Source organism: Thiomicrorhabdus sp. 6S3-12, assembly GCF_017571475.1.
Taxonomy (GTDB): Bacteria; Pseudomonadota; Gammaproteobacteria; order Thiomicrospirales; family Thiomicrospiraceae; genus Thiomicrorhabdus.
Genome location: NZ_JAGETW010000009.1, coordinates 57,322 through 114,992 on the forward strand (window position 1 = coordinate 57,322; position 57,671 = coordinate 114,992).

Sequence of the window (57,671 nt, forward strand, 5' to 3'; positions counted from 1 at the left end):
AAACGCGTGACGCGCTGGAGATGGCGTTACAGGATTATAGCGGTGCTTTGTTGCTGGTATCGCACGATAAACACCTGCTGGCCTCGATCGCTGACCAGTATTGGTGGGTTCATCAAGGTCAGGTGGAACTGTTCCACGGAGATCTCGACGAATACCTCAACGAGCAGCTGAAGCGGATTCGTCAGCAGTCGGAAGAAGAGAAAAAAGCGCTAATATCGGCTGATTCCTCCACCGCAAAAACCACAAATAAAAAGCAGCAGCGGATACAGAACGCGCATCAACGCAAACAGCTGGACGCTCTGCTTAAGGCTGATCTGCAGTTAAGCCGTAAACTGGAAAAATCGCTTGAGAATACGCAGCAGGAATTGGATCGGTTGCATGCTTTGCTTGAAGACAGCAGTCTGTATGAAGCTGAAAACAAGGAAAAATTAACCGAGTGCTTGCAGGCGGAAGCCAAATGCAAACAGGATTTGGAAGATTTGGAAATGCAGTGGTTGGAAATTGAAGAGGTGATCCAGCAGAAGAAAACGGATTTTGAAGCGCAGTTGGCCGGATAATTCATGGATCGGAATTTCTAAGATGGATTGGCAAGATGCTTAAAAAATCCTGCCCAATAAAAAAGCGACCAATCTATAACAGAATGGTCGCTTTTTTTATGGCTGAGCCGGGCGTTTAGCGCATACCGGTAAAGTACAGGCTCAAGCGACTCGCAGTTTGGGTACTGATGTCGCCCATCAGTTGTTCGAAGAAGTTTTTCTCGACTTCGTAGTATCGGATATTCGGCTCTTCCATGATTTCGCGAGAAACCGAGCCCATATCGCCGATACCGTCGATCATGCCGTTTTTAACCGCTTCTTCTCCCAGCCAGACCAGACCGGTGTAGGTATTTTCGTTTTCCTTGATGCGATCACCGCGCCCGTCGCGTACGGCCTGAATAAACTGCTGGTGGGTTTTTTCCAGTACCTGACTTTGGAAGAACTTGCGACCTTCCTCGTCTTTCGGTGCAAATGGGTTGATGAAGGTCTTATGTTCGCCGGCATGCATGGAACGGTTTTCGATACCGAGTTTATCCATCAGGCCGGTAAAGCCAAACGAGTCCATTCTGACGCCGATCGAGCCGACCAGCGAGCCTTTGTTGGCGATGATTTTATCTGCCGCTACCGTTATGTAATAGCAGCCGGAGGCGCACATGTCTTCGACCACGGCGATAACCGGTTTCTGGTATATTTTCTTCAAGCGGGTGATTTCGTCATTGATCAATGCCGACTGCACCGGGCTGCCACCTGGCGAATTGGCCTTAATGACGACTGCTTTGGAAGCGGGATTGCTGAAGGCTTGCTGCAAAAGAGGAATCATCGTTTCGGCACTGACTTCACTTTGCGGCATAATAGCGCCTTCCAGACGGATCACGGCAATATGTTCTTGAGAGGCGCCAGCCTGTTTTAACTGTTCGGCGCTGCCCATATTGTCGATGGCAACATAGATAAAAAATACGACGTAAGCGGCAATGGCAAGTTTCAGAAGGTTGGCAAAGCGTCGGCTCCATCGCTCCTGTTTGACAAGCGATTCGACGGCGCCGGCCAGGCGGTCAAAATTCTTCATTTCGACTACCGGTGTCTGAGCGCCAGTCTGCTGTTGATTTTCTTGCGTGGCTTTGTTCGATTCTTGTTCCATTCCTGATCCTTTATAATAAGCAAGTTTGAGCATTTTACCCCGATATTGACTATGACCCAACAAAAGCCAGCCGAGCATCCTGACAAAACCCTTGAAAACCCGTCGCAGGAGCCTGCTATGGAACGAGATCGCGACGAGGTGTTTGATATTGACGATTTCCTAAAACACCTGACCGAGCGTCCGGGCGTTTACCGAATGCTCGATAAAGAGGGGCAGATTATCTATGTCGGCAAGGCAAAAAACCTTAAGCGCCGAGTCAGCAGTTACTTTAAAAAACGTCATGACGAAATTAAAACCGCCAAAATGGTCGAGCAGGTCGCACGCATTGAAGTCACGATCACCGAGACCGAAAGCGAGGCGTTTATCCTTGAAAATACACTGATTAAACGCCACAAACCGAAGTACAACATTCTTTTCAGGGATGACAAGTCTTATCCCTATATCTATGTTTCAACAGAAAAAAAATACCCGTCTCTAAGTTTTCATCGTGGTGCCAAGCGCCGAAAAGGAGAGTACTTCGGGCCTTTTCCCAACGCTTCCGCCGTGCACCATACATTGCATGCGTTACAGAAGATCTTCCCGGTTCGCCAGTGCGCGGAAAGAGTTTTTCAGCATCGTTCGCGGCCCTGTTTGCAATATCAGATTAAACGTTGCTCCGGCCCTTGTATCGAAGGATTGGTTACGGATGACGACTATCAGCGAGATGTCCGTCATACCATGATGTTTTTACAGGGAAAAAGTTTTGCCGTGGTTGAAGAACTCGGCGAGCAGATGCAGCAGGCTTCGATACAGATGGAATACGAGCAGGCGGCAATTTACCGTGATCGGATTTCCGCACTGCGTTCGATTCAGTCGCAGCATCTGATTAATCAGCCGGGGAACCGTGATATCGATGTTATCGCCGTTGCTTCTCAGGGCGATCTGGTCTGCCTGTGCCTGATGATGTATCGCGGCGGCAATTTGTGGGGCAGCGAAACTTTTTTCCCGAAAGTGGCCGCAGGCAGCGAGACGGAAGAGATCGTCGATGCCTTTATCGTACAGCATTATCAGTTACATCCGGCACCGCATACCATCCTGCTTGACCGCAAGCTGACGGAAGAAAAGGCGTTGCAGTCTTTGCTGCTGGAAAAATATCAGCGCAGAACCGGTTTCAAAGTCGCCAAAACGCAGACCGATAAAAGTTTATGGCAGTTGGCGCAGACCAATGCCGAAGCGGGCTTGAAACAGCAGATGACGCAAAAGAGCAATCAGTTACAGCGGCTTAAAGCGTTGCAGGAAGCGTTGGAATTGGCTCAGCCGCCGAAGCATATGGAGTGTTTCGATATCAGTCATACTCAAGGTAATTTAACGGTCGCCAGCTGTGTCGTTTTTAAAGACGGGGTACCGAGCAATAGCGATTACCGTAAATTCAACATTGAAGGCATTCAGCCCGGCGATGATTATGCGGCTATGTACCAGGTTTTACAGAGACGTTATTCGCGTCTTAAAAAAGAGGCGGACAGACTCCCGGATCTGGTGGTGATTGACGGAGGAAAAGGGCAGTTGAATCAGGCGATCGAAGTTTTGAAAGGATTGGAGCTGGATTTTCTGCCTTTGGTATCCGTAGCTAAGGGCGAAGGACGGAAAGCGGGGCTTGAGGTTTTGTATACGCCCTATAACAGCGATGGAATAGATCTGGCGGACGATGATGTCGCGTTGCATCTGATTAACCACATCCGTGACGAGGCGCATCGTTTCGCCATTACTTCGCACCGTAAGAAACGCGCCAAGGCGATGACACACTCACGCCTTGAGGATATTCAAGGGATCGGCCCTAAAACGCGGAAAAATCTGTTGTTGCATTTCGGTGGGCTGGGCGAAGTTAAGAATGCGGCGGTTTCGGAACTGCAAAAGGTAAAAGGGATCAGTAAAGATAAAGCGCAGACAATCTATGACTTTTTCCACGGGGAAGTCTGAAAAAGGCGGCAAGGTTTTGCGCTTTAATCCCCGATTTTTATCCAGATATGGTAGTATTGCCTCAGAATTTTATCTCGCTTGTAATTTACGCAAGCTTAAAGACATCCGCCTTTTCAACTCATTCAAAAAAAGACATAACAGATGAATCTGCAATCATTGCCAATGATGATGACATGGAGTCGTGTCGTACTTATTCCGGTTTTTCTAATTTGCTACTATGCCCCGATCGAAGATGCTCGTTTCTGGGCGGGACTGGCCTTTATGGTCGCGGCGATTACCGACTGGTTCGACGGCTATCTGGCCCGCAAACTGGGGTCTTCTAGTAAACTCGGCGCCTTTCTGGATCCGGTTGCCGACAAGCTGATTGTCGCAGCGGCTTTGATTGTGGTTGCCGCCGAATATCACGATAATCTGCTGGTTATCCTGTCGGCGGTTGTGATTATGATGCGTGAAGTGGCTATTTCCGCGCTGCGTGAATGGATGGCGGAAAATAACGCCCGCGATGTAGTTGCCGTATCCTATCTTGGGAAAATTAAAACTGCGTCGCAGTTGGCCGCTTTGACCTGGCTGTTATACGGCGGCGAACTATGGGGCGTTAACTGGGGCGAGCTTGGTTTCCCGATGTTGCATTTTGCAGCGGTTCTGACATTGATTACCTGGATTCAATATACCAAAGCGGCTTTACCGCAGATCATCGCCTCAACGAAATCATAGGTTTAGCTGATCTTGTTTCGGGGCAGGGGACTTAGACAAATCCGGAAAGCGAAACGGCTATGAAAAAAGTCGTAAAAACCGCTTGACCTTTTACGTCCAGACCCTATAATACGCCCCATCTAAGCGGGAATAGCTCAGCTGGTAGAGCGCAACCTTGCCAAGGTTGAGGTCGCGAGTTCGAACCTCGTTTCCCGCTCCAAAATATGGCGCGATGGCAGAGTGGCTATGCAGCGGATTGCAAATCCGTGGACCTCGGTTCGACTCCGGGTCGCGCCTCCATATTCTTAGTTTGCAGACTTCCAGTCTGCAAATTCTTCTCAGTAAATCGTGCCCCTTATACATGTTTTGCTGAACACCTGCCCAGGTGGCGAAATTGGTAGACGCAGGGGACTTAAAATCCCCCGGTAGAAATACCGTGCCGGTTCGATTCCGGCCCTGGGCACCATTTATACTTCTTTATTCTTCTCAAGTTTCCAAGCAGATACTCTGCGATTTTTTTCGTCTGTAACTCCCTAAGCATGTAACTCTGTCGATTACTTAATTCGGATGAAGAGTTCCTGTACTTGAATGCTAAACACGTTACGACTTTATTATTGGTTTGTATGGCTCTCAGCTCGTTTTGCTGATGAGATGGTAAGCAAAGTCGATCCAGCACAGTATCAACACCAGTCCTCCGAACAAGAAAGCCTTTCTGCGTTTTGCCAGATTATTTGCGCCAAGGTGCACTGTCGTATGCCAGAGCCGGGATACAACAAACAGCCAGCCGAGAACAAGTTGCAGCGGATCGAGACTCTGCGTGACATACACTGAAAGTACCAGAAGATAGAACAGGATCGGCAATTCGAATAGGTTTTGATAGTGTTGTTCGGTTTGCGTCAGCGTATCCGGTAATTTCCCTCCGCGATTATGAAGAAAATAGCGCGGGTTTAAACCCTCATGTGCAACTGCTTTGAAGCGTAAAAAGAGCATTCTTAAGCCGGTGTAAAAAGTTAATCCAAGCATGACCAGCATAGGATAAAAGATAAGATGCTGTTGCAAAATAGACTCCTTTAAGACCTTGTTAGTGGTTGTGATTTATCATAATTCTGCTAACAATATGTTCAAGAACATATTTTGGGGGAATGGCAATGGCATGGCCGCAGATGCAAAAGGCGAACACCAGAAAGCAGATTCTTGAATGTGCCGCCCAGCTTTTCAGTGAAAAAGGTTTTGACCGGGTCTCCATTGACGATGTGATGCGTAATGCGGGTCTTACCAGAGGCGGGTTTTATGCTCATTTTCATTCTAAAGAAGCTCTGTACGCAGAAGCGATTAAGATGGCTGCACAGCGAAGTGTGGCGGCAAAATTACCCGAAGCGTCGCTGACGGATACAGAAAAATTGCACTTTCTGCTGAGTAAATACCTCAATGTTATGCATCTGTCTGCCGATGAACCGTCTTGCCCGTTGGCCTTTATGGCGACGGATGTTGCGCATCAGAATGATGAAGTGCGCGATGTTTACACCAGGATTTACAAGCGGCTGGTTGTTTTTATCGCAAAACTGATGGGAGAGTCTGCAGACAGTGATCGGGTCTTAGCCTTGACGGCTATGATGATCGGCGGTGTGGCGGTGGCAAATTCACTGCAGGACGAGAAAATGGTAACGAAGCTGTTAGCGGCGTGCCGCAAGTTCGGGGATGAGTTGATTCAGGATGAAAAAGGTTAGCATCGTCGATGCATAGTCGGCCTTAGGAGGCCAAGTCAGATTCGACAGCAGTTAATGGCTTGGTTTACGGTTGTATTGCCGTATATAACCGACGATTTCCGAGTAGGGCTGCGGCTTTGAGAACAGATAGCCCTGGTAGAGATGACAGCCCATCTTTTCCAGAATGTGTTTGTGTTCTTCGCTTTCTACGCCTTCGGCAACAATGTCCAGACCCAGTTCGTTGGCGAGTGCGATGGTATTTTTCGTCAGTACCGCAGCGCTTTTGTCTTCGAGAATTTCAAACACAAAGGATTTATCGATTTTAACCTGGGAGAAAGGCAGGTTTTTCAAACTCAGCAGCGACGAGAAGCCGGTACCGAAATCATCCAGTGCAAACTGAATTCCTTTGTTAATAAACATTTTCATCAGTTTTTCTGCGGTCATGGCATTTGAGATAACCATGCTTTCGGTTAATTCGAATTTAAGCAATCCTTGCGGAATATGATAATTCTGCAGCAGGCCGGAGACTCGATTGTAGAATTCGTCCTGATAGAGCTGTTTGGCGCTGACGTTGACCGAAATCGGAATGCCGCTCAACACTGTCGACGCCTGCCATTTTTCAATGGTATGGCAGGCTTCCTCTATGACCCAGAGTCCGAGTTCTTCGATGAAACCGCTGTCTTCGGCAAGCGGAATAAAGTCATCCGGGAACAGCAGTCCGTATTGCGGATGGTTCCAGCGAATCAGCGCTTCAACGCCTTTAACTTGCTTGCTGCGATCGTGTTGAGGTTGGTAATACAGGGTGAATTCGCGATTTAACAGGGCGGTTTTGAAACGGGTCTGCAAATCTCTGCGACGACTGAATTTTTCCAGCAGGGTTTTAGTCAGAAATTGAACCTGATTGTGGCCATGCTGTTTCGCTTCATGGGTGGTGCTTTCCGCACTTAGAAGAATGTTATCGACCGTGGTTAAGCCGTTGTTGCCGAAGGTCAGGGCTCCAATGGATAGGCCGATATGATATTCTTCCTGATTGATTTTGATCGCCTTACTGGTCAATTGCAGTAATTTCGCGCTAAGATCACGAAGTTTCTGTTCAATTTCCTCGTCGCTGCCGATATCCAGTAGCAATATACCAAAACGGTCGCTGCCGAAACGGGCAAGAACTTCGTTGGCCTGTAATAGCGACTTCAGTTTTGCGGAAAAGATTTTCAGCAGCTGGTTGCCGAGCTCGAATCCTTCAATGTCGTTGATGAACTTAAAGCGGTTGATATTGATATACAGAAGACCGCCGCTCTTTTCCGAGCACAGAGCGCTTTTCAGATTCGCTTCCAGATAGTTCTCAAACAGGCTGCGGTTGACCAGTCCGGTAAGCGAGTCATAGGAAGATAGAAGTTTGATTTTTTCCTGGTCTTTTTTATGTCCGGTGACATCGTAGAAAGAACCGACAAAAAAGCGGATCTTGTGGAAGTTGTCTTCGACAACGCTGATGGTCAGATTCTCACAGTATTCCTCGCCGTTTTTCTTGCGGTTCCAGATCTCTCCCTGCCATTTACGCTTACTTAGAAGTTCGTCCCACATTGCGCTGTAGAATGCTTTGTCCTGCCTGCCGGAGCTTAAAAGCGACGGCGATTTTCCGATGACTTCTTCCTCTTTATAGCCGGTTAAACGGGTGAATTCGGAATTCACTTTACAGATTTTGCCTTTAGCGTTGGTGATCAGCATCGCGGTTTTGGCGTCAAAAACGTTGGCAGCGATTAATCGTGATTGAATGTTGCGTATTAAAATCAGACCGATAATACTCAGGAAGAGAAAAATCAGCGTAGTGAGTGCAATATTGAGCAGTAAATCGTTCTTTAAGCGGTCCAGCAGAGGCGCTGATGAACGAGCTACCACATAACCGAAGAAATGATTGGAGAGATCGTTGATCGGTGTAAACGTAATCGTATAGGAATGGCCTTGCAGATTTTGAGTTTCAATAAATTTCTGTTTAGTGTCGAGTTTTTCGAGAAGATTGCCGTTGGCCGAAATGCTCTCCAGTGAGGATAGAAAAACCGCGGACAGCGGCGCCTTATCGAAAAAATATTCGCGGTTCGGGTCTTCCAGGTACCAGCCCGGAGCGAAATCTAAACTCTTGTAACTGTCCTTAAAGTCCTCAAGCAGCATGTTTTTTAAGCCCGGAGTCAGCAGAAATGCGAGCTCTTGCGAGGCATCCAGTGCGTTAAAGTTTTTCTTGATCTGTTCGAGTTTGGTGCTGAGTTCGAAAGCGCCAATATGGTGTCCATGGATGAACAGCGGTTGCACATAGCGATAGCCGGATACCACTTTGCCGAGTTCGAAACCGGAAACCACTTTTTTATAGGTGTTGACCAGACGATATGAGTTACGGACTTCATTGAGGTTGTCTCCGAAGTGCTCCGGGGCGTGCATCCGTAAAAAACTGGTGCCGTCAGGCAAAACGAAGTGTAGCTGATGGATACCGGTTTCACGCAATTTTTCATAATAAGGCTGCATCAGATCGTACAGTTGTCTGCGCAAAACTGCGCGCTGAGGATGATCTGCTTGTGAGGCACGATTAATAATGGAGAGGATTTGCGGATTTTCGGAGATAAACGTTGCGCTGGGCTTGTCGTGATCGATCAGAATGGCAGCTTTCCACAATTCGTCGAATTTAAACCATTTATCCTCAATAAGGTGTTCTTGATGAGCGGTATTGCGCTCGAGAATATAGAGTATTGAGGTCAGATAACCGACACCTAAAACGAGTGCAAGCAGCGACTTGAGCATTTTAGTATTGGTTAAGAGCACTCTTTCTCCAAAGTTTGATTTTACGGTGGTTTGAATTGTGGAAAAGGGCTTTATCGGAGCGAATCAATCGCGAGCAGCGATATAAGCCTAATATTTATGTGGATTCTACAGATAAATTGCTTTTATCTGTACAGTAAAAAAAATAACGCTTGTTAGTCGTTTATTCAATAAAGCAACGCGATTCGCAGTTGGTTGAAAATGGACAACGTTAATTGAAGGTAAAGACGCGGTCTACACCGCGTTTTGACAAATGGGGGTAGAGAGATAGGTAAACCAGTTTCTGATTAGTGCTGTCGATCCAGACGTTCAATCGGGAAAAGCGCATCGAATGCGGCGCCAAGCCCGTAAACGAAAACAAAAATCAGTACAAACACAATCAGAATCGAGCGAGCAGTTTTGTTGTCGATAAATTTTGCTTTCCAGTTTTCGCTTTTGACCAGCGGCCAGATAAAGTAGAGAAATATAAGCAGTGCAAAAATCTGCAGAGCAATCAGAAAATACTGTACGCCAGCCGGTAGGTCATTTTCCTGCACGAGAATTCCTTTTTATTTAACCAACAGATTGATCATGATCTGATAATAGATGTCGGTCAGTTTATTCAGATCTGACACGCTGACGCATTCATTCACTTTGTGAATAGTGTCGTTTAAGGGCCCCAGTTCGATCGTTTGAGCGCCGGTCGGCGCGATAAAACGTCCATCGGAGGTTCCGCCGCCGGTCGACAGCTCCGGTTCGTAGCCGACAATCGAATGACACGCCTGTTTAACGGCTTGAATGAGTTCACCGTCTCCCTCGGTGATAAACGGGTTGCCGGAAAGATTCCATTCAAGGTCGTAGTCCAGATTGTGATGGTCGAGCACAGCCTGCACGCTTTGCTGTAGCGCTTCTGCGGTATGTTCGGTCGAGAAGCGGAAATTAAACAGGACTTCAATTTCTCCCGGAATAACGTTGGTGACGCCAGTTCCTGCATGGATGTTGGAAACCTGAAAAGAGGTCGGCGGGAAATATTCGTTGCCGTGATCCCAGTTAATGTTAACCAGTTGCTCCAGCGCCGGCGCCAGATTATGAATCGGGTTGTCAGCAAGATCCGGATAGGCGATATGTCCCTGAATGCCTTTTACGATCAGCTTGCCGTTCAAGGATCCGCGGCGTCCGTTTTTGATTGAATCGGCCAGTTTTTTAGAGCTGGAAGGTTCGCCAACCAGGCAGTATTCGAATTTTTCGTTACGCGCTTCGAGCGTTTCGATCACTTTTACCGTACCGTCAACCGCCGGGCCTTCTTCGTCACTGGTGATCAGAAAGGCGATTGATCCTCTGTGCTCAGGGTAGGATTCGACAAAGCGTTTGCTTGCCGCCATAAAACAGGCGATGGAGCTCTTCATGTCGGCTGCGCCGCGACCGTACAGCATATCACCTTCGATATGGGCTGAAAACGGCGGGAATGTCCAGGCGTCCAGCGGCCCGGTCGGTACGACATCGGTATGACCGGCAAAGACCAGGCAAGGGCTTTCGTTACCGCGGCGAGACCAGAGATTCGTGACTTCCCCAAAAGGCATGGATTCGTTTTTGAATCCCAGAGGCTCAAGGTAGTCTGCAATCATCTGCTGACAGCCTTTATCATCTGGGGTTACGGAATCAACTTGAATTAATGCTTGGGCCAGGTCAATGGTTTCGCTCATGACTCTCTCATTTGGTAGTGTTTTTTTGAAGAAATTTTATTTTAGGCATTGAAGGCGTTTTTGAGAAGCATAACGCACAGATGCTGTACGGTTTAATGTTTTATATCAACTGTTTGTATTCAGCTTCTTTAAAACCGATTAGCAGGGCGTCGCCTTTCTCAAGTACCGGGCGCTTGATCAAGGTCGGCTGCTGCAGAATGATTTCCAATGCTTGCGGCGAGTTTTCCAGCAGAGCGGCTTTTTGCTGTTCGTCAAGATTGCGCCAGCTGGTACTGCGTTTATTGATTAGGTCGGTAAGTGTGACCTTTTGCAGCCATGCATTGACCTGCTCTGTCTCCAGTCCGTCCTTACGAAAGTCATGAAACTGATAGGGGACGTTCTGTGAGTCTAGGAACTTGCGGGCTTTTTTAATCGTGTCGCAATTGGCGATGCCGTACATTGTCGTCATTGGAATGGCTTCTCCGTTTTGATCCGTTAAAGTCGGGCAATTATACGGCTTTATGATTCGTTGTGAAAAATACTCTGTTGAAATAGTCGCTTAAAATTCTGTGCACCATAACTTTGACTTGTGCCTGGCGAAATTACCGGTTTGATTTTTGTATCTCTACGGCCGACAGGTTATACTCTCGGGTTTATCTGTTGTTAACCTTGTAAAGAGATTTGAATTATGACAATCAAGCGAATTGGACACCGTTATAGCGATGCAAAAACCGGCGTTACATTGGATGTGTGGTTTCCGCGCTCTAATAAAGAGATTGCGCGTAACTGTTTGGCTCTTAAGGCGGGCATTATCAAAAGCGATTTTGTTACCGTAGAGATCGAATCAGTCGACGATGCGCCAAAATCTGCTGAAGAAGCGTATCTTCGTCTTCACCTGCTATCTGAATGTGCCTATAAGCCGCATGACATCAACCTGGACGGTGTTTTCGGCCTGTTGACCAATGTCGCTTGGACCAATGCCGGTCCTGTTTTGCCGTCGGAAGTTGAAAACCTGCGTGAAGCGATCCAGGAAGAAATGCTTCAGTTGACTGTGACTTCGATCGATAAATTCCCGCGTATGGTTGATTACGTGATACCGGAAGGTGTTCGTATCGGTGATGCCGACCGTGTTCGTCTTGGGGCTCACCTTGCACCGGGAACAACGATCATGCATGAAGGGTTTGTTAACTTCAATGCCGGTACTTTGGGGCAGTCAATGGTTGAAGGCCGAATTTCTGCCGGTGTTGTGGTGGACGATCATACCGATATCGGTGGTGGTGCATCGATTATGGGAACGCTTTCCGGTGGCGGTAAGCAGGTAATCTCTATGGGGCAGCGCAACCTGTTGGGTGCAAATGCCGGTCTGGGTATTTCCCTGGGTGACGACTGTATTGTGGAATCCGGATTGTATCTGACCGCGGGTACCAAGGTTCAGATGCCTGATGGTTCTGTTGTTTCTGCTCGCGAACTGTCTGGACAATCGAAACTGTTGTTCCGTCGTCACAGCCAAACCGGTCAGGTACAGGCAATCGTAACCGACGGTACTCTATGGGGTGGACTAAATAGCGTTCTGCACAGTAACGACTGATTTATCCCCGCTTGTCGTCCGGCCGTTCCGGCTGGGCGTATAAGGCGTCAGGCTTCTCCTGCGCCTTTTCCCAACTTTATTTCTTAACGTATTGCACGTTTTTTCCAGATATCTCATTGATGTTGTCAGTCAGTGTCTTTTAGCAGGCGCTTGCGCTGATATAATGCGTTGGATTTTTAATTTAATAGTGAAGGGTCGTATGTCAGCTGTATTCGGAATGGATCATATTAGCCTTTTGGTGCAGGATGCGGACAAAGCCGCAACTTTTTATCAGAATATTCTTGGCCTTACTGTGCTTGAACGCCCGAACCTTGGTTTTCCCGGTTTCTGGTTGGATTTTGGGGCAGGACAGTCACTGCACCTGTTGCAGGTAAGTCGAGAGCATGTTCTCAATGATCGGCTCCCGGAGCATGGCGGGCGTGATTTTCATTTTGCCCTGCGGGTCAGAGAACTGGAGAGTTTTGTCGATAAGCTGGAACAGGCGGGAATCGCTTATACGAAAAGCCGTTCCGGAAGAAAAGCGTTGTTTTTCAGGGATTTGGACGGCAATGCAATTGAATTGACTCAGGTTGATTGATTTGCAGAATTGATTTGCAATTTAGCCGGTACACTTGCTCTGGCAGAGAGTGGAATCGGCTATGTCTCCCGTGGTTGCAGAGATTAAATGGCCGCAGTGTCCTACTGTGCGGTCACTGCTGGATTTAATCTTCGATCGTTTCGATCAAGGCATCGCGCAAGCGGGCCTGATTTTCACTGGCGGTAATGGCTTTATCGTCTGTATCGCTGATAATAAACCAGTCTTCCGCTTTCTCACCGACCGTTGTGATTCTGGCGTCATGCAATCTGATATGGCACGAGCGCAGCGCGAATCCGATCCGCGATAAAAGTCCGGGTGCGTCCTTGGTCGAAATATGCAGTTCGCTGCGGTGTTCATTGAGCTTTTCGATATGAATTTCCGTCGGCGTCTCGAAGCAGCGTATCCGGCGATTAAGGAAGTTGCTTTGAGCAACCGGTTCCATACCGTCGCCCAGCATATGCTTACGAATCGTATCGCAGATCAATGCAGTATCCTGTTCTTTGACGGCTTGATGCTCATCCCTGGTCAGGAAATACATTATGACCAGCGTCATGCCGTCATTGCTGCTGAAAATACGCGCTTCCATAATGTCCATTTTCAGACGGTCGAGTGCCGAGGTGATATTGGCAAACAGATAGTCTCTGTCCGGCATGTAGATCAGCAGCTCAGAGGCGCCACGCGGACTTTTGGCCCGAACCATGACATGGATCTGATTGCGGTCTGCAAGAAATAGTTGTTCGGTAATCCGGGATACGCTGTTCGGACTCTGCCGGCTGAAAAATTCGCTGTCGGCCATGCTGTCCCAGAAAGGCTGGTAGGCGGTGTAGTTGATTTCGCGTTGCGATAACTGTTCTTTGGCTTTTTCCTGAGTTTGCAGCGCTTTCATCGCCTTGTTTTTGGGCGCGTTTGAACTGAGTGCCAGCGCTTTCGATGTTTCGTTGTACAGTTCCAGGAAGAGTGAGTTTTTCCAGTCGTTCCAAACGTCGTTTGAGGTTGCGCAGACATCAGCTACCGTCAATAGATATAAGTGGTTAAGGTGCTCCTGATCGCCCATTAAGGAGGCGAACTCATTAATGGTTTTCGGGTCGCTGAGGTCTTTGCGTTGTGCGACATGCGAAAACTCCAGATGGTAGCGAACCAGCCAGCTGATCATTTTCTGATCTTTGACGGGAAGGTTATGCTCGCGGGTAAAGACGGCGGCATCTTCAGCTCCGACAATTTCGTGTTCGCCTTTTCGTCCTTTGGCAATGTCGTGAAACAGTCCGGCCAGAAATAAAACTTCTGGACGACAGATCTGTTTGGCAATCTGGTGTGCTGTCGGAAACTCGTAGGCGTAATCATCGACGAAAAAACGGCGCAGATTACGGATGACTAGAATGGTGTGGTCGTCAACTGTATAGGCGTGAAAGATATTGAACTGCATCAGCCCGCTGATTTTCTTGAAAACCGGCAGATAGCTGTCCAAAATGCCGTAGCTGTGCATACGTTTGATGGATGCGTAAACCCCTTTGGGTTGCCGGAATATCTCGATAAACAGAGCTTTGTTAATCGGGTCGGCACGGAATTGTTCGTTGATATAGTGCAAATGGTCGCGGATCGAGCGTATCGCTGTCGAGCGCAGGCCATTGATATGCGGAAGATTGGCCAGAGCGACAAACATCTCGAAAATCGCCGTCGGGTTGACTGAAAAAACATCTTCAGAAGTGATGTCCAGATAGTCGTTACGAATACAGAAACGGTTGTTGATCGGAATTACGGTGGCTTCATCTGGCTCAAACAGTTCTTCACGGAAGTGCTGCAACAGAATTTCATTCAGTTTAACCACGCTTTGCACATTGCGGTAATAGCTGCTCATGAACTGCTCAACCGCCATTTTTTCCGGATTGTCCTGGTAACCGAATTCGCTCGCTATCTGCTGTTGAAAGTCGAACTGCAAACGCTCTTCACGGCGGCGCTTCAGGTGTTGCAGCGCGAAGCGGATACGGTTCAGATATTTATTTGCCGCTTCGATTTCGACATACTCTTCGGTAGTCAGAAAGTTGCGCTGGACTAGCTCGTTGAAGGATTTAACGCGGAAATAGCGTTTGGCGACCCAGTTGATCATGTGAATATCACGCAGGCCGCCGGGACTTTCCTTAATGTTCGGTTCCAGTTGATAGGTCGTATCCTGAAAACGGTGATGGCGTTTTCGCTGTTCTTCAAGCTTGGCGCTGAAAAACTCTTTGATCGGCCAGAAATCATTTCTTGCCCAGAGACTGATTAGGCTCTGGAATGCCTGGTAATTCCCTGTGATCCAGCGCGCTTCCAGCAGATTGGTAGCGGTGGTGACGTCTTTTAAGCCTTCTTCATAACAGTCGTCGAGACTGCGGATAGAGTGGCCGACATCAAAGCCGAGATCCCATAAAAAAGTGATGAATTCCGATAGACTGCTTTGCAGTTTGTCAGAGTTTTCGGCAATAACCAGCAGATCGATGTCCGAATAGGGATGCAGTTCGCCACGCCCGTAACCGCCGACGGCGATCAGTGCAGCATCGGGATCTTGAACGAAGTTTGACCAGATTTTTTTAAGAATCTGATCGACAAAGCTGGCTCGCTCCTTCAAGAGTTCCGAAACCGGTGCGCCCGCTTCATACTGTTTAAACTGGTAATCGACAAAGCGCTGGATAACATTTCGCCCGGCCTTTATTTTATCCAGATTCGACATTTCCGGATCGAGAAGGGCGCTGATAAATTGAGGCAGGGAGGGGCGGTGTATATCGCTGAACATACAGGACCTACTGGTTTAAGCTAATTTACGGAGCCAAGGTAAGGTTTGTCTATCCGGCAGTAGCACAGCTGCTGCCGGAGGAGGACGGCATTACTCTGGTAGGAATGGTGTCTCGCCCTGGCGCATGGTGAAAATTTCATAACCGTCTTCGGTTACGGCCAGAGTATGTTCCCATTGTGCGGAGAGTTTACGGTCCTTGGTAACGACCGTCCAGTTATCCGGTAACAGTTTGACGGCGGCTTTGCCGAGGTTGATCATCGGTTCGACGGTGAAAACCATGCCCGGTTTCAGTACGATGTCTTTAAGTTCTTCGGATGCGTAGTGCAAGACCTGAGGCTCTTCGTGGAATTCGGCACCGATACCGTGACCACAGTATTCGCGTACCACTGAATAGTTATTGGCTTCGGCATGTGTCTGGATCGCCTTGGCAACATCATACAAAGTGGCATTCGGTTTGATCTGCTCAATGCCAAGCCACAGACATTCACGGGCAACCTGACACAGGCGGTGGGCAAAAGGTTTTACCTCGCCGATTTCGAACATCATGCTGGTGTCGCCGTGATAGCCGTCCTTGATGACCGTGACATCGATATTGACGATGTCGCCTTTTTTCAGCTTTTTAGTAAAGTCCGGGATTCCATGACAGACAACCTGATTGATCGAGATGCAGCTTGAAGCTGGAAAACCGTGATAGTTCAAGGTGGCAGGTACCACTTCCAATTCATTAGTCATGTAATCATGCATGATCTGGTTCAGTTCACCTGTTGAAATCCCCGGTTTCATGTGCGGGGCAATCATATCCAGAACATTAGCGGCCAATTGACCAGCAACGCGTAATTTTTCAATCTCTTCAGGGGTTTTAATTTTAATGGTCATGAAATCTCGTTTTTGTTAAGTTCGGTTAGCTTTTTGTTCAGAAAATATTGAGAAAAACGGTTGGTTATGGTATAAATGCCGCGCCTCTCAGATGAGAGAAATTTTAACAGAAAATCCGCACGTTTACCGATACATAAAACGGGGTGCTGACTAAATCCTGTGCCAAGGCTTTTTTCAGTTCGTTTTTATGGGTATACGGAGGCCTAACCCACTATATTGGAGAAAAATCATGGCAAAAGTTACCATGCGTCAAATGCTGGAAGCCGGTGTTCACTTCGGTCACCAAACTCGTTACTGGAATCCTAAGATGTCTGAGTACATCTTCGGTGAGCGCAACAAAATTCATATCGTTAACCTTGAGAAAACTCTTCCAATGTTCAACGACGCCCTAAATTACATGGGTAGCATTGCAGCTAACAAAGGAAACGTTCTATTTGTTGGTACTAAACGCGCTGCGAGTGAATTGGTTGCTCAGGAAGCACAACGTTGCGGCATGCCTTATGTCGATCACCGTTGGTTGGGTGGTATGTTGACTAACTTCAAAACCATCAAGCAGTCTATCAAGCGTCTAAAAGAGCTTGAAGCAATGGAACAGGACGGTACTTTCGAAAAGATCACTAAGAAAGAAGCGCTGATGATGACTCGTCAGAAGCAGAAGCTTGAGCTTTCTCTTGGTGGTATTAAAGATATGCGTGCCATGCCTGATGCGATCTTCGTTATCGATACCGGTAATGAAAAAATCGCTCTGCAGGAAGCTAAAACACTAGGTATTCCGGTTATCGGTGTTGTTGATACCAACAACGATCCGCGTAATGTTGACTATGTTATCCCTGGTAACGATGATGCAATCCGTGCGATCAGCCTATACCTAAGCGCAGCTGCTGATGCGATCAATGAAGCGAAAGCTTCGATCACTACAGCGGTCGAAGGCGATGATTTTGTTGAAGCTGAAGAAAAAGCAGCTGAATAATCTCTGAGCTCTATCACCGGTTTGCCAAAAGTGGGCCGGTGATTTTCCCTCCCAGTTTCTTAACCCTTATAAAAACTCAAGGAATCAAACATGGCAATTACTGCTGCAATGGTAAAAGAACTGCGTGAAATCACTAGCGCAGGTATGATGGATTGTAAAAAAGCGCTGGCAGAAACTGACGGCGACATGGATGCGGCGATCGAATTCCTGCGTAAAAAAGGTATGGCGGGTGCTGATAAGAAAGCCGGTCGTCTTGCTGCAGAAGGTGTAATCGCAATCGCTATCGCTGATGACAAGAAAACTGCGGCAATCGCTGAAGTTAACTGTGAAACTGACTTTGTTGCTAAAGGTGACGAGTTCAAAACTTTCGCAGATGAAATCGCAGCTATCGCTCTGGCGAATAAAACTACGGATATCGATGCTATCATGGGTCAGACTATGGCTAGCGGTAAAACCGTTGATGAAACCCGTCGTGAGCTGATCGCTAAGATCGGTGAAAACATGGGCTTGCGTCGTGTTGAAATCATTGAAACCAATGGTGAAATCGGTCAGTACCAGCACGGTGAGAAGATCGGTGTTGTTGTTGCTATGGACGGTGGTGATGAAACGCTTATCCGTGACGTTGCTATGCACGTTGCTGCTGCTAAGCCACAAGCGGTTTCTGCTGACGATCTAGACGCAGCTGTTATCGAGAAAGAACGTGCGTTCCAAATCGAACAGGCTCAGTCTTCCGGTAAGCCAATGGAAATTATCGAGAAGATGATCGAAGGGCGTATGCGTAAATTCGTCGGTGAGATCACTCTACTAGGTCAGTCTTTCGTTAAAGATCCTGATCAGACTGTTGAGAAGCTTTTGAAAGCGAACTCTGCAATGGTTACTACATTCGTTCGCCTTGAAGTAGGTGAAGGTATCGAAAAACAAGAAACCAACTTTGCAGACGAAGTTGCTGAAGCGGCGAAAGCAGCTCAAGGTTCTTAATCGTCCTTGTTGAGAAAAACCATGGGGATCAGTGTTTCTGACCCTGTGGTTTTTTTGTATTAATTTTAAGAGTAATTTGTAAATAGCTTTAATTATCAGGTATTTACAAATTGTTTTTAACCCTTTTCTTAGGATGAGTTATGGCTCTTAAATATAAGCGCATATTGTTGAAGTTTAGCGGTGAAGCCCTGATGGGCGATGGCGAGTTTGGGCTTTGTGCACAAACCTTGCGCAAGGTTGTCAAACAGGTCAAAGATTTACGTGACCTGGGTGTCGAGGTCGGGATTGTTGTCGGCGGCGGTAATATTTTCCGCGGTGCACAGATTCAGGGTTCGGGCATTCAGCGTACCACCGGTGATCACATGGGGATGATGGCGACGGTTATCAATGCCTTGGCCCTGCGTGATGTTATCGAATCGATGGATATCAAGGCTCAGGTGCTTTCGGCCATGTCGATCGAAGGTATTTCAACCGGCTTTAATGCGAATCTGGTTAAAAAACAGTTAAGTAATGGCGAAGTGGTCATTTTTGCAGCAGGGACAGGCTCGCCTTTCTTTACCACCGATACGGCTGCAGCGCTCCGTGGTGTGGAAATCGATGCGGATATCGTTTTGAAGGCGACCAAAGTTGACGGGATTTACACTGCAGATCCGAATAAAGATCCAACTGCAGAGCGCTACACCGCTTTGACTTACGATGAAGTCATTCAGAGAAATTTACAGGTTATGGATATGACGGCGTTTGTGCTGTGCCGTGATCATAAGATGCCGATTCGAGTTTTTGATATGTTTAAGGATCAGGCGGTTATTCGAATTGTTCAAGGTGAGGATGAAGGCACCTTGGTGAGCTCAGGAGAATAAAAATGTTAAATGAAATTCAAAAAGACGCTAAGGAAAGAATGCAGAAGTCTTTCGAAAACCTGGAAACGAATTTCGCCAAAATTCGTACCGGGCGCGCACACCCGTCTATTTTAGACAGTATTATGGTCGAGTATTACGGTTCCGATGTTCCGTTGAGCCAGGTTGCCAATATTAATGTTGAAGATGCGCGTACTCTTACGGTTCAACCGTGGGAGCAGCCAATGGTTGCCAAGGTCGAAAAAGCGATTATGACTTCTGATCTTGGGGTAAATCCGGCAACGACCGGTAACCTGATTCGCATCCCGTTGCCGCCGCTGACCGAGGAGCGTCGTCGTGACCTGACTAAGGTTGCGCGTGCCGAAGCGGAGCAGGCGCGTGTCGCTATCCGTAATGTACGTCGTGATGCCAATAACGATGTTAAGAACTTGCTGAAAGATAAAGAGATTACTGAGGATGAGGCGCGACGCGCCGAAGATCAGATTCAAAAAATTACTGACGATGTGGTCAAGAAAGTCGACGACCTTCTTGCCGATAAAGAAACATCGTTAATGGATCTGTAATCGTTTCTGCGATTCCCGACATTCTCTACTCGGTAAAGCCGTTCGCTATTTGGGCCGGAATAGGGCATAATTAGCGAATTTGGTAGAATATGAAAAAGCCAAAAATCGAATAGGTTTTTGGCTTTTTTATTGGTTTTTTATTTCTAAATTGATGCAGGGTGTGACATTGCCTGACAAATTGACTGAAACTCATGTTCCTCAGCATATCGCGATTATTATGGACGGTAATGGACGCTGGGCTAAAAAACGGCTCCTTCCGCGTTTTATCGGGCACCAGAAGGGCTTGAAAGCCGTTAAGCGGACCATTACCCATTGTGCCAAGCGTGGCGTCAAAGCTTTAACACTGTTTGCCTTCAGTACGGAAAACTGGCGACGTCCGAAAGACGAGGTCAATAAGCTTATGTCGATGTTTCTAACCGCTTTGCAGAAAGAGGTTAAAAAACTGGACGATAATAACGTGCAGCTACGGATTATCGGTGATCGCTCAGGCTTTAGTCAGGAAATTCAACAGCATATCGAAAAGGCGGAGGCCTTGACTCGCGATAACGATGGCTTGGTGCTGAATATTGCCGCCAATTACGGCGGTCAATGGGATATTGTCGAGGCGGTCAAAGCCTGGCAGGCAGCGAATCCCGATAAATCGCTTCAGGAGCTGACGGTCGATGAGCTAGGGCAGTACATCGCCAATGCAGACCTGCCTTTGCCTGACCTGTTGATTCGTACCGGCGGCGAGCAGCGAATCAGTAATTTCCTGATTTGGCAGATGGCTTATTCGGAGTTGTATTTTACCGATGCCCTGTGGCCCGACTTCGGTTCGGAAGAGCTGGATAAAGCGATCGATTCCTTTAGCAGTCGCGAACGCCGCTTCGGACGAACCAGTGAGCAGGTGCAGCAATGTTGATTCCTCGGATACTCACTGCGCTGGTTCTGGTTTTTATTGTTGTCGGCGGCGTCTTTTATGCCTCGGATAGCGTTTGGTACTCAGGGGTGTTTGTTCTCGCTGCACTTGCTTTATGGGAGTGGGCGAAGCTTTCCGAATGCCGTTCAATACTGCCAAAACTGCTGTTTGTAGCGGTTTCTATCGTTCTGATTTACCTCCTGTATCCGTTAATTGACGGTTCTGCTTATCTGCCGGTGACAATTCTCGTCTTGCTATCGGTTTTTTCTGTTGTTGCTCGCTATCAGCGGACCCAGGGACGTGTTGGACTGAATTCAAAGCCTTTAATGTTGTTGTTGAGTTTTGCGCTGACACTGATATTTATTACGGCTTTGCTTGCTCTGCACGCTAGCGTGGCGCCAGAGATATTGTTACTCAGTATGGCGATAGTGTGGGCAATGGATACCGGTGCCTATTTCAGCGGTCGGGCTTTCGGAAAGCGTAAACTGGCTAGTTACGTCAGTCCGGGCAAAAGTTGGGAAGGTGTCTGGGGCGGTGCATTGAGCGCCTTTATCCTCTCTTATGTCGTGCTTTCGAATGTTTTGTCTGGGATGACGCTTTTGGAACAGATATGGGTTTCACTGGCGCTGACTTTGATTGCTTTGCTGTCCGTATTTGGTGACCTGTTTGAAAGTGTTCTTAAACGTCAGGCTGATATAAAGGACAGCGGTTCGATTCTTCCCGGGCATGGAGGTATCCTGGATCGGATTGATAGCCTGCTGGTCGCGATACCTTTGACTTACCTGCTCTGGTCCGTATATACGGTTTGATTGAATTGATTTAAAGGACAGCTTTGTGGACTTTTTATGGTCTTTAGTCGGCTTTCTCATTGTTATCGGCATTCTGGTTACATTGCACGAATGGGGGCATTTCCAGGTGGCGCGCTGGTTCAATATCAAGGTTGTCGAGTTTTCAATCGGTTTCGGCAAGGCGCTTTACCAGAAGCAAAAAGGCGAGACAAACTATAAGATTGCGATGATCCCTTTGGGCGGTTTTGTGCGCTTTACCGATGAGCGCGAAGGGCCGGTTGCCGATGAGGATTTATCAAGGGCATTTAACCGTCAAAGCGTTTATAAACGCTTTGCTGTGGTTGCGGCCGGTCCTTTGATTAATATTCTTTTTGCATGGTTGATTTTTATTGTGATCTATCTGTTAGGAATCAATACATTAAAGCCGACTATTGAAATGATTCCCGAAGGTACGCCGCTTTCTCAGGTGCTTAGCATGCAGCAATTGCAGTCGCATGGACAGAAAGATGGCCTGTGGGAGGTCGTTGCGGTTAACGGGAAAACGGTTAACGCCTGGAATGAAGTTAATCAGCAGTTGATGTTGGCTATGATCGACAAACGATCCAATGTCGATTTGCAGTTGCAGGAAATGTATAGCGGGCAAACCGTACAGGTTCCGGGTCTGGATATTCGTTCACTGGATCTGAATGCAGCCGATACAGACTGGCTGACCGTTCTCGGTTTTGTCCCTGCGCCTCCGCGGATTCCTGCCGTCATTGATCGAGTTCTGCCGGAAGGGCCGGCGGCAAACTCCGGCCTTCAGCCGGGTGATAGAATTACGGCGATCGATCGTTCTCCGGTCGAGAACTGGGGCGAATTCGTTAAAATCGTTCAGGATAAACCGGATGAAACGGTGAATGTTAGCTATTTGCGTGATCGCGTTGAGTATCAGGTTGCGATTCATCTTGGTAGTGTATTGAAAGAGGAGCGCCGGGTTGGTCAGGTAGGTCTTGGCGTGCGTTTTGACCGCCATGCGATGGCGCCTTTCAGTAACCAGATCAGTTATGATTTGAGCGGAGCGATTGAAAAAGGCTGGCAGCGCATGCAGGACCTGACCTATATGAGTCTGCAAATGCTTAAAAAGATGCTGTTCGGCGAAGTCAGTCTGCAGCATTTATCCGGCCCGATCAGCATCGCTCAGATGTCCGGTCAGGCCGTGCAGAGCGGTTTGATTAGTTTCCTGGGCTTGCTGGGACTTCTCAGCCTGAGCATCGGTATCCTAAATTTACTGCCAATACCTGTTTTAGACGGCGGTCATTTGCTATATTACCTCGTCGAAATGATAAAAGGCTCCCCGGTGAGCGACAGATTTATGCAATATGGTCAGACGGTCGGGTTATTCCTGATTCTCAGTCTCACGCTGCTTGCTATATTTAATGACATTTTAAGAATATCCAATGGTTAAGATGAATCCTGTAAACTTTAGAAAAACCACCCTTGTTGCCGCTCTCTCGGCGAGTTTGCTAGCACCTGCAATTGCCAACGCCTTTGTGGTTGAGAAAATTGTCGTTGAAGGGGCGAACCGTATCGGTTACGAAACCATCAACAGTTATCTGCCGATCAGCAAGGGACAGTTTCTTGATTCTGCCTTGACCCAACAGACCATTGAGCGTCTGTACAAAACGGGCTTCTTCGACAATGTGTCCATCTATCAACGCGGACAGGGCGAGATGGTGATCAAGGTTGAAGAGCGTCCGTCGATTGCCGAAGTCAAAATCGAAGGGAATAAGCTGATCGAAACCGACATCCTTCAAGATGCCTTGCAGAGTCTTGGCGTCAAACAGGGTCGAATCTATAACCAGCTTGATCTTGACCGGATTATCATCGACCTGAAACGACGTTATCAGAACCAGGGTTATTACGCCGCTTCGGTCGAAATCGAAAGCAAAGAATTACCGCGTAACCGTGTTGATCTGAAAATTAAAATCATTGAGGGTGAGCCGGCAAGTATGGGGCGCATTACTCTGGTCGGTAATGAAGTCTATTCGGACCGTCGCCTCAAAGGGCAGATGTCCTTAGGCGAGGGCGGGATTCTTGGTACCGGTGATTCTTATTCCAAGCCTAAGCTTGAAGCCGATCTTGAAAAAATCCGTTCTTTCTATCTGGATCGCGGTTACGCGCAGTTTAATATCGTTTCATCTCAGGTCTCGCTGTCGGTCGATAAAACACGCGTCTTCACAACGATTAATATGCAGGAAGGCGACCGCTTTACTTTGAGTGAAGTGAAGTTTACCGGCGAAACCATTCTGACTCTCGACGAGATTGATCAGCTGGTCGATGTCCGAGCGGGAGATGTATTTTCGCGCAGCAAGATTATCAACGCCGTCAACACCATCCGCGAACGTCTCAGTGAAGAAGGTTATGCTTTTGCCGAAGTGACGCCGGATACAGTAATAAATCCGCAAGATAAAACCATGTCGGTCACCTTTAAAGTCGAGCCGAAAAACCGCGTCTATATTCGCTATATCGACTTTGAAGGCAATACCCGTACTCGTGACCATGTTATTCGTCGTGAACTGCGTCAGTTGGAAAGTGCGCCTTACTCGCTTAAAGCAGTGCGCCAGTCGCAATCGCGACTTGATCGTCTGGGCTTTTTCAAAAGCAGTAAGATCGAAACCAAACGCGTTTCTGACGACCAGGTTGACCTGATTGTCAAAATCGAAGAGCAGCCAACCGGGTCTTTTACCGCCGGTATCGGCTACTCTCAGCTTGACGGAGCAAGTTTCAATATCGGGCTTTCCGAACGTAACTTTATCGGTAGCGGTAATAAGCTGGATCTGCAGGTTGCAACCAGTGCGGCCAGAAAAACGGCTGATATCGGCGTAACCGACCCATACTTCACCGAAGATGGTGTCAGCCTTGGGATGGGAGTCTACTACCGTGAAATCGATGCCGAAGAGCTGGATGTCGCGGACTACACGACCAACAACTATGGTGTGAAAGCCAGCATCGGTTATCCGTTGAACGAAGACGATTCGATTCGCTTCGGTCTGAAGTTGGATTCTCAGGAGCTGGTCTGTAACTCTGATTTTACCTACTGTCACGATTACATCGATCAGTATGGCTCGGACACTAATTCTGTTCAGGCGAGCTTGAGCTGGGTGCGTAATACCACCAACAGTTTCTACTTCCCGAGTAAAGGGCGCAAAGCTTCGGTATCTCTGGAAGCGGTCGTCCCGGGAACTTCCGATGCGCCATTCTATAAAGTGTTTGCCGAAGAGAACCTTTATCTTCCTATGACGGAAAATCTCTCATTGCACTTCAAAGGTGGCTTTGCCTACGGTGACGGTTACGGCGATATCGACACACTGCCTTTCTATGAAAACTTCTATGCCGGTGGTATCGGAACCGTGCGCGGTTTTGAACCGAACTCGCTCGGAAATCGTTTCGATTTGACTCAGGACGGAAGTGACCGTCCACGAGGCGGTAATACTCGCGTTCTGGGAACGATTGAGATTATTTCGCCTACGCCGTTTATCGAAGACTCCAGCAACCAGCGTATTTCCTGGTTCTTTGACGCCGGTTACGTCTTTGAAGATATCAATGACGTAGACACTACCGAACTGCGTTCGGCGGTCGGTATCGGTTACTCCTGGATTACTCCTGTAGGGCCTTTGACGTTCAGTTTGGCACAGCCGGTCAACTCCAAGTCTGATGATAAAACCCAGGCATTCCAATTTACGCTTGGGACAGCCTTCTAAAAACTGGCAAACTTAGGGGCATTCAGCTCCAAACAAAGCGTATTAGCGGAGTTTTACTGCTAAATTATCAGCAAGCCTGATGATAATTTAGGGTAAAATCTCCAAAACTATAGATAATAGGATGGATCGATGTTTAAACCTTATTTCCTGATTGTCGCTTTCTCTTTATTGGCAATGATTTCCCAAGCAAATGCCGCTGAAGATAAGCCGGTGAAATTGGGAGTTGTTAATGTCGCCCTGTTACTTGAGCAGGCGCCTCAAGCTGAATTGGCCACGGAAAAATTAAAGAAAGAGTTTTCCAAAGAGCAGCAGGAACTGAAAAACCTGGCGAAAAAGCTTGAAAGCGAACAGGCGGAGTACGAAAAAAACAAAAACGTCATGAGCAATGCGCAGCGTGCAACTAAAGAGCGCGAATTAACCATGATGACTCGTGAAATTCAGCGCCGTCGTAACGATATCCAGGAACTGATCAATCTGCGTCGCAACGAAGAACTGGCAAAAATCCAGAATCTGGTGAATGAAGCCATCAAGACCATCGGAGAAAAACAGGGCTTTGACCTGATTCTCTATGAAGGAATTGCCTATACCAATAGTCGCATCGATGTCACTAAGGACGTTTTACAGTATTTGAGAACGGAATCTCAAAAAAAACGTTCTGATTTCAACAAATAACAACAAGGCTGTTTTGTGCGCATAGACTCTTTACTTTCGGTACTGGACCGTAACCAAATCGACTATCAGTTTTCTGGAGATAAATCGGTAGAGATCAATAGAGTTGCCGGTCTGGATAATGCAAGCCAAGACAGCCTGAGTTTTCTCAATTCAAACAAATTTATCGACGCTTTGAATCAGACCCTTGCCGGGGTTGTGGTGCTTCGCAGCGAGTATCAGGCGCAATGCCCGACCAATTCGATTTCCGTAAATGATCCTTATTTTGTCTATTCTTTGCTCGCACAGGTTGTTTATCCGGATGCGGCGCCTTTTACCGGTGTGGCGGAAAGTGCTTCGGTCGCGCTGACGGCCGAGCTTGAAGAGCAGGTCTGCATCGAGGATCAGGTTGTCGTTAAGGAGAATGTCGCAATCGGCCGGCAAACCTGGGTTCAGTCGGGAGCAGTGATTCATCGTAATGTTAAGATCGGCGCAAATTGCAAGATCGGTTCCAATGTCGTCATTCATGAAAATTGCATTATCGGCGATCACACCCGCATAGAATCCGGGGCGATTATCGGTGGTGACGGTTTCGGCTGGGCGCCTAATCGCGGTCAATGGTCCAAAATTCCACAGGTCGGGCGCGTGCTAATCGGTAACCATGTTTCGATCGGCAACAACAGCTGCGTCGATCGCGGAGCAATCGAAGATACGGTTATCGAAGATCATTGTATAATCGATAATCTGGTGCATATCGCGCACAATGTCGTTATCGGTGAAGGCTCGGCCATCGCAGGACAGGTCGGTTTTGCCGGTACCACCAAAGTCGGTAAACATAATATTATCGCCGGGCAGGCGGGGTTTGCCGGACATCTGAGCACGGCCGATAACTGTCATTTTGCGGCCAAGTCAGGTATTACGCAGACCGTTAAAAACCCCGGTGCCTATTCAGGTTTTCCTGTTCAGGATACGGCAAAATGGCAGAAGCAGATCGTACGCCAGAGAAATCTGGACAAGATGGCGATGCAGATAAAAGAATTACAAAAACAACTTAAAGAACTACAAAATAATAATTAATAAAACTGGATACTCTTATGATGGAAGTAAAAGACATTTTTGATTATTTGCCGCATCGCTACCCGTTTTTGCTGGTTGACCGAGTAACCGAATTTACTCCGAATGAGAGTCTAAAAGGTTATAAAAATATCACTTTCAATGAGCCGCAATTCACCGGCCATTTTCCTAATAACCCGATTATGCCGGGTGTGATGATTATCGAAGCTATGGCGCAATGTACGGGCATCCTTGCTTTCCGCAGTCAAGGTGTCAAGCCTGACGGAACCTCTATGTACTATCTGGCTGCCGTCGATAATGCGCGTTTCCGTCAGCCTGCCGTTCCCGGCGACCGTCTGGATTTCGAAGTTAAGGCTTTGGGAAATAAACGTGGTATCTGGAAATTTGAATGTACAACCAAGGTTGACGGTAAAGTCATCGCTTCAGCCGATCTGATGTGTGCAGAAAGAAAGGTATAAGTTTTGATCCATCCGACAGCAATCATAGACCCGGACGCGAAAATCGCCGATGACGTTGAAATTGGTCCTTTCTGTGTCGTTGAAGGCGATGTTGAAATTGGTGCCGGCTGTAAATTGGAATCCCATGTTGTCATTTCCGGCCCGACACGGATAGGTCAAAATAATCATTTCTATCCGTTCGGTTCGATCGGTGCGGCGCCTCAGGATAAGAAATATGCCGGTGAAAAAACCGAACTGATTATCGGTGACAATAATACTTTCCGTGAGAACGTGACCTTGAATCGCGGTACGATCCAAGATCTTGGAAAGACTATTATCGGCAACGATAACTGGGTGATGGCGGGCGTTCATATTGCGCACGACTGTATTATCGGCGACCACACCATTATGGCCAATAATGTTGCACTTGCCGGGCACGTCGAAGTACAGGATTGGGCTATTCTCGGCGGTTATTCGCTGGTACACCAGTTCTGCCGGATCGGGCGGCATTCCTTCTGCGGCATGGGCAGTGTCATCAATCAGGATGTTCCGGACTTTATTGTCGTCTCCGGCAATATTGCCGAAGCCCGATCAGTTAATCTGGAAGGTTTGAAACGCCGTGATTACGATGCCGAGCAGAGATCGTTGGTCAAAAAAGCCTATAAGGTCATCTACCGTCGCGGTCTGTCGGTAAAAGAAGCGGTGCAAGAATTGCAGAAGCTTGAAGATTCGAAAAATACCCTGCAGCATCTTATTGAATTTCTTCAGAACTCCGAACGGGGCATTACACGCTAAGTCCGCTCTGAATTCTCCAGAATTGTTCTGCGTCGACTTATGATCGGAATATTACACTGATGTCTCACAACAGCAACGACTCGATTACCATTGCCCTGGTTGCCGGAGAAGCTTCCGGCGACACGCTCGGGGCAGACCTCCTTACCGAACTCAAATCTCGCTATCCTAACGCTCGTTTCGTCGGTATCGGCGGGCCGAAGATGATCGCATTGGGCATGGATTCCTGGTACCCGATGGAAACCTTGTCGGTTATGGGTTTTTTCGAGGTGCTGAAACGCCTGCCGCAGCTTCTCAAACTGCGCAAACAACTGATACAGCGTCTTATCCAGTTGAATCCGGACGTTTTTATCGGGATCGATGCGCCGGATTTCAATTTCACTGTTGAAAAAAAGCTCAAACAGCAGGGGATTAAAACCGTCCATTATGTCGGGCCCTCTGTGTGGGCCTGGCGGGAAAAGCGTTTGCAGAAAATTAAACGCGCCGTTGACGGTGTTCTGGTTTTATTCCCGTTTGAACCGCAATATTATCACCGCTATCAGATTCCGGTCGAATGTGTCGGTCATCCTCTAGCGCAGCAAGTGCCGGAAGTTCCAAGTAAAGTCAGTGCGCGCAGTCGTCTCGGGCTTGCCGAAGATAGCCAAGTGACCGCTATATTGCCCGGGTCGCGGATGAGCGAAATCAATCAGATGATCGATCCTTATCTGCAGTCAGCTTCGCAGTTGCTTGAATCCTATCCGAGAATGCGTTTTGTTATTCCAGTGATTCATGATCGAGCCCGCCGGAGAATCGAAGAGGCGCTCGATCAATGGCAGTTGAATAAGCAGGTTTTGTTGCTGCAGGGGCAGGCTCAGCTGGCTTTGGAAGCCTGCGATCAGGCTCTGGTTACTTCCGGGACGGCAACGCTCGAATGCGCATTAATGCGCCGTCCATTGGTTCTGGCGATCAAAGTGCATCCGCTTTCGTATTGGATAATGTCTCGTCTGGCAACGACGAAATGGATCGGATTGCCAAATATTCTCGCGCAGCAGGATATTGTTCCGGAACTGATTCAGGAACAGGCGACGGCGGAAAAAATCTCGGCAGCGCTGGCAAACTTGATTGAATCCGAAGCGATCCGGGAAAAGCAGCTGGGATGCTTTGAACAACAATATCAGCAACTTAAACAGCCTTCCGCACAGATTGCCGCAGACGCAATCGGGCGTTGGGCAGGAATAGGCAGCGAAGCACAATAATGAAAACCACACAACAGATCGATCTTTTTGCCGACGAATCGCCGGAGGCGTCACAGGTTATCGTCGGTGTCGATGAAGTTGGACGCGGTCCGTTGATTGGCGATGTGGTGGCGGCGGCAGTGATTCTGCCAGAAGATTGCATTTTGCCGCTCGCGGACTCCAAAAAATTGTCTGAGAAAAAGCGCGAACAGTTGTTTGAGCAGATCTGTGAACAGGCTGTTGCTTACAGTATTCAGGTTGCCTCTCCGGCAGAGATCGATGCGTTGAATATTCTGCAGGCGACCATGCTGGCCATGACGCGTGCCATCGAGTCGGTGGCGTCGCAATCCGGATTTGATCTGGTGCTGGTGGACGGGAATCGTTGCCCGGATATTAACTATCCATGTCAATCGGTTATCAAAGGGGACGCTAAGGTTAAAGCGATTTCCGCAGCATCGATTCTGGCCAAGGTTTATCGTGACCGGCAAATGCTCGAACTGGATCAACTATACCCTGAGTACGGGTTTGCCAAGCATAAAGGATACCCGACGGCAGAGCACATGAGCAGACTGCAAACCTTGCCCGTGCTTGAGCAATACCGCCGCTCTTTCAAACCGGTTCGACTGCTTCTTGAACGGAGCTAGTCGTTCAACCCTGTTGTTAAATTGGCCAATATCAATTGTTTTGATAAAACCCTGTTTATACTTGGGAAAATCCGTCGCTTTCCGTTAGAATCTGAATAACTTTCATTCGAATATTAACTTCTTAGACAGGCTTACTTATGACCACCACTCTGGAACAAGTCGAAAAAACCGCTCAGTTAAGTAAAAACAATCAGTTAAGTCTGATGATTTTTCAGGTACAGTTTGGCAATGACGACTATCATCCTCCTTACTACGGTATGAACGTTTTTAAGGTTAGAGAAGTTCTGGAAGGGCGCAGTTATCCGGTTTCTCCGATGCCGGATACAAATGATCTGATTGAAGGCATGATCGAATTGCGCGGGCAGTATCTGCCGGTTATCGATCTTCCGCAATGGATGGGCTTTCCGATGAGCCCGGAAGAGCGCGAAAAATCGATTATTATCGTGTCCGATTTCAGTCACAACTTTGTCGGTTTACGCGTGTCGCATATTCATGGCGTTGAAGAGAAAGACTGGTCCGATATTCATCCGGCCGGTAATTACAATATCAATGTAAATACCAATCAGATTATCAACCATACCTATCTGGATAACAGCGATACATTGTGTTTTATCCTGGATATCGAAAAGCTGCTGATCGAGGCGATGCCCAGCATGGCCAAAAAAATCTTTTCGTCGGCGAAAGAAATCGCTATCGAAGAGAATATGTTTGTTCCGGAGCTTTACCAGAAAACCATTCTTTTTGCCGAAGACTCCAAGGCTATTCAGAAATATATGGGGATGGTTTTCGATCAGCTTGGGTTGCGATTCAAAGCCTTTGAAAACGGACGTCTGCTGCTGGACTATATCGACGGTCTGGAGGATATGGATTCGGTGTCGATGGTCTTTACCGATCTGGAGATGCCGGTTGCTTCGGGACATACCGTTATTCGCGAATTGCGCGAGCACAGCAAAACGCACGATATTCCGATCGTCGTTCATACCTCAATGACCAGCGAAAACAATACGCGTGAAGTTTTGAGTATGGGGGCTAACTACTTTATCGGTAAAGTTGACACCGATATGATCGTCGATACGATCAAAAAAGTTCAGAACGATTTCTATGCAAATTGAGTGTCGTTTTGAGCGCTTTGAATTGTGTGTTGTGAGTAAAAGATTATGCTGAAATGAGATGTGTGGATTTTTACACGCCGGAAACAAAAAAAGCGCCTGATCAGGGCGCTTTTTTTCTGCGGCTAAGCCTAAATATTAACGCTGACGCGCTTTGAATTTAGGGTTAGTTTTGTTGATAACATAAACCTTACCACGACGCTTAACAACCTGGCAGTCTTTGTGGCGGTTTTTAGCAGATTTTAGAGAAGATAAAATTTTCATCAGATATATCCAATTTTTAGTGCCGGATATTTCAAAACCAATCCGACTTAAGTTCAAATATTTGAAGCCGCGGATTATAAGTTCTTTTCGAACGGAAGTCCAGCCTGCAGGCGCAAAAATTATCCTATATTTATCGACAGCTTTATACACAGCTCAACTTTAATGAATTAAGGCTGTGAAATAGAGCGTTTTGCTCCCTTTTCGGCGTTATATGATGGCCTCAAGATTGAGCCAATATGCAGTATAATGGCCGGAAATTTTTTTATTGGCAACCAGTTATGGCTTCGGGCAAAAAAAACAAAAAGACAACTCAGGTTACTGATTTAACGATCGAAGCGGTGATGGGCGCCGACGGTGTACTGAGTGAGCAGGTGGACGGCTACGCACCGCGTGAAGCACAGATCGAGATGGCTAATGAGGTCGCGGAACTGATTGAACAGCAGGAAACCTTACTTGCCGAAGCAGGTACCGGTACCGGTAAAACTTTCGCTTATCTGGTACCGGCGCTCTTGTCCGGGAAAAAAGTGATCGTTTCCACTGCCACCAAAACGTTGCAGGAGCAGCTGGTGCAAAAGGATTTGCCGATGCTGTACAAGGTGTGCGGCATCAAAGGCAAGCCGCAACTGCTTAAAGGCCGCGATAATTATATCTGTCCGCAGCGTCTGGAAATTACCGAAACCGTGGAGCAGCATTCTAAGGAAGATTGGAAAAAGCTGGAATTGATTCGCGACTGGGTTGAAGAAAAGACCCTGAGCGGAGATCGCGCGGAACTTTCCGAAATCCCTGAATCCGATCCTATCTGGCGTAAAACCTGCGCCCGTCTGGAATTCTGTCAGGCGGCCGATTGTTCGAGCGATTTAGGTTGTTTTTATCCCGAGCAGAAGCAGAAAGCTCAGGAAGCCCAAGTCCTGGTGGTAAACCACCATCTTTTTTGTGCCGATCTGGCGCTTCGCGAACAAGGGTTCGGCGAACTGCTTCCGGAAGCGGAAATTTATATTTTCGATGAAGCACATCAGCTCCCGGATATTGCCGCACAGTTTCTAGGCTTCAGCATTTCACGCTCGCAGCTTGACGAGCTGGTTCGTGATATTGTCAGTGCGCAGAAAGCGGAAGCGCCCGAATCGCAATCCATCAGCGATCAGGCACACCTGTTCGGCGAACAGGTTAAACTGCTTAGCGAAGCATTGGGCAAATGGGAAAAACGCTGGACCTGGGAACAGTTGGAAACCCAGGCTGCGTTTCAACAGCAGTTAAAGCGCCTTATTCAGTCACTTACTCAACTGGCTGATAATCTTAAAAAACTCAGTGAACGCGGCAAGCAGATCGCTTCGGTACACAAGCGTTCTAAAGAATTCCTAGAGCAATTGATCGATTGGCGTACGGAAGCGAATGAAAATAAAATTCGTTGGGTTGAGTCTTCAATGGGGCGTTTCCGTCTGTTTCTGACGCCGTTGAATGTTTCCGCTCCCTTCAGTCGTCAGCGTGAAGCGATCGGCGGTGCCTGGCTGTTTACTTCGGCTACTCTGAGTGTGCGTAACAATTTTGATTACTTTGCCAAGCGTCTTGGACTGAACGATGCCAAAACGGCGAACTGGCTGAGTCCGTTCGATTACCGTACTCAAGGGGTTATCTACCATCCGATCGGTCTGCCCGAGCCGAAAGATCCGCGCTATATCAAAATTTGTTTGCGTGCCGCCTGGCCGCTATTAAAAGCCAGCGATGGTCGGGCATTCTTACTCTTTACCAGTCACCGAGCTTTGCAGGAAGCACGTGAGATATTAAAAGAACACTGGCACGGCACGCTTCTGGTTCAGGGCGAACAGCCTAAATCCACGCTGTTGCAGCGTTTCCGCGAAGTTGAAGCGCCGATTCTTTTGGGTACCAGCAGTTTCTGGGAAGGGGTGGATGTTAAAGGAGAGGCGCTCAAACTGGTGGTGATCGACCGTATACCCTTTGCACCGCCTGATGACCCGATTGTGCAGGCGCGCGAAGAGTTTCTGAAAGAAAAAGGTTTGAATGCCTTTGTGCACTTCCAGCTGCCGGAAGCGGTTATCGCTATGAAACAGGGCGCCGGTCGTCTTATTCGCGATGTCAATGACCGCGGTGTGCTTATGCTTTGCGATCCGCGTTTGTCGTCGAAGGGGTATGGTAAAACCATCGGTGACAGCCTGCCGCCTTTTTCCTGGGTTTACAGCCCGCAGGAAGCTTTGAAATTACTAGATAATACAGCTGATTGATATGTCCAATACACAAAAAACCATTCTTGCGATTGATACCTCCACGGTTGCCTGCTCGGTTGCTTTGCGCCACCAGGAAGAAACCTATGCCATTCATGAAATGACGCCGCAGAAGCACGCCCATAGAGTGCTGCCGATGATCGATGAATTGCTGCAGCAGGCCGGTATTCACGGCGAAAGTGTCGATCTTATCGCTTACGGAGAGGGGCCAGGGGCTTTTACCGGAGTACGTATCGCTGCTGGCGTGACTCAGGGATTGGCTTTGGGCTGGAATAGCGACTTCGTGGGCATTTCTTCACTGGAAGCGATGGCGTATCAGAGTGTGCTGTTTGAAAGTCGTCAAAAGCCGTTACAATGGTGTGCGCTGATGGATGCGCGCATGAATGAGATATATTTGCAACAAGGTTTGTATGACCCGGCTGCGGAGGTTCCGTGGCAAGCCGAAAAAGCCGTTTTGATTTCGCCTCTGGAGGTGATTGAACAACTTGAGGTATTGCAGAGACAGGCACAGGGGAAAGGGCACGGCTTCTTGATTTTCGGTGATATCACCCGCGAATATCCTGAAATCGCCGATAACGCCGCCTATCGGGAAGTACAGCCGAATGCGATGGCGATGCTTAATTTGGCCGGAATTTATCTGTCGCGTAAGCAGTCATTGCAACAGGGGTTGCCGGTTCCATTGTATTTGCGTAATCAGGTTGCCGAAACGATTCAGGAGCGTCAAGCGAAGCAGTTGCTAAAAGAGCAGGAAGAGAAATAATAATACTTTCTGCAAGCCTTGAATTTTGTAACGATTCTTTATTGCAAGGCTGCTTAATTTATAGTCAATGGTGGAAAAGTCGTTGATGATAAAGCATTTATTGGCCTTACAAAAAGATTGCGCACACGCTTATCCACAGTTTCTGTGAACAACCGCAAAACATGCTTCCTTTCACGGGATGCCAGCAAGTTTGAGGAGATGATATGAACAAGTCCTATCAACATCTATTGGTCGCAGTGGATTTTTCCGATTCCAGCCGCGCCGCACTTAATCGGGCGCTAAAACTGGCGAAGGATCTACAGGCTAAAATCACTCTGATGCATGTGGTAGAGCTGCCGGTAAATCCGGTTTTGGAAGATATCGCCGTAACCGGACTTCCTGGTCTTTGGGATGAGGAGTTAACCAAGCAGTGGCTTGATGTTGCCCGTAAACAGTTGGATGAATGGATGGCGACAATACCGCAGGATTCTCGTCAAAGGCTGCAAATAGAGGCTAAAATTCAGATCGGCCATCCCGTTCAGGAGTTATGCGATTATGCCAGCCAGCATCAGGTCGATTGTATTTTGATCGGATATCATGGGCATTCCGCCTTGCGCAATCTGATCGGCAGCACCAGCCGTTCGGTATTGATCGAAGCGGAATGCGATGTGTTAAACGTTAAACTGACTCAGAAGTGAAATCGAAAAAATTATGACCGAGCTAAAACAGACAACTCAAACAATGCATCTATTGGTCGCGTTCTGCGCAGCACTGATGGCTTTTGCCGTCTCCTCCGCGCAGGCCAAAATGAATGTTCATCAATTCAAACCGGGCGATACGGTTTTCGTGGCTTTTCCGGCCGGGAATATCAAGGACGACGCATTTATTGTGGGGACGGTCCAACGTCTTGAAAAAAACGGCGATTATCTGATTGAAGTGCAGGATTATGTTGAAGGCCATGATTACGGCAGCTCCTGCATTCCGATGATTAAAAAAGAAGATCCCGAGGCTATGGCGCTGGGTTACGGAGCAGGCTGGGAAGTATGGAAAGATACCACTAAACTGGACAAGCAGCGTCTGCATTATGTTGTACCGCGTGCGCAGAGTATGAAGCTGGGCGAGGGTAAGCACTATTTTGTTGAGCGCAATAATCTGTATATCGTTTTCGGTCGATGGAAGTCCGATGCGCCGGTAATGACGCTTGATCGCATCGCCCGTGCGCAGCGTGAAGCGCAAAATGCCGGTCTGGAGGAGTTGGTGCCGGTATTTGATCTTGTTAAGTACCATCGTAAAGTTTTTTACGATACGAATAATCGCCCCTTATACGCTTTTGAAAGAATTGCGCCGGCGATCACGATGCTCGAACAGGTGCAGAAGATTTTCGACCAGCATCCCCAATTACAGAAGTTATGGCAGGCGAAAAGCCGCGACTGGAAAAAGATTTCCGAGAGTACTTATGACTATTTTATGATCGAAGCGATCGACAAAGTATTGTTCGACGCGGCGGATCAGTTATATGAAGAGGGCATTGAAAATGCCGGTACAGACAAGGTAGAGCGACTGCGTCAGCTAACCAAGAGCATACGCAGAGACAAATAAGCCGCCTGTAAACGAAAAAAGCCATATATCGTTGAATATATGGCTTTTGTTTGTTGGCAGATCCGAATTTTATTAAGGTTTCGGGTGTTTATAGTATTCCTGATTGAGATAGTCCGCCAACTGTTCCACTTCATCCTCGAACATTCCGGTGTTCAGGTTGTTGTTACAGAATGCGACCGCTTTGACAAGTTTCTCATAGGTCGGGGTTTTGACCGGATCATAAGGTTGGGACGCGTGACACTTCATACAGTTTGCACTGTCGTGGAGTTCCTGGCCCGGATGTGGTTCGGCAAGAACCGGAAGTGAAAACAGCCCGCTTGCCAATACGGTTAAGGGTAAACTTCTCTTCATATAGCCTCCTTCAGTCGCTCGAAATATGACAGAAATACCTGAATAAAATGCTAGGTTGTTCTTCATTCTACTGATTTATCTTAATAACCACTCATTAAAATTACTTAGCCAAAAATAAGCAAACTTATACTGAAAAATACGAATAACGAGGAGCGTTCTGTGAGCGAAGCAACTTTTATTAAAGGCAAGGTGAAACCCCTTGAAGAATCCATATCCCATCTCAGTTCGATACTGTCCGAAGTCGGGTTTGATATCCGTGAAGGCTTGAAATTAAACCCGGTTCCGGGAATTCACTCGCTGCATATTTATGAAAACAGTTGCCCGGGAATTTTTACCAACGGTAAGGGGGCTTCGGAAAAAGCCACGCTAGCCAGCGCACTGGGCGAATATCTTGAGCGACTGTCGACAAATTATTTCTTTTCCGACTACTGGTTGGAAAACGATTTTGCGGCCAGCAAAAACGACTGGTTGTATTATCCGAACGAAAAATCGTATGACCGCGAAAATTTCAAGCAGATGCTAAATCCCGAATTGTGGCGGTTTTATTCCGATTTGAGTCACAGCGAGGAATATGCGGATTTTGCCGAAGACGATTTCGAGTTCGATACTTTTTTAAGTCTGAATGATCATGTCGATCAAATTCGAGCTCTGCCATTAATTTCGCAGAAGACAGGCGAGACCTGCTATTTCCCTATGAACCTGCTCAGTAACCTGTATGCCAGTAACGGCTTGTCTGCCGGTAACAGCGCGCTTGAGGCGCAGGTTCAGGGTCTGTCCGAGGTATTCGAGCGATGGGTTAAAAACCGTATTTTGCGTGAAAACATTTGTCTGCCGCTGGTTCCGCAGGAAGTCCTTGATCAGTTTCCGCAAGTCGTTACAGCGATTGCTGCACTGCAGGAAGAAGGGATTTATACCGAAGTGCGCGATGCTTCATTGGGCGGTGTTTTCCCGGTTATGAACGTCACGCTGTTCCATCAGGCAAGCGGCCGTTGTTTCGCTTCATTCGGCGCGCATCCGATATTTGAAGTTGCCGTGGAAAGAACGCTTACCGAATCACTGCAAGGCCGCCATCTTAAAGAGCTGGATGGCTTCCAGACACCAAGTTTCGATCAGTTCGATGTCGCATCGGACGAAAACATTGAAAACCACTTTATCGACTCCAGCGGGCTGATCCACAGTCATTTCGTGGCCAGAGATTTCGATTACGAATTTGTCGCCTGGGATTTTACCGGCAATGTTGAACAGCAGTGGACACATCTCTGTGAACTGGTCTATCAGCAGGGTACGGATGTGTATGTCGCCAATTACAATCATTACGGCTTTGAAGCGTGCAGAATTATCGTTCCAGGGATGTCCGAAGTTTATCCTAAACACGAAATTGTCGATGCAAATCAGAATTTTGGACGTCTGTTGCGAGAAGCGCTGTTAACTTATCCAGATCATCAGGATCCACTGCAAATTGTCGATCTCATTGATCAATTAGGTTTAAGTGATCACCAGGGAGTCGCTTCCTTGATCGGGCTGATGGCCGATAAGGGGAGTTTCTGGGCCGGTATAAATTGCCTGCAGCTTAAATTCTGGTGCTTGTTGGCCGCGCAGGAATACGAGGAAGCACTGGAATCGCTCGGTGGCGTGTGGTTCTTTATTGATCCGAACGATAAGCGATATTCGATCTACAAAGCCTTTGAATTTGCCTTGGAAATCATGCTCTCAGAAACGACTGACGGAATCCAGGATACAAGCGCAGTTCAGGCTCTATTCGGTAATCAGGTTGCCGATAAGGTTTTAGCCCATCTTGACGGATCCATGCAGTTCTGGGGGGCTCCAACCGGAATACGAATCTTTTCCAGCTCCGTACAGCATCAGACCATGCTGGAAATCTATCGTGCTGTAAACAAATTCAAGTGATAGAGTAAAGATTGTTTATTGTCTTGTGAAAACATATAATTAGCGTCCTTTTTTAAGGTTCTACTATTCCTTTTTGTAAAAAAAGAAGAACCTTTAATTGCCGATTTCGGTAAGAAAGCTGTGACATTGCTACCTATAGAAGGCTATAGCCTGCAGGTAGCGATGTCTGGCGAAGCAAGGAGCTTTTGTATGAAAAGAAGAGAATTTATGACGCTGGCCGGCCGTTTGGCGGCCGCAACATCGCTACCGGTTTCACTCGTCGGCTGCGGTGGCGGATCGGACAGCACTGCGGTCAATCTCAGCAGCATCGACGCCAGAGTTGCAACCACAAACGATCAGCTGACGGATGTATCAGCGGTCAATAATGATCTTCAGGTTGAAAACAGTCAAATTATCGCAAGCTCTTCCCCCGCATCAGCAGCAACTGCACGCAGCACGACGGTCTCCAGCAGTATTGCCGATTTTTTCCATTCCCGTTCGCCGAATGACTTCCTGCCTTATAACCATTATCTATCAGATCCGGATTCGGATAATATTTGGCAAGATCTGATTCACTCCCAGCAACAGGCGTATGATGATTTTGAACATCAATTAGCCAAGTTGATGGCGACTTTCCGTCTATATGATTATAAAAATCCCTACGCCAGTACCGATGCGGTTTCCCCGATAGGAATCACTCAGGCACAAGCAAGAGGTGCGGCGCAATCCGAATTGACTGACGAAGAGCAGGAATTATTTTCGGCGGTTGATCGTATTCTGGATAATATTCAAGACTACATCGCATCTTATGGCCTCAAGTGGGTAGTCGATTTCATTACACCGGTTTTAAAAGCGTTGTACGAAATAATTGTCAGCGCGGATGTGCTTAAACAGCTGGTTATCCAGTTTCTTGCGCAGCTGTTTTTGGAACGCTTTCTTGAGGCGGTGACGGAAAATGCTTTACAGGATTTGAATTTCGATTCGAAAGGTCAAACCATGTTGAGCTTTGCAAAAATGTCGGTTGCGGCCATCTCGGTTCTTGCTCTTGATCGCATTGACTACTTGTCGGCGGATAATTCGCAGGAAGCGGTCAATTACATGACGACCTATCTGACTGCAGGCAATCTGATCGCGCGTCTGTTGATAACATGGCTCGAGCTGTCACAGGCAATGGTCACGACTACGGTGAGTACAGCCACAGCGGAAATTCGCACGGCAATTGATGCGGATGAAGGAAGTCAGGTTGGTGGTAATGAGGCGTTGGGAACAGAACTCAGAACCAATGCCGCGATTTTGGCGATTACCGGTTTTACAATCAAGCAACTGCTAAGCACTTTTATCGACATTGATAATAAACAAACGGTCAGTGCCGAATTCGCTGAGGATGGCACTGCCTTGCCGTTCAGCTTTTTGTTTCAATCGCCGATTACTCTGGCGGATCAGGCGATAAGCCGTTTCAGTTATAACAATATTGATTTACAGACTAACCTCCAAAGTATTCTCTCGCGTTTTGTCGATCAGACTTATGCCTCTGAAAATGTTGACGAAGAGACCGATCTTCAGGCGGAAGTGGATGCCATCGCCGCACTGCACATTAATACCCGTACCAGCCTTTCCGAGCAAATCATCGCCGAGACTGCCAGTATCGAAACGGACGCCTATAATTTCGCACTGGAACTGGCACAGCTGGCATTTGAATTTACCAGCAATACGGAAGAAGATGCTTACCTTTTTGCCAGCCAGATGGCGGAATATGCCTATAACTTTACGATGGATATTGAAGAAGATGCCTATAACTTTGCTATGCAGGGGATGGAGTACGGATACCTGTTTGCTTCCCGCGGCGAAGAGGTCGGCATAATGGCTGACCGCATCCTCTGGATGGCTGTCCAGATCGGTGTTATGGCCGATCGCATCGGCGAGATGGCGGATAGAATTGTCTATACAGAGCAGTTGATTGTTTATACGGAAATGCTGATTCTGGATTTTGGCGTGCTGATCTACGGTGTTATCAAACAGATTACCAATCTGATTCTGAGCGGAATGGCGCTCATTCTGGATCGAGATTGGTATACACCGGATTCAGAAGATTTAATTCTTAGCACGATCGACAAGAACGTAACGGCAATGTTGGAGAATATGCAGGCGTATTCGCTTGCAGTACTCGAAAATCAAAGAGCACTGCGGGAAATTACCCAGGACGCCATTGATACCATTCCCGAACTGTCTGCTTAACTGAAAGATGTGATCGATTAATATGCGTTTTTCTGCTTTTAAATCTATCGTGCCGTTGAGTGTCTTTTGGCTGCTTGCTTCATCTACCGTCTCGGCAGGCGAGGAAAGTGCATTATACGAGGAAGCGGTGAAAATATTCGCACAGCCGAAAATATCGCTTACCGTTGATTCTCATATTCAATTTTCCGAGGATACTTTCGAGGAGCGCAGTTTTTTTCTGGCCAAGTATGATCAGGATGCCAGGCGTTCATTGCTTATCCGTTTTCTTGAACCGGACGACATCAAGTGCACAGCGGTGTTGATCAACAGCGATGTCGGTACAACCCAGCGCTATGCCTATTTTCCCGCTCTTAAAAGGCTGCGCGTCATTCCGGATTCGGAAAAGGGTAATGAGGTTTTTGGAATCGGGATCTCCTATGAGGATCTCGGTGAGCCTCAAGGGCGGTTCGAACCTCTGGAAACGGTTGAACTGAATGGACGTTTAAGTTATCAACTTACGATGCTTGAGGGCGATCGGAAGGAAGTGTATTTTATCGACAAAAACTCGCATCAGTTTTATCAGATGCGGGTCTATAAAGGTCGTGAGTTGCAAAAAAAGGTCATTATCAATGAGATGCAACCGTTTTTCGGTGAGCCTTTAATCACTTCGTGGCAGATTGAATATCCGTCAAGCGGTAAAAAGATATCGTACCGGGTACGAAAAAACTCGGTCAGTCAGGCGTTTAGCGGCGAAATCTTCCAAAAAAACAAATTGAAGCGCTGTAGAACGCTTTGAACGATGTTTTCGAAAGCAATCATGCTGGCGAACGGGACAGATAGGTTCTAAAGAGCGTCGGCAGCAGCAGTATGCTCAGTAGAAGATGGCTGCAGAGCAAAATAGCTAATTCCATACCAAAGAAATGCAGAACGCCCTGCATAAAAAAGGCCATCAGCATCAGGCTTGCGATCATGATCAGGTTTGAAAGTACGACCGGTTTAAAGACCGTTCTGAAACAGTCTTTTTCATGGTTTTTGTAAGTAAGGGCTATATGAATCAGATTGTCGGACACGATTCCGACAAACAGTATGGCTGAAATCAGACTGATCACCGAAAGTTCAAAACCGAAAATCATATGCAAGAGCATGAATATCATCAGGCTAAGCGCAATGGGCAGAAGGGTAACCAATGCCCGCAGTCGTTTGAACAGAATGGCGAATAGAGCGCTGAGTAGCAGCAGAATGTTAAACAGGCTGTAGGCTGTTTCAAGGATAAATCGGTTTTGATAGGTTTCAGCCATCGATGTATGACCCAATAGTTTTACCGTAAATCCCGACCGCTTCAGGTCGGCATGGTCCATCGTGGTTTTTAGTTCGACCAGGGTGGAAACCGGTTCGAGCAGACTAATTGCCCCTATAAAGAAGGTGTTTCGGCCGTCATTGCCAAACAGAAACCTGTCCAGCCCCATCATGTCGTTTGCCAGCTTGAACTGGGAAAACTTGCGAGAATCCGTTGCGGATAACGGCTCGTCACTGAATTGCCGGTAGGCAGAGCCCATATCAAACAAGGTCCGATATTTGATATCCGTCTCTTTAAACAATTGCGCGATAAAATTCTGATACTTCAAGGTGCACTCCAATTCGCGCAAAGAGCACTCATTCGAGTGAATTTGCATCATAAACGGCTGGGCAAGAGAAACGTCTGCTTCAAACTGTAAAATTTGTTGATGTTGCGATGACAGGCTCAGCGGATTGAGTTCTACCGCAACGGGCTTAGTCTGGTAGGCAACCAGACACGTAGCACCTAGCAGTAATAGCCCCGTCCAGATAAATGACGCTTTGTAGACGATAGGTTTGAACCGGAACCAGTTAAGAGTCAGGCGAGTCTGATCAATAAATTGCAGTCGGATAGCTAGATAAAAGGCCAAGACACTGATCCAAATGGTTAATGCGTAACCGAAGTCGCTGACTAAACCGAAGTCGGACAGGTATAGGAGTATTCCACTTAACCAGGTGGTGGCGACCGATACAATGAAGCTAAGGCGAAGCGATTTTGCATCCAGCTTATTGAAATACAATTGATTCAGCAGGGTAAAAACATAGATGTAGACAAACAGAAGAGCGAGTAAGGACGCAGGGTTCAATTCGATCGAGTAAAACTGAATTATGCCTAGTAACAAAACCGAGAAAAGGGCGATTTCCAGCAGTGCGTTCAATAAAAAGCGATACCCGGTCAGAAAAAAAATGCCCAAAATAATTACCGGTATAAACAGCCACAGATAGTGCAAGAGTTCCTCGACAAACTCTTTCGATAAGATCGCACCGATTACCGGCGGACCCAGAATTTTATTCTCTTTAAGGAACTGTAAAATCCCAGGCTGTTTATCAATCGAATAAATTAATAGCGAGTTGTATTGCTCGTCCTGCTTGGAGGGGATGGCGATAAGCTGTTTCACCAGTCCCGATTGCTCAAGATCTGCGGCCTCTCCGGGATTGTGGCTACTGACGAAGAGGTAGCGCTGACTGAGTTTGAGCTCTTCGACAGTTGATTCTGTAATGGTCTGCGGGAAAAATTTAGTGATGTCGGTTTGCGTAAAAGTCAAATGACTGCCAAGCAGTAGACTGAAAATGATACTGATCAGGATGACGGTCAATTTAGCCAGATTAATCAAAACTTAACCTTTAAACGCATTGAGAAAGAATTGGGAGCATATTCCTGTTTGTCATGCAGCAGATATTCAAAAGCGATCTGCAAATCTTTTTTGTCCAAAGCCAGCTTTACCAAATCGGCTTTAATCGAATTTTCCTTGACGCGGGCCGCCGTCAAAACATTCTGAAAGGTGAATTCCCAGCCGTCTTTATGCCATGGTTCAAGTTCAAGCAACCAGAAAGCGACACTGCTGGCCGCATCGACCTTATCGTAATACGAATACTGTAATTCCAGGCTGGTATAGAATCCGTTGCGGTAATCCGCGCCAAAACCGAGAGTCGCTTGGTTGGTTACCCGGTCAAGAAGCGGAAGCTTGTCCCGGTAACTTAATTCGCCTCTTAAGCCGAACTGGTTCCAGGAGGTTTCATAATAAGCGGCGGCCTGATAAAAACGTTCGAATTCCATCTGCACGATGGGCGAATTATCGTCATTTTGCAGATACTGTTCGATATAGGAGGCTTTATCGGAGCTGTCAGTAGACGCCAAGTCATTTAACAACTCCGGGTTGATCTTTATCAGCGGAATTTTCGCTAAGCCGCTGAACGCAGAAAAGCCGATAATGAAATTGTCGCGGGTTATTAAATGATTGATGCCGACGGTGGAATTCTCGAACGAGTGTTCGGTATCCGGCCAGTTTTCGCTGAGGTATTTACTGACTGCCGCCTTGCCGTTGTCTTCATACACCGGCAGCAGAACTTTTTCGCCCACCAGATTCAAGTCGTCATTACCGGTGTTAACCATTAAGAACGGAATGAAGACGTTAAGGCCGTATTGATAAAAACCGCTGTTTATTGCGTATTCTTCCTTGTTCAGGGGCTTGAAGTGCAGACTGGTTGTCGCTTCATCGTTGTTATACCAATTGAATTGTGCCATCCAGGCCGGAGCAAAGCGCAGATTAATGTTGGTTTCATCGTAATAGTTTAGTTGTAACTCATTCAACGGGTTGATGTTGCCAAGGTAATCAAGCGTACCGATTTTTGAAACAAATTTACCGATTCGATAATCAAAGTGCTCATTCAATGAGGCAAATGAGAAATGGTTTATGGAAAAGTTATCGTCAGTGCGACGGGACTCTGTTAAATCCAGTTTCAGACCGTAACTGAGTTCATAGTCGGAGCCGAAATAGGTGCCTTCATGCAGTCCTAAAAAAACATCCGCTAAAAGTTTTCCGTTGAAATAATGTTGGTGACGAATACTGTGACGGATATCCAGTCCCTTTCCGATACTGGCCAATTCCTGCAGTAGCGGCTCTCCGGATGCGACGGGAATGTCAGAGTCTTCGATTGACATAGCCTGTACAGAAGAAATGGAAAAAAGGATAGAAAATGCAAGTGTCTTGAAAGTGTGTCGGAGGAGAGCTTCGCGTTGAAAATGCATTGAATTAGTTTTATTAAGAACACTTTTTAAAACCGTATTATTAACGAAAAGGATTTGGGGAATAAGCAAGCCTTTTTTATACGGGTATAAAATCTGGAAGGATGACTGAAGGGCGCACGAACGGCTGGAGAGGGCTGGATAAGATTTAAGTGCGAAGAGGCGGAGTAAGTTCCGCCTCGACATAAATAAGTTTAGAAGTCGTATACCAGTGTAATGAGTGTCTGGGTATCCAGTTTCAGTGCGCCGTCGGCCGGATCGGAGTTGTGACGGTATTTATAACCGACACTCAGACGCAGTTTTTCTGCCATTTTGACTTTGACTGCGGTGTTGGCTTCGGTTTTTGTGTTCGCTTCACCAAAGGTCGCGGTTACATCCTGTGAGAAGTCCGCGTATTGAGTTAATTTGTGGTTGACTTCGGCTTTAAAGCGTCCGATTACCTGGTCTTCAGAGCCGTTACCGAACTCGTCCGAGTAATCGATGGTCTGATAACCCACACCCAGTTCGACAAGGAATTGCGTGCTTGGTGTTTTGTACAGCTCTTTACCCAGACCCAACGTATAGGTCGCGTCCAGATCAACGCCTTCAAATTTACTCTTTTCAAAACGCGCGCCAACGAAGCTGTAGTAATTGTGCGCTTCGTTGTAGAAGCGATTCATCTGTGCATCCAGAAGATAACGTTCTTGCGTCTGGATATCGTTTTCAGATTTATAGTTGGCTTCGATCAGTGTTTTGATTTCGTACACCGGCTGGGTGTATTTGGCTTTTAATGACCCGTATAGCGAGGTACTGACGGTATTTCCGTCGGAATCGCTGTAACCGAGTTCACCGGAGCCACTAAGACCGTCAGCCATGACCGGAGTCGCCAGTACAGCCGTCAGTAAGGTGGATAGAGCGATGCTGGATTGTTTGGGTGTAGAGTTGTGACGATTTAAGTGCATATTAAATTCCTTGGTTTGTTAACCGTAACCGTCGAAAACGGATATTAACGGTCGTCGAAAAATTCGGTTCGCTATTATTCAGGAAATAATAATAAACTGAAAGTTTGAAAGGTCAATTTTCGCCCCGGATGGCATTTTGTGGGCATTATTGTTTGCAAATACAAGCGGTTACGCGCTTTGAGCAGTGGAAGTGATGACAAAAAGCCTTTAAAGGCAGCAAGTTTTGTTAAAATGCGCGAATAATTTGCATTGTTATAAATTGCACCGTGTCAAACTGTCTGAAGATGGATAAAGAATTATGAAGTTAGATTTTTTGGATTTTGAACAGCCTATCGCTGAACTGGAAGCAAAGATCGAAGAATTGCGTCACTTGGAAAGCGACGATATGGATCTGGTGCATGAGATTTCGGCGTTGGAAGAGAAAAGCACAAAATTGACGCAATCTATTTTCAGCAAACTCAGTGATGTTCAGATCTCGAAGCTCTGCAGACATCCGCAGCGTCCTTATGCGCTGGATTATATTCCGCGTATCTTTACTGAATTCAAAGAACTGCACGGTGACCGAGCTTTTGCCGATGATGAAGCGATTGTCGGTGGTCTGGCAAGAATCGACGGCCAGTCGGTAATGGTGATTGCGCAGGAGAAAGGACGTGATACCAAAGAGAAGATTCGCCGCAATTTTGGTATGCCGCGTCCAGAAGGTTACCGCAAAGCGCTTCGTCTGATGAAAATGGCGGAACGTTTCAATCTGCCGATCCTGACCTTCATTGACACTCCGGGCGCTTATCCGGGTATCAATGCCGAAGAACGCGGTCAAAGTGAAGCCATTGCCCGTAATCTGATCGAAATGGCGGAACTTAAAGTTCCGGTTATCTGTACGGTGATCGGTGAAGGTGGTTCCGGTGGTGCTTTGGCAATCGGTGTCGGCGACGTCACCATGATGATGCAGTATACGACTTACTCGGTCATTTCACCGGAGGGTTGTGCGTCGATTCTATGGAAGAATGCCGCCAACGCTGCCGACGCAGCGGAAGCGCTTGGTATTACCGCCACGCGTCTCAAGGAACTTGGGCTGGTCGATGAGATTATCGAAGAGCCTCTTGGCGGGGCGCATCGTAATTATGATAAAGCGGCGGAAAGCTTAAAGTCTGCAATTCTGTCTCAGCTGGCCGCTCTGAAAACGCGTTCGATTGACGATCTTCTCGGCAGTCGCTATGAGCGTTACATGAACTATGGAAACTTTGAAGGTTAAATTGTTTATGAAACTGCATTCCTGTCGCAAGGGTGCAGTTTGCTTGCTACCTTCGGTTTCAGTTTTTCTTTTCGTTTGATCTATGTCCGATTCCGCCAGCGATTCTGCAACACCTTACTACTGTATCCATAACACCAGTCTGCTGGACGAGAGAGAAGGGCGCGATCATGATAAATTGATCGGCTCAGCATTTTCAGAAAGACTGCACACGCTTCTTCGGAAAACCGGTACGGAAAGTCCTTCACTGGTTGTTGCATTGAGTGGCGGACTCGACTCGGTTGTACTGCTGCATCTCTGCTCAAAATTATCCATTTCGTGCCGCGCACTACATATTAATCACCAGTTGCAGGCCCAATCGGCCGGCTGGGAAGTCTTTTGTGGCGATGTGTGTCGACAGTGGTCGATTCCTTTTAAGTCGGTTAATGTCAGTATTTCTTCCCGCAATCGTCAGGGGCTGGAAGCGGTAGCGCGTCAAGTACGCTATCAGGCGCTGTTTTCCGATCTTGCCGAGAATGAAGTTCTGTTAACTGCACACCACGAAAACGATCAGGCGGAAACCTTTTTACTGAACAGCCTGCGTCAAACCGGAATCGGCGGTTTGTCCGCCATGCCCGAAATTCAGCAAAAGCAGCATAAATGGTTGATCAGGCCGCTATTGGCGTTTACCAGAAACGATCTGATCGCCTACGCTAAAAGCCACAATCTTCAGTGGGTCGAGGATCCAAGCAATGAGCATTTAATGTTCCGTCGTAACTGGCTAAGACAGAAGATCGTTCCTGAACTGCAACGAGAAGTTCCCGGCGTGGTACATAACCTTGCGGAAACTGCAAAAAACGCCCAGGAAAGCCAAGATCTGCTTGAACGCTTGGCCCGACTGCAATTGCAGCCTGAATTGGCGACAGCACTCTACCTGAAAAAGCACCCGGCGCTCGATTGGCCTGAGCATAAAAATCTTCTGCAGTACTGGCTCAAGCATATTGCCGGGCACAAGATTCTTGTTAATCGCCAGCATTTTTCATGGTTGGAACAGTATTGGTATCAGTCGTTCGACGCAAAGAATCAGAAGCTTGCCTATAAATTACCGCAAGGGCATGAATTTAGAATCTACAAAGACCGGTTGTATCTGCTCAAAGAGCCTGGCGCTCAGCGGTTTGATTCTTCAGCATTCATCGACTCTTTATTTTTGCCTGTTAATGAAGAGAAGCATTGGTGCTTCCGGGGAACTGAACAGCTTAAAGGGCGGTTGCATGCTGCGGATATTCGCCCCTTGTCTGAGGTGAAAACGCACAGTGCATTCCCGTTTTCCCGCAAAGAGCTGAAGACTTTTTTTCAGGATCAGCAAATTCCGTCCTGGGAAAGAATCAACTGGCCGGTACTGGTGGTGCATGAACATAGGCATCAGTCTGATGGCGATACTCCCGGTTTTAGCGTACTGGGATTACCAAACAAACAGGGGGCAAACGGCGTTTTGGCAGGCGTCGATCAGAGCGAATTATGGCAGTGCCTGGGATTGCTTTCCGATGTTGCGGAAATGCAGGCGTCCGGCAAGCGATAAGATTCCGCAGGGTCAATTCAAAATAGCTTGAACAGCGATAACCTTAAGCCGTTTACACAATTAAGCTTTTTTACGGTGCTTTTTTGGGAAACGCATTGCTGAATACGCACTTATAGGCTATAATGCGCTTCCATTCTGATGACTCAAATACTTAATTCTTTAAGTTCTTTTTTTCTTCAAAAAGTGACCCTAGATGACAAAATATATCTTTGTAACAGGTGGTGTTGTATCCTCGCTCGGTAAAGGGATTGCAGCCGCTTCTCTCGGTGCTCTGTTGGAAGCACGCGGCCAAAAAGTCAGCATGTTAAAAATGGATCCGTATATCAACGTAGATCCTGGCACCATGAGTCCTCTTCAGCATGGTGAGGTTTTTGTAACCGATGATGGCGCCGAAACCGATCTCGATCTGGGGCACTATGAACGTTTTGTACAGCGTCACTTTACCCGTCGAAACAGTTTCTCAACCGGTCAGGTTTATGAAACGGTAATTCGCAACGAGCGTCGTGGAGACTATCTGGGCGGTACAGTTCAGGTGATTCCGCACATTACCGACGAAATCAAGAATCGCATTAAATCGGCTGCGGCCGGTTATGACGTTGCGCTGGTCGAGGTCGGCGGAACGGTCGGTGATATCGAGTCTTTGCCTTTTCTTGAAGCGATTCGTCAGTTGAGTCTCGAAGTCGGTCGCTCCAACGCGCTGTTTATGCATCTGACGTTATTGCCGTATATTGCCGTGGCCGGTGAGGTAAAAACCAAGCCGACTCAGCATTCGGTTAAAGAGTTGCGCTCTATCGGGATTCAACCGGATATCCTGATCTGCCGATCGGAAATGGCTCTTGAAGAGAGCGAAAAACGTAAAATCGCGCTCTTTACCAATGTCGAAGAACGGGCTGTTATCAATTCTCTGGATGCACGTACGATCTATGAAGTACCGCGTATGCTGCATGAGCAGGGGCTGGATAATCTCGTTGTTGAACGCTTGAATATACAAGCTCCGGATGCGGATCTTTCCGACTGGGATGTGGTTGTGCATGACCAGCTTAATCCGCAACAGTCCGTTGAAATCGCGATGGTCGGTAAATATGTTGATCTGACCGAAGCTTATAAATCTTTGATCGAATCGCTGATTCATGCCGGTATTCATAGTCGTACCAAGGTAAACATCGACTATATCGATTCTGAAGAGCTGGAGTCCGGAGATCTTTCTGTATTGCACGGCAAAGATGCGATTCTGGTTCCGGGCGGTTTCGGCGAACGAGGTGTTGAAGGAAAAATCAACGCGATTCAGTATGCCCGCGAAAACAAGGTGCCTTATTTGGGGATCTGTCTGGGTATGCAGATGGCGGTTGTTGAGTATGCCCGCCATGTTGCGGGGCTTGAAAATGCCCATTCAACCGAGCTGAATGCGAAAACTCCGCATCCGGTTGTCGCTTTGATTACCGAGTGGACTGACGAAGACGGAAATGTTGTCGAGCGTGATGAACAGACTGATCTGGGCGGAACTATGCGTCTGGGCGGTCAAAACTGTCAGTTGGAAGCGGGCAGTAAAATTGCCGAAATTTATGGCGCTACGACCATTCGTGAACGTCACCGCCATCGTTATGAAGTAAATAACGGCTATATTTCACGCCTTGAGAACGCAGGTTTGCGTTTCGCGGGGCGTTCGGAAGACGGTGAACTGGTTGAAACGGTCGAAATAGCCGATCATCCTTGGTTTGTGGCGTGTCAGTTCCACCCTGAATTCACATCAACGCCGCGTAAGGGGCATCCGTTATTCGGTGCTTTCGTCAATGCAGCGAATGAATACCGTAAAGGGAAAAAAGGTTAAAAGTATGCAGCTATGTCATTTTGAAGCAGGTCTGGATAAGCCTCTTTTTCTGATTGCGGGTCCATGCGTCATTGAATCTGAAGAGATGGCGCTGTCGACGGCCGCCGCTCTAAAAGAGTTGACCGATGAACTGGGAATTCCGTTTATCTATAAGTCTTCTTACGATAAAGCGAACCGTTCATCGACGAAAAGTTTCCGCGGATTGGGAATTGAAGAAGGCTTGCGCATTCTGCAGAAGGTAAAAGACGAAATCGGTGTGCCGGTTCTTACCGATGTTCACGAAGATACCCCATTGGATGAGGTGGCTTCGGTTGTCGATGTAATGCAAACTCCGGCGTTTTTGGTTCGACAAACCAACTTTATTCAGAATGTCTGCCGTCAAGGATTGCCGGTCAATATCAAAAAAGGCCAGTTTCAGGCGCCTTGGGATATGGATCAGGTAGTCGCTAAAGCCCGTGAAGTCGGCAATGAGCAGATTATGGTCTGCGATCGCGGTACTTCTTTCGGCTACAATACGCTGATCTCCGATATGCGTGGTTTGGCGCAAATGCGCAGCACCGGTTGTCCGGTGGTCTTCGATGCAACGCATTCGGTTCAGCAGCCGGGTGGTCAGGGAACGACTTCCGGCGGTCAGCGTGAAATGGTTCCGGTTCTGGCACGTGCTGCAATTGCAGCAGGTATTTCAGGTGTCTTTATGGAGACGCACCCGGATCCACAGAATGCCTTGAGCGATGGCCCTAATATGTGGCCTTTAGGCAATTTGAAACCACTCCTTGAAACCATGAAAGAACTGGATCAGGTGGTTAAGAAGCACGGCTTTATTGAAAACAGCCTGCTGGACATTTAGTTATTCAATTTTTAAAAGCCCTGAATTTTTATTAATTCGGGGCTTTATTTTGAAAGTTCATTAAAATGTCATCACAACACCTTAAAATTGATGGATACATTCAAGAGTTTTTAGATTTACATTAACTTATAGGAAAAACAATGTCATTAATTAAAGATATCAAAGCACGTCAGGTTATTGATTCTCGCGGGAACCCAACCGTTGAGGCGGACGTGATTCTTGAAGACGGCTCAAAAGGTCGTGGTATTTCTCCTTCCGGTGCATCTACCGGTTCTCGCGAAGCAATCGAATTACGCGACGGAGACAAATCTAAATTTGGTGGCAAAGGCGTACTGAACGCTGTAAACAACATCAATACAGAAATCAAAGCCAAATTGATCGGTATGGACGCAACTGATCAGGTCGCTATCGATAAAGCGATGATCGAACTGGATGGTACGGATAACAAAGCTCGTCTTGGTGCGAACGCTATTCTTGCGGTTTCCATTGCGACGGCTCAAGCAGCTGCGCAATCTAAAGGTCTGCCGCTTTACGCTTACCTGAAAACCGATGACTACAAAATGCCGGTTCCAATGATGAATATCATTAACGGTGGTGAGCACGCGGATAACTCGGTTGACTTCCAGGAATTCATGATTATGCCGGTTGGTGCGCCAAGCATGTCTGAAGCGATCCGTTACGGTGCTGAAGTATTCCATGCTCTGAAAAAAGTACTGCATGACAAAGGTTACAACACTGCTGTCGGTGATGAAGGTGGATTTGCACCGGACCTTAAGTCAAACGAAGAAGCGATCACCGTTATTCTTGAAGCGATTGAAGCAGCCGGTTATAAAGCGGGTGAAGATATTATGATCGCCATGGACGCTGCATCATCCGAATTGTACAAAGATGGTAACTACTATCTTGCTTCTGAAGACAAGACTTTGACTTCTGCCGAAATGGTTGATTTCCTGGGCGAATGGGTTAACAAATACCCAATTATCTCGATCGAAGACGGTCTGGATGAGTCTGACTGGGATGGCTTTAAGCTGCAAACCGAAAAATTCGGTGACCGTCTGCAGATCGTCGGTGATGACCTGTTCGTAACCAACCCTAAAATCCTTGCTGAAGGGATCGAGAAGGGGATCGGTAACTCTATCCTGATCAAAATTAACCAGATCGGTACTTTGACGGAGACTTTCGAAGCGATCGCTATGGCTAAGAAAGCCGGTTATACCGCTGTTGTTTCACACCGTTCTGGTGAAACCGAAGATACTACGATCGCGGATATCGCGGTGGCAACTGGTGCCGGTCAGATTAAAACCGGTTCACTGTCACGTACCGATCGTATCGCCAAGTACAATCAATTGATTCGTATCGAGGAAGAGTTGGGTGCAGAAGCGGTTTATCCTGGTAAAGCGGCTTTTTATAACCTGAAATAAATAGCTCGAATTAATCGGTTATTGATATTATCCTGCTGAATGCAGGATATAAAATGAAACCACGTTTTAAGGAGATTAGGATGAAATTAAAATACCTTAATTACCTCTTGATCTTCTTAAGCGTGGTTTTTCTTTTGCGTTTACTGTCGTCCGACGGTGGTTTTAGCGATTATCTGCAAGCGAAACAACAGCTTAACGAGATCGATCGAACGCTGGCCGAACAGCAGCAGCAAAACAGTCTGCTGAAACAGGAAGTCAACGAGTTGCAAACTTCCGATGAAGGTATTGAAACCATTGCACGTCAAGTGCTGGGTATGGTTAAGCCGAACGAAGTCTTTATCGAAGTGATTCCATTGGCTCCAATCACGATTCAAAACGATCCCGAAGATGAATCGGCTTTACAGGATGATCGGCAGGATAGCGATCAGACTTCCTGATTAAAGTCAGTTCACTTCTATTCGAATCTTTTTAAGGCTATCGAAACAATCTTTTTTCGGTATTCTTTTCCCTTTAATATTTCTCCCTTTAATATTTCTCAGTAAATTTCGTTAAGTTTTTAATTCTGAAAGGATTTTTAGGACTTGAGCAGGATATTTACAGCTCCGACGCCACCGTCTTTTTCTGCAGCACTGCTAAATGCGATTACCGGACCACACTGGCGTAGTATCTGGTTTGTCAGGTTTTTTAGTATCGGAAAATCATTTTCCGAGTTATAGCCTTTACCGTGAATGATGCGGATGAAACGTAATTTATGCGCTATGGCATCGGCCAGAAAGCGGTTTAAAAGGATTTCGGCCTGTTCTTCGGTATTACCATGCAGATCCAGTACTGCCTGCACGGCAAAATCCCCGTTTTTAAGACGGTTGATTTCGCGAAGCTGGACGCCTTTTTGTGAATACAGCAGTTTGTCGAAGGCGCCGACTTTGGCAAATATCTTTTTGCGATCCAATTCCAGTTCAGGATGCGTTTTGTGCATGCGTTTCCTTTTGCTGTCTCTGAGGAGCCGCTTGCTTTTGGCGATCTGTTCTTCCCGGTCGTAAGATTCGATTTTATTCGACTTTTTGAGGGGAGTAACATCGCTCATTGCTGCGGCGAAAAGGTCTTGGTCGTCATTGCTCATAATTTCGAGAAAGTTTTATTGGGTTATTTTGCTAAAGCCTGCCGGTATGGTTTATATTATTAGGCTGAAATTTAACATGTATTGTAAACTGAATGAAAATTCTTATCTCGAATGATGACGGCCATTTCGCCCCCGGCATTCAAACCCTCTTGCAGAGTTTGCAAGGGCATCCGACTATTCAATCCCTGATTTTAATCGCTCCGGATCGTAATCGAAGTGCAGCAAGTAATTCGCTGACGCTAGTCAATCCTTTACGCCTTCATCTGGTTAAGCAGGATGAGAAAAACAACACAACGCAGTACAGCGTTAACGGAACCCCGACAGATTGTGTTCATTTGGGTGTTAACGGTGCCCTCGGATTTCAACCGGATATGGTGATTTCCGGAATCAATGCAGGGGCGAATATGGGGGACGACGTGCTTTATTCCGGCACAGTCGCAGCGGCAACGGAAGGGCGCTTTCTGGGCAAACCATCAATTGCGATATCGCTTTGCGGAGAAACTAATTTCGATAGTGCGGCGCATTATTTTTTAAGAATTTTCAACGATTTGGCCAATATTGAGTTGGCATCCGATACGATCCTTAATATTAATATCCCCGATCTTCCTCTCGAGCAGATAAAAGGGGTTAAGGTAACCCGTCTGGGGCGGAGGCACGCTTCGGAACCGGTCGTCAGTCAGTTGGATCCCCGAGGCTTGCCTATTCACTGGATCGGTCCGGCCGGAAGCGCGGCCGATTCAGCCGAGGATACCGATTTTTATGCAGTTGAACACGGTTATGTCTCGATTACGCCACTGAAGATTGACTTGACTCATTATCAGGCACTGCAAAATCTAAAGGCTTGGGCCGACAGGATTTCAGATTGACCTTTATGCAGCAGAATTCAGATCAGAGAATCCAATTCGAAATTTGCCGGCAATATGATGGTGTCGGAATGACCTCTCCGCGCAAGCGCCAGAAACTCATTACTCAGCTGCAGGCGCAGGGCGCTTTAAAGACAGCAAAAGTCGCGGAAGTCATGAATATGATTCCGAGGCATCTATTTGTCGATCCGGCATTTTCCCACCGTTCTTACGAAGATTGTGCGCTGCCTATCGGCCACGAACAGACGATTTCCCATCCTTCAACTGTCGCGATTATGACTGAGTGGCTGTTTTCCGACACCGGCAACCCCGTTCACAAGGTGCTTGAAATCGGTACCGGATCCGGATATCAGACAGCGATCTTGTCGGCTTTGTGCGATCAGGTCTGCACCGTTGAACGCATCCCTGATCTGAGTCGCCAGGCGCAGCAAAAATTACAGCAGCTGCAGGCCGGTAATGTCGAGTTTTTCACTGCGGACGGGCACTGGGGGCTGCCTGGCTATGCCCCATTTGATGCGATTATTTCTGCAGCCTCTCCGGAAACGCTACCGTACGAACTGGTCGAGCAGTTAAAAATCGGAGGTCGCCTTGTTATGCCGATCGGCTCTCATCCGCAGCATTTGTATGGTTTTATCCGGCATCAGGATCGACTGGAGCAGATTGCTCTCGGTGATGTTTCGTTTGTTCCAATGCGTAAAGGAGTTGCGCAATGAAAATTTTTACGCCACTGTACGATAAGGTTTTGCAGTGGGCCGCGCATCCCAAAGCTACCCGTTATCTGGGCGGGATGAGTTTTGCCGAGTCTTCGTTTTTTCCGGTTCCGCCCGATGTAATGCTGATGCCGATGAGTCTGGCCAAGCCGCAACAGGCTTTTTATTTTGCATGGATCGCCACCTTATTTTCCGCTCTCGGCGGTCTCTTGGGTTACGCCATCGGTTATTTTGCGATGGATATGATTCAGCCTTTAATTGTCGAACTGGGCTATCAGCCTAAGCTGGATGCCGCTCAGGCCTTTTTTGATCAGTACGGCGTCTGGGTTGTTTTTATTGCCGGATTCAGTCCGATACCTTATAAGGTCTTTACAATATCGGCCGGCGCCAGTGCAATGGCATTATTGCCGTTTATCATTGCTTCTATAATCGGACGCGGAGCGCGTTTTTATCTGGTTGCAGGCCTGATGCGCTGGGGCGGAGCCTCTTTTGAACCGGTTATCCGCAAGTGGGTCGATTGGATTGGCTGGGCGCTGGTAGCGCTTATTGTGCTGGCAATCGGCTGGCACTATCTTAAATAATGTATTCGGCCGTTAAATAAATTAACTGCCGGCGATCCTTATACGCTTAAGGTCTCGATAATCTATTTTGGCGTCCGATGGTTGCAATTGACTGCTGAATTACTCATGATTAGAGTCATCAATGATTAGTAACAATTAACAACCAATACAAAAAATTACTTCGGTTCATTATGGAAACCTATCTGAAAAAAAATCTCCCGCTGATTGCTGTTGTCTCAGTTTCGTTGCTGCAGCTTCAAGGTTGTAGTTCTCCTCTTAAATACGATCCATCAGCACGTGACGACGGCAGGCCAGCTCCGGTACTGAAAAGTCAGCCGGTAAACGGCGCAAATTCCTGTTCCAGTGTCTATATTGTCAAACCCGGCGACAGTCTGAGCCGGATCGCCGAAAAATGTCAGGTGTCGCTCACGCTTTTGCAGGAAGTCAATCACATCAGTCGTGCCGACCTTATTTATGTCAATCAGGAACTAAAAATCCCTTATTCAGACCAGACGTCGCCCTACGACACCTCGGTTAATGCGGAAGGGAGTGGTGTCGATACTTATCAGCTCAGTCGTGAGCCGGCGTATTCCGAAGACCTGAGTGCCGATCCGGTTGCGCACTGGTCCTGGCCGATGAGTAAACAGACGGATTACCGTTTTATTCGTGACGAGCATGGAATCAGTGCTTTGGAAGTTTACGGTTTTATCGGCCAGAAAGTATATGCTATGACGGAAGGTGAGGTCGTTTTTGCCGGCGATGGTATTACCGAATACGGCAATATGATTATGCTTAAACATCCGGATGGTAAATTATCTGTATATGCGCACAATCAGCGCTTACTGGTGAAAAAAGGGGATAAAGTACGGTCCGGAGCGCAGATTGCGACTATGGGATCGACTGGCCTTACCGACAGGCCTAAGTTATATACAGAGGTTCGCTATCACGGGCAGAAGATTTCAATCAAAAAAGTTTTGGGCGAGTAAGAGTTAATTCAGTTAGACAAAGGGTATTCTCTGTTCGACTTGTAAAAGGGCGTGCCTCCTCAGTTAAGCGACATGCCCTCACTCACTTGCCGTAATTTATCCCGCGTTTGCGAAAATCAGCGCCAGTGCGACGTCACGATCTTCGGTCGTAATTACATTGAAAGTCCTGCAGGCGGCATCGTTTGCCATCACTTCCAGTCCGACCCCTTTACCGGCACAATGTGCAAATAGAGAAGGGTGCGGAAAAACCTGCTGTTCTCCTGTGCCAAGAATAATGACTTCAGGCTGCGTCTGTAATATTTCATCCAAAAGTGCCGTCGTCAGCTGGTCGATATGTTTGACCGACCAATCCGGATAGACTTCGTGCTGGTTTAAAAACAGACTGTGACGGTATTCGTCGGCATTGATTCTCACCAGGCCGGATTCATAGTGTTTTACCACATTGATATTGGAGTCGCGGTGCTCTGTAAATTTCATAACGATGGCCCTGAATTTAGTGATTGAACAGCGATCTCTGTACAAAGTGAGCAGAGGTCTGTTTTAAATGCTGATTGGCCGTTATTAAAGCCGATTCGGCATGGATTTTCAATTGACGAAAAATCAGGATGCTGTATCATTATCGTTTTACTTTAACCCCCTCTTTTTAAGCATGTCTGAGTGGTTAACCGATCCCTGTGATCCAAGTTGGCTGACTCAACAATTGAGTAGAAGGCATCCTTTCGTGGCAGACGAATTTCAAAGAATCAAAAGACTCCCTCCATATGTATTTAACATAGTCGGCGAACTGAAGGCAGAAGCCCGTCGTCGCGGCGAAGACATTATCGATTTCGGTATGGGTAATCCTGATCAGGATACGCCAAAACATATCGTCGATAAGCTGATCGAAGTGGTGCAGCGCGAAGGCACGCACCGTTATTCGGTTTCACAGGGGATTCCTCGTCTGCGCAAAGCGATCTGTAACTGGTATAAAGACCGTTACGACGTCGATCTTAATCCGGACAGCGAAGCAGTTGTGACCATCGGTTCGAAAGAGGGATTGGCGCATCTGGCTCTGGCTACCGTAGATAAAGGGGATACCGTTCTGGTTCCGAATCCGGCTTATCCGATTCACCCGTACGGTTTCGTCATTGCCGGTGCCGATATCCGTCATGTGCGCATGACACCGGATACCGACTTCTTCGAAGAGTTGGAAAAAGCGATCAAA

Annotated in this window: 54 protein-coding genes and 3 tRNA genes (2 of these 57 only partly in view); 42 read left to right on the top strand and 15 right to left on the bottom strand. The window is 47.3% G+C overall.

The window, feature by feature from the left end:
• Positions 1-557, top strand: partial view of an ABC-F family ATP-binding cassette domain-containing protein gene (locus tag J3999_RS10650; RefSeq protein ID WP_208127886.1) — the 3' end only. The gene continues 1,390 nt to the left of window position 1, outside the view; only the last 557 of its 1,947 coding nucleotides appear in the window; its start codon lies beyond the left edge, outside the window; the stop codon is at positions 555-557.
• Positions 558-672: 115 nt separating this feature from the next.
• On the opposite strand, the gene sppA is transcribed toward J3999_RS10650, so the two are convergent.
• Positions 673-1,674, bottom strand: a complete 1,002-nt coding sequence (sppA, locus tag J3999_RS10655; protein ID WP_208127887.1) for a signal peptide peptidase SppA — start codon at positions 1,672-1,674, stop codon at positions 673-675.
• A 117-nt stretch (positions 1,675-1,791) separates the two neighbouring features.
• Here sppA and uvrC point away from each other — a divergent pair, with 117 nt between their 5' ends.
• The 5 genes from uvrC (at position 1,792) to J3999_RS10680 (ending at position 4,789) form a co-directional block, all read left to right on the top strand.
• Complete coding sequence (uvrC, locus tag J3999_RS10660; RefSeq protein WP_208127888.1) at positions 1,792-3,630, top strand: excinuclease ABC subunit UvrC; 1,839 nt, start codon at positions 1,792-1,794, stop codon at positions 3,628-3,630.
• A 141-nt stretch (positions 3,631-3,771) separates the two neighbouring features.
• Positions 3,772-4,344, top strand: a complete 573-nt coding sequence (gene pgsA / locus J3999_RS10665) for a CDP-diacylglycerol--glycerol-3-phosphate 3-phosphatidyltransferase (protein ID WP_208127889.1) — start codon at positions 3,772-3,774, stop codon at positions 4,342-4,344.
• Between the two features lie 123 nt (positions 4,345-4,467).
• Positions 4,468-4,543 (top strand) — tRNA-Gly (locus J3999_RS10670).
• Positions 4,544-4,549: 6 nt separating this feature from the next.
• Positions 4,550-4,623 (top strand) — tRNA-Cys (locus tag J3999_RS10675).
• Positions 4,624-4,702: 79 nt separating this feature from the next.
• Positions 4,703-4,789, top strand: a tRNA-Leu gene (locus J3999_RS10680).
• A gap of 164 nt (positions 4,790-4,953) precedes the next feature.
• On the opposite strand, the gene J3999_RS10685 is transcribed toward J3999_RS10680, so the two are convergent.
• The gene (locus J3999_RS10685; protein WP_208127890.1) at positions 4,954-5,382 is read right to left on the bottom strand and encodes an MAPEG family protein; all 429 of its coding nucleotides are present in this window, start codon (positions 5,380-5,382) and stop codon (positions 4,954-4,956) included.
• 89 nt (positions 5,383-5,471) lie between these two features.
• Here J3999_RS10685 and J3999_RS10690 point away from each other — a divergent pair, with 89 nt between their 5' ends.
• A complete protein-coding gene (locus J3999_RS10690; RefSeq protein WP_208127891.1) occupies positions 5,472-6,050 on the top strand; it encodes a TetR/AcrR family transcriptional regulator in 579 nt (192 codons plus the stop codon).
• Positions 6,051-6,101: 51 nt separating this feature from the next.
• On the opposite strand, the gene J3999_RS10695 is transcribed toward J3999_RS10690, so the two are convergent.
• From J3999_RS10695 to J3999_RS10710, 4 genes are all read right to left on the bottom strand, one after another.
• Positions 6,102-8,834: an EAL domain-containing protein gene (locus J3999_RS10695; protein WP_208127892.1), complete on the bottom strand. Its 2,733-nt coding sequence runs from the start codon at positions 8,832-8,834 to the stop codon at positions 6,102-6,104.
• A gap of 284 nt (positions 8,835-9,118) precedes the next feature.
• A complete protein-coding gene (locus J3999_RS10700) occupies positions 9,119-9,367 on the bottom strand; it encodes a hypothetical protein (protein WP_371811883.1) in 249 nt (82 codons plus the stop codon).
• A 12-nt stretch (positions 9,368-9,379) separates the two neighbouring features.
• Positions 9,380-10,513 (bottom strand): succinyl-diaminopimelate desuccinylase, encoded by a 1,134-nt coding sequence (dapE, locus tag J3999_RS10705; protein ID WP_208127893.1) that lies wholly within the window; start codon positions 10,511-10,513, stop codon positions 9,380-9,382.
• A gap of 100 nt (positions 10,514-10,613) precedes the next feature.
• Positions 10,614-10,961 (bottom strand): ArsC family reductase, encoded by a 348-nt coding sequence (locus tag J3999_RS10710; RefSeq protein WP_208127894.1) that lies wholly within the window; start codon positions 10,959-10,961, stop codon positions 10,614-10,616.
• Between the two features lie 219 nt (positions 10,962-11,180).
• Between J3999_RS10710 and J3999_RS10715 the strand changes: the two genes are divergently transcribed.
• A complete protein-coding gene (locus J3999_RS10715; RefSeq protein ID WP_208127895.1) occupies positions 11,181-12,080 on the top strand; it encodes a DapH/DapD/GlmU-related protein in 900 nt (299 codons plus the stop codon).
• A gap of 217 nt (positions 12,081-12,297) precedes the next feature.
• Positions 12,298-12,657 (top strand): VOC family protein, encoded by a 360-nt coding sequence (locus J3999_RS10720; RefSeq protein ID WP_243755456.1) that lies wholly within the window; start codon positions 12,298-12,300, stop codon positions 12,655-12,657.
• Between the two features lie 124 nt (positions 12,658-12,781).
• On the opposite strand, the gene glnD is transcribed toward J3999_RS10720, so the two are convergent.
• Positions 12,782-15,424, bottom strand: coding sequence for a [protein-PII] uridylyltransferase (gene glnD, locus J3999_RS10725; RefSeq protein ID WP_208127897.1), 2,643 nt, complete (start codon positions 15,422-15,424; stop codon positions 12,782-12,784).
• A 90-nt stretch (positions 15,425-15,514) separates the two neighbouring features.
• The gene (gene map, locus J3999_RS10730) at positions 15,515-16,300 is read right to left on the bottom strand and encodes a type I methionyl aminopeptidase (RefSeq protein WP_208127898.1); all 786 of its coding nucleotides are present in this window, start codon (positions 16,298-16,300) and stop codon (positions 15,515-15,517) included.
• 229 nt (positions 16,301-16,529) lie between these two features.
• On the opposite strand from map, the gene rpsB reads away from it, so the two are divergent.
• From rpsB to J3999_RS10805, 15 genes are all read left to right on the top strand, one after another.
• The gene (gene rpsB, locus J3999_RS10735; protein ID WP_173285138.1) at positions 16,530-17,270 is read left to right on the top strand and encodes a 30S ribosomal protein S2; all 741 of its coding nucleotides are present in this window, start codon (positions 16,530-16,532) and stop codon (positions 17,268-17,270) included.
• A 90-nt stretch (positions 17,271-17,360) separates the two neighbouring features.
• On the top strand, positions 17,361-18,248 hold the full coding sequence (gene tsf / locus J3999_RS10740) for a translation elongation factor Ts (RefSeq protein WP_208127899.1): 888 nt from the start codon (positions 17,361-17,363) through the stop codon (positions 18,246-18,248).
• 140 nt (positions 18,249-18,388) lie between these two features.
• A complete protein-coding gene (gene pyrH / locus J3999_RS10745) occupies positions 18,389-19,108 on the top strand; it encodes a UMP kinase (RefSeq protein WP_208127900.1) in 720 nt (239 codons plus the stop codon).
• A gap of 2 nt (positions 19,109-19,110) precedes the next feature.
• Entirely contained in the window at positions 19,111-19,668 is a 558-nt protein-coding gene (gene frr / locus J3999_RS10750; RefSeq protein ID WP_208127901.1) for a ribosome recycling factor, read from the top strand.
• Between the two features lie 151 nt (positions 19,669-19,819).
• Positions 19,820-20,569, top strand: a complete 750-nt coding sequence (locus J3999_RS10755; RefSeq protein WP_208127902.1) for an isoprenyl transferase — start codon at positions 19,820-19,822, stop codon at positions 20,567-20,569.
• A complete protein-coding gene (locus J3999_RS10760; RefSeq protein WP_208127903.1) occupies positions 20,563-21,375 on the top strand; it encodes a phosphatidate cytidylyltransferase in 813 nt (270 codons plus the stop codon). Before J3999_RS10755 ends, J3999_RS10760 begins: the two co-directional genes overlap by 7 nt.
• Before the next feature lie 25 nt (positions 21,376-21,400).
• A complete protein-coding gene (rseP, locus tag J3999_RS10765; RefSeq protein ID WP_208127904.1) occupies positions 21,401-22,798 on the top strand; it encodes an RIP metalloprotease RseP in 1,398 nt (465 codons plus the stop codon).
• Entirely contained in the window at positions 22,791-25,094 is a 2,304-nt protein-coding gene (gene bamA / locus J3999_RS10770) for an outer membrane protein assembly factor BamA (protein WP_208127905.1), read from the top strand. The genes rseP and bamA overlap by 8 nt, the downstream gene beginning before the upstream one ends.
• Before the next feature lie 129 nt (positions 25,095-25,223).
• A complete protein-coding gene (locus tag J3999_RS10775) occupies positions 25,224-25,766 on the top strand; it encodes an OmpH family outer membrane protein (RefSeq protein WP_208127906.1) in 543 nt (180 codons plus the stop codon).
• 15 nt (positions 25,767-25,781) lie between these two features.
• A complete protein-coding gene (gene lpxD / locus J3999_RS10780; RefSeq protein WP_208127907.1) occupies positions 25,782-26,819 on the top strand; it encodes a UDP-3-O-(3-hydroxymyristoyl)glucosamine N-acyltransferase in 1,038 nt (345 codons plus the stop codon).
• 17 nt (positions 26,820-26,836) lie between these two features.
• Positions 26,837-27,274, top strand: coding sequence for a 3-hydroxyacyl-ACP dehydratase FabZ (gene fabZ / locus J3999_RS10785; RefSeq protein ID WP_173285128.1), 438 nt, complete (start codon positions 26,837-26,839; stop codon positions 27,272-27,274).
• Positions 27,275-27,277: 3 nt separating this feature from the next.
• Positions 27,278-28,048, top strand: coding sequence for an acyl-ACP--UDP-N-acetylglucosamine O-acyltransferase (lpxA, locus tag J3999_RS10790; RefSeq protein WP_208127908.1), 771 nt, complete (start codon positions 27,278-27,280; stop codon positions 28,046-28,048).
• Between the two features lie 59 nt (positions 28,049-28,107).
• Positions 28,108-29,280 carry a lipid-A-disaccharide synthase gene (gene lpxB, locus J3999_RS10795; RefSeq protein ID WP_208127909.1) on the top strand — a complete coding sequence of 391 codons (1,173 nt, stop codon included), beginning with the start codon at positions 28,108-28,110 and terminating at the stop codon, positions 29,278-29,280.
• Positions 29,280-29,903, top strand: coding sequence for a ribonuclease HII (gene rnhB, locus J3999_RS10800; RefSeq protein ID WP_208127910.1), 624 nt, complete (start codon positions 29,280-29,282; stop codon positions 29,901-29,903). The genes lpxB and rnhB overlap by 1 nt, the downstream gene beginning before the upstream one ends.
• Positions 29,904-30,040: 137 nt before the next feature.
• Positions 30,041-31,015 (top strand): chemotaxis protein CheV, encoded by a 975-nt coding sequence (locus J3999_RS10805; RefSeq protein WP_208127911.1) that lies wholly within the window; start codon positions 30,041-30,043, stop codon positions 31,013-31,015.
• Between the two features lie 135 nt (positions 31,016-31,150).
• Here the strand turns inward: J3999_RS10805 and ykgO are convergent, their stop codons facing one another.
• Entirely contained in the window at positions 31,151-31,276 is a 126-nt protein-coding gene (gene ykgO, locus J3999_RS10810) for a type B 50S ribosomal protein L36 (protein ID WP_130537418.1), read from the bottom strand.
• Positions 31,277-31,554: 278 nt separating this feature from the next.
• Between ykgO and J3999_RS10815 the strand changes: the two genes are divergently transcribed.
• From J3999_RS10815 to J3999_RS10830, 4 genes are all read left to right on the top strand, one after another.
• A complete protein-coding gene (locus J3999_RS10815; protein ID WP_208127912.1) occupies positions 31,555-33,513 on the top strand; it encodes an ATP-dependent DNA helicase in 1,959 nt (652 codons plus the stop codon).
• 1 nt (position 33,514) lies between these two features.
• Positions 33,515-34,273, top strand: coding sequence for a tRNA (adenosine(37)-N6)-threonylcarbamoyltransferase complex dimerization subunit type 1 TsaB (tsaB, locus tag J3999_RS10820; protein WP_208127913.1), 759 nt, complete (start codon positions 33,515-33,517; stop codon positions 34,271-34,273).
• A gap of 203 nt (positions 34,274-34,476) precedes the next feature.
• On the top strand, positions 34,477-34,950 hold the full coding sequence (locus tag J3999_RS10825; RefSeq protein WP_208127914.1) for a universal stress protein: 474 nt from the start codon (positions 34,477-34,479) through the stop codon (positions 34,948-34,950).
• Positions 34,951-34,963: 13 nt separating this feature from the next.
• Positions 34,964-35,851, top strand: a complete 888-nt coding sequence (locus tag J3999_RS10830) for a hypothetical protein (protein WP_208127915.1) — start codon at positions 34,964-34,966, stop codon at positions 35,849-35,851.
• 72 nt (positions 35,852-35,923) lie between these two features.
• Here J3999_RS10830 and J3999_RS10835 read toward each other — a convergent pair whose 3' ends face one another.
• The gene (locus tag J3999_RS10835; protein WP_208127916.1) at positions 35,924-36,202 is read right to left on the bottom strand and encodes a hypothetical protein; all 279 of its coding nucleotides are present in this window, start codon (positions 36,200-36,202) and stop codon (positions 35,924-35,926) included.
• A 159-nt stretch (positions 36,203-36,361) separates the two neighbouring features.
• On the opposite strand from J3999_RS10835, the gene J3999_RS10840 reads away from it, so the two are divergent.
• The 3 genes from J3999_RS10840 to J3999_RS10850 all read left to right on the top strand — a co-directional run bounded on the left by J3999_RS10840 (position 36,362) and on the right by J3999_RS10850 (position 41,099).
• Positions 36,362-38,110 carry a YcaO-like family protein gene (locus tag J3999_RS10840; protein ID WP_208127917.1) on the top strand — a complete coding sequence of 583 codons (1,749 nt, stop codon included), beginning with the start codon at positions 36,362-36,364 and terminating at the stop codon, positions 38,108-38,110.
• Positions 38,111-38,299: 189 nt separating this feature from the next.
• Positions 38,300-40,324 carry a hypothetical protein gene (locus J3999_RS10845; RefSeq protein WP_208127918.1) on the top strand — a complete coding sequence of 675 codons (2,025 nt, stop codon included), beginning with the start codon at positions 38,300-38,302 and terminating at the stop codon, positions 40,322-40,324.
• Between the two features lie 22 nt (positions 40,325-40,346).
• Positions 40,347-41,099 carry an outer membrane lipoprotein-sorting protein gene (locus J3999_RS10850; protein ID WP_208127919.1) on the top strand — a complete coding sequence of 251 codons (753 nt, stop codon included), beginning with the start codon at positions 40,347-40,349 and terminating at the stop codon, positions 41,097-41,099.
• A 19-nt stretch (positions 41,100-41,118) separates the two neighbouring features.
• Here J3999_RS10850 and J3999_RS10855 read toward each other — a convergent pair whose 3' ends face one another.
• The 3 genes from J3999_RS10855 to J3999_RS10865 form a co-directional block, all read right to left on the bottom strand.
• On the bottom strand, positions 41,119-42,972 hold the full coding sequence (locus tag J3999_RS10855) for a hypothetical protein (RefSeq protein ID WP_208127920.1): 1,854 nt from the start codon (positions 42,970-42,972) through the stop codon (positions 41,119-41,121).
• The gene (locus J3999_RS10860) at positions 42,969-44,300 is read right to left on the bottom strand and encodes a hypothetical protein (RefSeq protein WP_208127921.1); all 1,332 of its coding nucleotides are present in this window, start codon (positions 44,298-44,300) and stop codon (positions 42,969-42,971) included. The genes J3999_RS10855 and J3999_RS10860 overlap by 4 nt, the downstream gene beginning before the upstream one ends.
• Before the next feature lie 278 nt (positions 44,301-44,578).
• Entirely contained in the window at positions 44,579-45,325 is a 747-nt protein-coding gene (locus tag J3999_RS10865; RefSeq protein WP_208127922.1) for a YdiY family protein, read from the bottom strand.
• 298 nt (positions 45,326-45,623) lie between these two features.
• On the opposite strand from J3999_RS10865, the gene J3999_RS10870 reads away from it, so the two are divergent.
• The 6 genes from J3999_RS10870 to J3999_RS10895 all read left to right on the top strand — a co-directional run bounded on the left by J3999_RS10870 (position 45,624) and on the right by J3999_RS10895 (position 52,665).
• On the top strand, positions 45,624-46,577 hold the full coding sequence (locus J3999_RS10870; RefSeq protein ID WP_208127923.1) for an acetyl-CoA carboxylase carboxyltransferase subunit alpha: 954 nt from the start codon (positions 45,624-45,626) through the stop codon (positions 46,575-46,577).
• Between the two features lie 82 nt (positions 46,578-46,659).
• Positions 46,660-48,132 carry a tRNA lysidine(34) synthetase TilS gene (gene tilS / locus J3999_RS10875; protein ID WP_208127924.1) on the top strand — a complete coding sequence of 491 codons (1,473 nt, stop codon included), beginning with the start codon at positions 46,660-46,662 and terminating at the stop codon, positions 48,130-48,132.
• 193 nt (positions 48,133-48,325) lie between these two features.
• On the top strand, positions 48,326-49,960 hold the full coding sequence (locus J3999_RS10880; protein WP_208127925.1) for a CTP synthase: 1,635 nt from the start codon (positions 48,326-48,328) through the stop codon (positions 49,958-49,960).
• 4 nt (positions 49,961-49,964) lie between these two features.
• Positions 49,965-50,807, top strand: a complete 843-nt coding sequence (gene kdsA / locus J3999_RS10885) for a 3-deoxy-8-phosphooctulonate synthase (protein WP_208127926.1) — start codon at positions 49,965-49,967, stop codon at positions 50,805-50,807.
• A 140-nt stretch (positions 50,808-50,947) separates the two neighbouring features.
• Positions 50,948-52,228 (top strand): phosphopyruvate hydratase, encoded by a 1,281-nt coding sequence (eno, locus tag J3999_RS10890; RefSeq protein WP_208127927.1) that lies wholly within the window; start codon positions 50,948-50,950, stop codon positions 52,226-52,228.
• A gap of 80 nt (positions 52,229-52,308) precedes the next feature.
• Entirely contained in the window at positions 52,309-52,665 is a 357-nt protein-coding gene (locus tag J3999_RS10895; protein ID WP_208127928.1) for a septum formation initiator family protein, read from the top strand.
• A gap of 137 nt (positions 52,666-52,802) precedes the next feature.
• On the opposite strand, the gene J3999_RS10900 is transcribed toward J3999_RS10895, so the two are convergent.
• On the bottom strand, positions 52,803-53,348 hold the full coding sequence (locus J3999_RS10900) for a Smr/MutS family protein (RefSeq protein ID WP_208127929.1): 546 nt from the start codon (positions 53,346-53,348) through the stop codon (positions 52,803-52,805).
• 92 nt (positions 53,349-53,440) lie between these two features.
• Here J3999_RS10900 and surE point away from each other — a divergent pair, with 92 nt between their 5' ends.
• The 4 genes from surE (at position 53,441) to J3999_RS10920 (ending at position 56,467) form a co-directional block, all read left to right on the top strand.
• Positions 53,441-54,214, top strand: coding sequence for a 5'/3'-nucleotidase SurE (gene surE / locus J3999_RS10905; protein WP_208127930.1), 774 nt, complete (start codon positions 53,441-53,443; stop codon positions 54,212-54,214).
• Positions 54,215-54,219: 5 nt separating this feature from the next.
• Positions 54,220-54,924: a protein-L-isoaspartate(D-aspartate) O-methyltransferase gene (locus J3999_RS10910; protein ID WP_208127931.1), complete on the top strand. Its 705-nt coding sequence runs from the start codon at positions 54,220-54,222 to the stop codon at positions 54,922-54,924.
• Positions 54,921-55,502 (top strand): YqaA family protein, encoded by a 582-nt coding sequence (locus tag J3999_RS10915; RefSeq protein WP_208127932.1) that lies wholly within the window; start codon positions 54,921-54,923, stop codon positions 55,500-55,502. Before J3999_RS10910 ends, J3999_RS10915 begins: the two co-directional genes overlap by 4 nt.
• Positions 55,503-55,672: 170 nt before the next feature.
• Positions 55,673-56,467: a M23 family metallopeptidase gene (locus tag J3999_RS10920; protein ID WP_208127933.1), complete on the top strand. Its 795-nt coding sequence runs from the start codon at positions 55,673-55,675 to the stop codon at positions 56,465-56,467.
• A 96-nt stretch (positions 56,468-56,563) separates the two neighbouring features.
• Here the strand turns inward: J3999_RS10920 and J3999_RS10925 are convergent, their stop codons facing one another.
• Positions 56,564-56,944, bottom strand: coding sequence for an Mth938-like domain-containing protein (locus J3999_RS10925; RefSeq protein WP_208127934.1), 381 nt, complete (start codon positions 56,942-56,944; stop codon positions 56,564-56,566).
• Between the two features lie 244 nt (positions 56,945-57,188).
• Between J3999_RS10925 and alaC the strand changes: the two genes are divergently transcribed.
• On the top strand, positions 57,189-57,671 hold the start of the coding sequence (alaC, locus tag J3999_RS10930; protein ID WP_208127935.1) for an alanine transaminase. 714 nt of this gene lie beyond the right edge of the window; 483 of the gene's 1,197 nt are visible here — the first part of the coding sequence; it begins with the start codon at positions 57,189-57,191; the stop codon falls past the right edge of the window.

Bases quoted from the DNA above. Each gene is read 5' to 3' on its own strand.
- sppA (WP_208127887.1), bottom strand. From the start codon at position 1,674: ATGGAACAAGAATCGAACAAAGCCACGCAAGAAAATCAACAGCAGACT.
- uvrC (WP_208127888.1), top strand. From the start codon at position 1,792: ATGGAACGAGATCGCGACGAGGTGTTTGATATTGACGATTTCCTAAAA.
- pgsA (WP_208127889.1), top strand. From the start codon at position 3,772: ATGAATCTGCAATCATTGCCAATGATGATGACATGGAGTCGTGTCGTA.
- J3999_RS10690 (WP_208127891.1), top strand. From the start codon at position 5,472: ATGGCATGGCCGCAGATGCAAAAGGCGAACACCAGAAAGCAGATTCTT.
- dapE (WP_208127893.1), bottom strand. From the start codon at position 10,513: ATGAGCGAAACCATTGACCTGGCCCAAGCATTAATTCAAGTTGATTCC.
- J3999_RS10710 (WP_208127894.1), bottom strand. From the start codon at position 10,961: ATGACGACAATGTACGGCATCGCCAATTGCGACACGATTAAAAAAGCC.
- J3999_RS10715 (WP_208127895.1), top strand. From the start codon at position 11,181: ATGACAATCAAGCGAATTGGACACCGTTATAGCGATGCAAAAACCGGC.
- J3999_RS10720 (WP_243755456.1), top strand. From the start codon at position 12,298: ATGGATCATATTAGCCTTTTGGTGCAGGATGCGGACAAAGCCGCAACT.
- glnD (WP_208127897.1), bottom strand. From the start codon at position 15,424: ATGTTCAGCGATATACACCGCCCCTCCCTGCCTCAATTTATCAGCGCC.
- map (WP_208127898.1), bottom strand. From the start codon at position 16,300: ATGACCATTAAAATTAAAACCCCTGAAGAGATTGAAAAATTACGCGTT.
- rpsB (WP_173285138.1), top strand. From the start codon at position 16,530: ATGGCAAAAGTTACCATGCGTCAAATGCTGGAAGCCGGTGTTCACTTC.
- tsf (WP_208127899.1), top strand. From the start codon at position 17,361: ATGGCAATTACTGCTGCAATGGTAAAAGAACTGCGTGAAATCACTAGC.
- pyrH (WP_208127900.1), top strand. From the start codon at position 18,389: ATGGCTCTTAAATATAAGCGCATATTGTTGAAGTTTAGCGGTGAAGCC.
- frr (WP_208127901.1), top strand. From the start codon at position 19,111: ATGTTAAATGAAATTCAAAAAGACGCTAAGGAAAGAATGCAGAAGTCT.
- J3999_RS10755 (WP_208127902.1), top strand. From the start codon at position 19,820: ATGCAGGGTGTGACATTGCCTGACAAATTGACTGAAACTCATGTTCCT.
- J3999_RS10760 (WP_208127903.1), top strand. From the start codon at position 20,563: ATGTTGATTCCTCGGATACTCACTGCGCTGGTTCTGGTTTTTATTGTT.
- bamA (WP_208127905.1), top strand. From the start codon at position 22,791: ATGGTTAAGATGAATCCTGTAAACTTTAGAAAAACCACCCTTGTTGCC.
- J3999_RS10775 (WP_208127906.1), top strand. From the start codon at position 25,224: ATGTTTAAACCTTATTTCCTGATTGTCGCTTTCTCTTTATTGGCAATG.
- fabZ (WP_173285128.1), top strand. From the start codon at position 26,837: ATGATGGAAGTAAAAGACATTTTTGATTATTTGCCGCATCGCTACCCG.
- lpxB (WP_208127909.1), top strand. From the start codon at position 28,108: ATGTCTCACAACAGCAACGACTCGATTACCATTGCCCTGGTTGCCGGA.
- rnhB (WP_208127910.1), top strand. From the start codon at position 29,280: ATGAAAACCACACAACAGATCGATCTTTTTGCCGACGAATCGCCGGAG.
- J3999_RS10805 (WP_208127911.1), top strand. From the start codon at position 30,041: ATGACCACCACTCTGGAACAAGTCGAAAAAACCGCTCAGTTAAGTAAA.
- ykgO (WP_130537418.1), bottom strand. From the start codon at position 31,276: ATGAAAATTTTATCTTCTCTAAAATCTGCTAAAAACCGCCACAAAGAC.
- J3999_RS10815 (WP_208127912.1), top strand. From the start codon at position 31,555: ATGGCTTCGGGCAAAAAAAACAAAAAGACAACTCAGGTTACTGATTTA.
- tsaB (WP_208127913.1), top strand. From the start codon at position 33,515: ATGTCCAATACACAAAAAACCATTCTTGCGATTGATACCTCCACGGTT.
- J3999_RS10825 (WP_208127914.1), top strand. From the start codon at position 34,477: ATGAACAAGTCCTATCAACATCTATTGGTCGCAGTGGATTTTTCCGAT.
- J3999_RS10830 (WP_208127915.1), top strand. From the start codon at position 34,964: ATGACCGAGCTAAAACAGACAACTCAAACAATGCATCTATTGGTCGCG.
- J3999_RS10835 (WP_208127916.1), bottom strand. From the start codon at position 36,202: ATGAAGAGAAGTTTACCCTTAACCGTATTGGCAAGCGGGCTGTTTTCA.
- J3999_RS10845 (WP_208127918.1), top strand. From the start codon at position 38,300: ATGAAAAGAAGAGAATTTATGACGCTGGCCGGCCGTTTGGCGGCCGCA.
- J3999_RS10850 (WP_208127919.1), top strand. From the start codon at position 40,347: ATGCGTTTTTCTGCTTTTAAATCTATCGTGCCGTTGAGTGTCTTTTGG.
- J3999_RS10860 (WP_208127921.1), bottom strand. From the start codon at position 44,300: ATGTCAATCGAAGACTCTGACATTCCCGTCGCATCCGGAGAGCCGCTA.
- J3999_RS10865 (WP_208127922.1), bottom strand. From the start codon at position 45,325: ATGCACTTAAATCGTCACAACTCTACACCCAAACAATCCAGCATCGCT.
- J3999_RS10870 (WP_208127923.1), top strand. From the start codon at position 45,624: ATGAAGTTAGATTTTTTGGATTTTGAACAGCCTATCGCTGAACTGGAA.
- tilS (WP_208127924.1), top strand. From the start codon at position 46,660: ATGTCCGATTCCGCCAGCGATTCTGCAACACCTTACTACTGTATCCAT.
- J3999_RS10880 (WP_208127925.1), top strand. From the start codon at position 48,326: ATGACAAAATATATCTTTGTAACAGGTGGTGTTGTATCCTCGCTCGGT.
- kdsA (WP_208127926.1), top strand. From the start codon at position 49,965: ATGCAGCTATGTCATTTTGAAGCAGGTCTGGATAAGCCTCTTTTTCTG.
- eno (WP_208127927.1), top strand. From the start codon at position 50,948: ATGTCATTAATTAAAGATATCAAAGCACGTCAGGTTATTGATTCTCGC.
- J3999_RS10895 (WP_208127928.1), top strand. From the start codon at position 52,309: ATGAAATTAAAATACCTTAATTACCTCTTGATCTTCTTAAGCGTGGTT.
- J3999_RS10900 (WP_208127929.1), bottom strand. From the start codon at position 53,348: ATGAGCAATGACGACCAAGACCTTTTCGCCGCAGCAATGAGCGATGTT.
- surE (WP_208127930.1), top strand. From the start codon at position 53,441: ATGAAAATTCTTATCTCGAATGATGACGGCCATTTCGCCCCCGGCATT.
- J3999_RS10910 (WP_208127931.1), top strand. From the start codon at position 54,220: ATGCAGCAGAATTCAGATCAGAGAATCCAATTCGAAATTTGCCGGCAA.
- J3999_RS10915 (WP_208127932.1), top strand. From the start codon at position 54,921: ATGAAAATTTTTACGCCACTGTACGATAAGGTTTTGCAGTGGGCCGCG.
- J3999_RS10920 (WP_208127933.1), top strand. From the start codon at position 55,673: ATGGAAACCTATCTGAAAAAAAATCTCCCGCTGATTGCTGTTGTCTCA.
- J3999_RS10925 (WP_208127934.1), bottom strand. From the start codon at position 56,944: ATGAAATTTACAGAGCACCGCGACTCCAATATCAATGTGGTAAAACAC.